Source organism: Actinoplanes campanulatus, from assembly GCF_014647795.1.
Classification (GTDB): Bacteria; Actinomycetota; Actinomycetes; order Mycobacteriales; family Micromonosporaceae; genus Actinoplanes; species Actinoplanes campanulatus.
The window spans coordinates 55,061-111,453 of sequence record NZ_BMPW01000025.1 but is presented as its reverse complement, the minus strand read 5'-3'; the positions used below and the strand labels follow the sequence as shown (position 1 = coordinate 111,453).

Here is a 56,393-nt window from a genome sequence, read left to right as displayed (position 1 = left end):
TACCGCCACCCGGTGCCTCGTGGCAGGTGCACCGGTCGAAAGCTGAGCGGTCGCTGAGCGTTCCTCAGCGTCGTCCAAGCTGGGATGCGGAGACTGCGACCATGGTGATCGAGCCTTGAGAGTCGATGGATCGGTCCGGCTTATCGCGCTCGTCTGGCAAGCCGTATACGTTGTGGTTCATCTGTGGTGGGCGATCGGCGGCGCGCCGCGTTTCCTCAACGGTCGGGAGTCGTACTTTCCGGGCGGATGGGTTCCGGTGGCACTCGGTGTCCTCGCGACGGTTGGATGTCTCGCCGCCGCGGCTACCGCCCGCCGAGAGGCAGGCGACACGCGCCGCCATGTGCTTGCAGGGATCACCGCCCTTGCCGGCGTCGCCCTGTGCGTCTACTCGTTCCTGTTGCCGATAATGCTGGTGGCGCTGCTGTTCGAGGGCGCCAGGTCCGGCATTGTCGCCAGTCTGCTGGCTACCGGTGGTGGCGCCGTCGCCGGGGTTCTCTGCCTGCGCGTCGCCGTGGATGAGCGGCGGCTGGCTGTACGTCCCTGCGAGTCGTGCGGGCGGGTGCACGGCAGGTCACCGGACAGCCGGGCGGAGCGGGCGCCCGGCTGGGCCTTCGCCGGTGCGTATGTCGCCGTCGCCGGGTTCGGGGCTCGGATCAGTGTGTGGCTGGCCGATACGTTCGCCGGGCGGTGGCAGTCCGAGGTGAGCCGGGCGAATGTGTCGTGGAGCGCGATGGTGGTCTTCCTGGTGCTGATGAGTCTGGCCGGCACGGTGCTGCCGTTGGCGCTGGCGCACCGCTGGGGTCGGCTGTGGCCGGCCTGGGTGGTACCGCTGCGGGGACGGGCCGTGCCGCGTTGGCTGGTACTCGGCCCGGGGCTGTTCGTCGGGGCGGGCCTGACCGCATACTTCGGTATCGCCGGAAATACCGCCTGGATCCGCGGGGACTTCGGCGGCCCGTTCCTGCCGTTGTTCCTGGAGATGGCCGGCTACACACTGTGGGGAATCGGCCTGCTGGTGGCATGCGCATCGTACGCCGCGCTGACCCGACCGCCGTGCCGGCAACTGATCCGGAAGCAGGCCCGATGACCTCCTCCCTGCCAGTGGCGCCGGACTGGTTCCGCTTCACCGTCGTGGACGAGCGAACCACGCTCATCGACGAACCCCACGTCCGCGGACTGTTGCGCGCGAACCTCTGGCATCGTCGCGGCCGCGACCGCGACATACTCGTCGACTGCGGCCTGGGCGTCACAGCGCTGGCGCCATTGCTCACCGAGCGCTTCGGGCGCGAGCCCGTCCTGGTTCTCACCCACGCCCACCTCGACCACATGGGATCTGCGCACGAGTTCGGTCAGGTGTGGGCCCACCCGCTCGAACCCGTCAATGACCCCATCCCGGGCTCGCTGTACGGGCCGGCACTGGCCGCTCAGATGGGTTTGGTCGACCCTCTGCCGCCGGTGCTGCTGACTGCCCGGCCGCACGGCGACTACGACCTCGACACCTACCGGGTAAGACCGGTGACACCTACCCGTTCACTGGCTGACGGCGACCTGCTCGACCTGGGTGGCCACACCCTGACGGTCCTGCACCTACCCGGTCACAGCCCTGGCAGCATCGCACTGTTCGACGACAGCGACGGCACGCTGTTCAGCGGAGACGTGGTCTACGACGACGTCTTGCTCGACTGTCTACCCGGCAGCGACAGGCGCCGGTATGTCCACTCCCTCCGCCGGCTGCGTGCCCTACCTGTACGCCTCGTTCGTCCCGGGCACGACCACAGTTTCGACCGGGAACGCCTGGACCACCTCATAGACGACTACCTCCGTTCCGCACCCTGCTGATCCCGCCCCGGAGATCCGGGCAGAGGGACTGTGCCGTTGAGTGGAAGGACGAACAGACGTTGGATGTGTACGAAGCTGTGGACAGTCGCCGCGCCGTGCGGGCGTTCAGCAACGAGCCGGTACCGAAGGAGGTGCTCGAACGAGTACTGGCCGCAGCGACGCGAGCTCCGTCGAGTGCGAACCTCCAGCCCTGGCATGTGTACGTCGTGACCGGCGAGCCGTTGGCCGAGCTGAAGCAACGCGCGACGGCCAGGGCATTGGCGGGAGACGGAGGTGACGAGCGGCAGTATCCGATGTACCCGGCCGACCTCATTGCGCCGTACCGGGACCGCGCTTTCGCCGCGGCTTCCCAGCGGTACGCGGCGCTGGGAATCGAGCGAGACGATCCCGACCGGCCCATGAAGATCGCCGCCTTGAACACGGACGCGTTCGGGGCACCAGTCGTCCTGTTCTGCTACCTCGACCAGATGATGGGTCCCGGTCAGTGGGGCGACGCGGGCATGTACCTGCAGACGGTCATGCTGCTACTGCGGGCGGAAGGGCTGCACAGCTGTCCACAGGTGATGTGGACGATGTATCGCAAGACCGTGAGCCAGATTGTCGGGGCCGGTGACCGTCTCATACTGTTCTGCGGTATCTCGGTGGGATTCGAGAACAAAGAGGTGCCGCGCCTACGCACAGGGCGTGCGGATATGGCGGAAACCGTGAACTTCATCGGATGTTGACAAGTGCGCTCACGACCGTGTCGGCAGACCGGCTACGGAGCAAATCGACCGTAGTGCACACGAGTTCAGGCCAGCGGAGGGTTCACACTTTCATTGACCATCTTGGATGTTGCTTGTAGGGTGCCGAGGCAGAAACTTTCGTAGTTCACCGCGAAAGTATCCCGCCCGGAGACGTGTCCCTGCTGCTTCTCCCGAAGGCCTCGCGTTCAGCTCACCACCGCATCTGCACCGTTCTTGAGGCACTTCCTCCGGCCGGCCGAAGAACCACGACAAGAGGAAGAAGCCTCAATGGACGTGTGGAGTGCACGAAGAACGCGATCGCGCGCGGGTCTTGTCGCCGTCCTCGCGGCCGCCCTGCTGGTCGCGGGCGTGACGACGGCGACCAGTGCGCAGGCGGCCACCGGCTGCCGGGTGATGTATGCGGTCTCGGCGCAATGGTCCGGCGGGTTCACCGCCGACGTGCGGGTGACCAACCTGGGTGACCCGATCGCCGGCTGGAATCTGGGCTGGACGTTCGCCTCCGGGCAGCGGGTGACCCAGGCCTGGAACGCGACAGTCAGTGCCGCCGGCAACCGGGTGACCGCGACCAACGCGGCCTGGAACGGGAGTGTCGCCACCGGCGCGACCGTCTCGTTCGGATTCAACGGGTCCTGGACCGGCGGCAATCCGGTGCCGGAGTCGTTCGACCTCAACGGCGTCGCCTGCACCGGCAGTGTGGGCGGGTCGCCGAGCCCGTCGACGTCGGCGTCGCCGCGCCCGGCCGATCCCCAGGCCACGGTGGCCGCGATGCAGCCGGGCTGGAACCTCGGCAACACCCTCGACGCGATCCCCGACGAGACCGCCTGGGGCAACCCGCTCACCACCCAGGCACTGCTGCGGCACGTCAAGGCGCAGGGCTACAACAGCATCCGGATCCCGGTCACCTGGAGCAACCACCACGGCGGCGCCCCGGACTACACCATCGACGCCGCCTGGCTGAGCCGGGTGCGGCAGATCGTCGACTGGTCCCTTGCCGAAGGGCTCTACGTGATGATCAATCTGCATCACGACTCGTGGCAGTGGATCAACACGTATCCGTCCGACCGTACTGTCGTGTTGAATCGCTACACCCGGCTGTGGACGCAGATCAGCGCGGCGTTCCGCGACCACTCCGGCAAGCTGGTGTTCGAGAGCATCAACGAGCCGCAGTTCGCCGGCACTTCCGGCGACGAGCAGAACTACCAGGTGCTGGACGAACTCAACGCCGCCTTCGTCGACCTGGTGCGCGCCTCGGGCGGCGGCAACGCCACCCGGCTGTTGGTGTTGCCGACCCTCTACACCAACGCCGACCAGGGCCGGCTCGACGCGCTGGCCGCGAGCTTCGGCGAACTGGACGACCCGAACCTGGCGGCGACCGTGCATTTCTACGGATACTGGCCGTTCAGCGTGAACATCGCCGGCGGCACCCGCTACGACGCGACCGTCGAGCAGGATCTGATCGGCACGTTCGACCGGGTCAGGACCACGTTCGTGGACCGGGGCATCCCGGTGATCATCGGCGAGTGGGCGCTGCTCAACTGGGATCACAACCGGCCCGGGATCATCGAGCGCGGCGAGTTCCTCAAGTTCCTCGAAGCCGTCGGCTTCCATGCCCGCACCCGGGGACTGACCACGATGCTGTGGGACGCCGGTCAGTTCTTGAACCGCGGCGAACTGCGCTGGCGGGACCAGGGAGTCCACGACATGGTCCGGGCGAGTTGGACCACCCGGTCCGGTACGGCGTCCTCGGATCAGGTGTATCTGCCGCGGGCCAGTGCGATCACCAGCAGGACGCTGACGCTCAACCTGAACGGCCTCACGTTCCAGGGGCTGCGCCAGGGGAGTGCCGATCTGGTCCAGGGCGCCGACTACACCCTGTCCGGGAACACACTGACGCTGACCGCGGCGGCGCTCGCCCGGCTGGCCGGAAACCGCGCCTACGGTGTGAACGCGACTATCGAAGCGCGGTTCTCCGCCGGGGTTCCCTGGCCGATCAGCATCATCACCGCTGACCGTCCGGTGCAGGCCGCCGCCACCGGGACGACCGGCTCCTTCGCCATCCGGACCCAGTTCCGGGGCGATCAGCTGGCCACCATGGAGGCGAGGTACGCCGACGGCAGCAACGCCGGACCCGCGAACTGGACACCGTTCAAGGAGTTCTGGACGCACCTCCAGCCCGACTACACCGCCGGCACGGTCCTTCTCAAGCCGGAGTTCTTCGCCGAGGTGAACGACGGTGCCGTCACGTTGACCTTCCACTTCTGGAGCGGTACGCAGGTCGCCTACCGCATCACGAAGTCCGGTACGACGGTGACCGGGGCTGTCGGCTGACAATCGAGCGCGGCCGCCCCTGACCTTCGTCGTGGCGGCCGCGCTTCACCCGTACCCTATGAATGGGTTTTATCGCCCGGCCTCGGACAACGCCTTCGCCAGCAGGGCACGCGCCTGCTCGCCGCCGTTCTCGCGCCACTCCCGGACGATCGCGTCCACGTCGGAGAGTGGGCGGCGGCCGCGCAGCACATCGGTGAACTTCTCCTCGAACGGCACCGCGCCGGCCTTGTAAGCCGTCGGCATCTCCACCTTCAGCCCCTCCCACGGGTCGCGCTCCAGGTGTCGCACGATGTTGTTGGAGTACGTGAGCGCGTCCCGGACGTAGTTCGGGGTGTCGGGAAACGGGCCGACCGACGGGTTTCGGCCGCTGATGAAGAAGTACTGGTTCACGTTCTCCGTCAGGGCCAGAGGTGTGCGGACCGGCCCGTTCGGTGTAGCGGTGTGGTGCTTGCCCGCGATGCCGTAGTCGCGTAGCCGGGCTTCGGCGGTGCCCAGCGGGGCGGAGCACCAGTTGATGATGCGCAGCAGTTCGTCGATCCGTTCGGGGGCGAGGTCCTTGCGGAGGAAGGTGTAGGAGATCGGCTGGTCGGCGCCCCAGACCAGCGGATCCCCGCCGCCGGCGGCGAAGACCGGCACCGGCTGGAAGTTCAGTTTCGGGTTGATCTTCTGTTGTCGCGCCTGCGCCGCCTGCCAGAATCCGAGACCGGCCTGTGCGAAGACGATGGAGCCCGAGGCGAACAGCTGGTCCTGGTCGGCGCCCTTGCTGGCGGCCAGATCGGGGTGGACCAGCCCGTCGCGGTAGATCTTCGTCATCACCTCGAGGGCCTGCCGGTACTCGGGTGTCTCGTACTTGAACTCCGGTGTCCTGTCCGCGGTCAGGCGCCAGCCGCCCTTGGCGCCGGGCACCCGGTGGTACATCTGCATCATCGCGAAGAGGTCGCTGAACGCCCACACGCCGCGGGCCGGATCGGTGATCTCCTTGGCGAGAACCAGTAGTTCGTCGAGGCCGGCCGGCATGGCGCTGCCGCGTGCGTCCAGCAGATCTTTGCGGGTGAACAGGGCGTAGGGGAACGGTGCGTCGGCGGGGTTGGGGATCGCGAACAGGCGCCCGTTCCAGACCGCGTTGCGCCAGGCGGCGGTGGGGAAGGAGCCGAGCATGGGGTACGAGCGGACCGCCTCGCCCCGCAGCCGGTCGGTGAGGTCGGTGAACAGCAGTTGGGTGGCCTGGGCGAACCGTGGGATCTTCTCGATCTCCCAGCCCGGTACGCACAGCAGTTCGGGCACGTCGCGGGCGCCGAGCATGGCGTTGAGCTTGTCGGCGTAGGTGTTGCCGTCCTGGACCGTGAACTCGACCGGCGTACCGAGTTCGGCGTTGACCGCCTGGAGGTAGGCGCTGCGTCCCGTGCCCGGAGGCGCCGGGCCCCAGACCGGGGTCATCGCGGTGATCGGCCGTCCGCTCGTGCCGGGTTTGCCGGGGACCGCGTCGACCAGGCCGGTGGGGTAGCGGGTGTAGCCGTCGGGCACCGGGCGGGTGCCGAGGATGTCGGGCTTCACGCCGATGGCGAGATCCTGCTGAGCCGGCAGGATCGCGTCGAACGCGTTCAGGTTCTGTGCGGTGCCGGATCCGGCCGGGCTCTTGCTGCACCCGGTGAGCAGGGGGCCGGCGGTGGTGGTGGCCGCGCCGAGGGCCAGCAGTTCGAGGAAGGCCCGTCGTGAGGGTGGGGATGCCATGGGTTCTCCCGTCCAAGCCGGCCCAGCTTCTTGCGCGACACCGGACCCGCCGTGGATAGAAACTTTCGAATGTCTGGCGGAAACGTAGCATGGTCATTGATCGAGATCCATGATTGAATGATCGGAAAGTTTCGCTACCAAGTGGGAGAAGACCGGATGACCTTCACCAACCCGGTGATCGCCGGCATGCATCCGGACCCCAGCGTCTGCCGCGTCGGCGACGACTACTACCTGGCCTGCTCCAGCTTCGAGTACTTCCCCGGCGTACCGATCTTCCACAGCCGCGACCTGGTCAACTGGGAGCAGATCGGCAACGCCCTGGACCGCCCCGGCCAGCTGGCAATGCCGCCGGGCACCCCCTCCTCGGGCGGCGTCTACGCGCCGACGCTGCGCCACCACGACGGACGGTTCTGGCTGATCACCACCAACGTCGCACCCGGCGGCGGCTCCATGATCCTTACCGCGGACGACGCCCGCGGCCCCTGGTCGGATCCGATCCCCGTGCCGGGCATCGGCATCGACCCCGACCTCGCCTGGGACGACGACGGCAACTGCTGGTGCACCTACGCCGGCATCTCCCAGATACGCCTCGACCCCACCAGCGGCCGCACCCTCGACGGCCCGCACCGCCTGTGGTCCGGCGGCCCGCACGCCCAGGCGCCGGAAGCCCCGCACCTCTACCGGATCGGCGACCACTGGTACCTGCTGATCGCCGAAGGCGGAACCGAACGGGGACACGCCGTCTCGATCGCCCGCGCCACCTCACCGAACGGGCCGTTCGAGCCCTGCCCGGCGAACCCGATCCTGACCCATCGGGGCAGCAACCGGCCCATCCAGAACACCGGCCACGCCGACCTCGTACAGGGCCCCGACGGCTCCTGGTGGATGGTCCTGCTCGCGGTGCGGCCCGGCGGCGGCACCCCGGGCTGGCACGTGCTCGGCCGGGAGACCTTCCTGGTGCCCGTGACCTGGACCGACGGATGGCCGGTGCCCGGCGACCTCACGCTTGAGATGACCGCACCCTGGCCAGTGAAGCCACCGGCTCCGCCGCGGGCCCGCGACGACTTCGACGACGCCGAGCTACACCCCCGGTGGATCTCGGTACGATCCCGGCCCGCCGGAAGCTGGTCCACCACCGACCGGCCCGGCTGGCTCGCCCTGCACGCCCGCGGCCCCTCCCTCGACAATCCCGGCGTCACCTTCATCGGCCGGCGCCAGCAACATCCCTCCTGCCGGGTACGGGTCCTGCTCGATCCCGGCGCGGGGCGTGGTGGACTGGCCGTACGCCTCGACGAACGTCACCACTACGAGCTGGAGGCCGGTGACGGCATCGTGCGCGTCACCGCCCGCCTCGGCTCCGTGCTGCACACCGCGACCACCAGGCCGCTGCCCGCCGGACCCGTTCGGTTGCGCATCGACGTCATCGCCGCCGCCGAAGGCCACTGGCACCCCACTCAAGGGCCGGACGAACTGAACCTCGGGATCGAGACCCCGGACGGTACGTTCCAGACGCTGGCCCAGCTCGACGGGCGATATCTGTCGACCGAGGTGGCCGGCGGCTTCACCGGGCGCGTGATCGGCATGTTCGCCACCACGGGTACGGTCCTGTTCGACTGGTTCGACTACGAGCCGATCCGGTGAGGGAGGACCAGTGACCGAACATCCACCGGCCGACACCGTCAAGCCGGTCACGATCTCCTACATCGCGCAGACCGCCGGCGTCTCCATCCCGACCGTCTCCAAGGTCATCAACGGCCGCTCCGGCGTCGCCGCGGAGACCCGGGCCCGCGTCGAAGCCCTGATCAGCCAGTACGGCTACCGCAAGTCCAACCCGGTCCAGCGCACCAACCTCATGGAACTGGTCGTCGACGACCTCGAGCACATGTGGGGCCTCGAGATCATCCGCGGCGTGCAACGCGTCGTCCGCGAGCACCGCGTCGGCCTGGTGCTCACCGAGTTCGGCCCCGACCGCAACACGATCCGCTACTGGATCGACGACACCATCGCCCGCCGGCCCGACTGCATCGTCACGGTCGCCCAGCTCTCCGACAGCGAGCAGAACCAGCTCCGCGCGCGGGGCATCCCGTTCGTCGTCCTGGATCCGGCGAGCGAGTTCCCTGAGGACGTCCCGTTCGTCGGCGCGACCAACTGGGCCGGCGGCCGCTCGGCGACCCGCCACCTGGCCGGGCTCGGGCACCGCGACATCGCCATGATCAGTGGCCCGGGACACCTCTACTGCCAGGCGCGGCTGGATGGGCACCGCTCCGCCCTGCAGGCTGCCGGCCTGCCGATACGCGATCACGACATCATCCGCGCGCCGCTCACCGAGGACGGCGGTCACAGCGCCGCCGTGGAACTCCTGAACCGGCCGCGGCGGCCCACCGCGATCTTCGCGGGCAACGACCTGCAAGCGGTCGGTGTCTACCGGGCGGCACGCGAACGCGGACTGCCTATCCCGGAGGATCTGAGCGTGGTCGGATTCGACGACCTGCCGATCGCCGCGATGATCGCCCCCGGGCTGACCACCGTGCACCAGCCGCTCACCGAGATGGCCATGGCCGCGACCGAGTTGGCCCTCGCGCTCGGCCGCGGCGAACCCGTCTCGCAGACGGGCATCGAACTCGCGACGAAACTCGTCATCCGCGGCAGCACCGCCCCGCCCATCGGGTAGGCGTCACGGCACCATGGCATCACCTGTTACGTGATTTCATGAACGGAGGACTGCCGAAACCAATTTCGGTACGGTCCGCTCATGTCCACCGATGACCAGCCGGATCGCGACGATCGCGCATGGAACACGTAGGCAAGAACAGGATTCCCGACCCGTTGTACGACTCGGTCGCATTCTGGCGGTCGATTGCCGTCCTCTGGCTGCTCTGTATGGCGACAAGTGCTTCAAGGCTTATCTTTCAAGACGGTCAGCAGATATCCGCACTGATATTTCACACTGCCGTGATACTGGCCGCAATCCCATCGATACTCTTCTGTCAATGGAGAGTTGCCTCGATCAAAGAGGTTCGCCGGTTAGAGAAGATCTATGAGATGAACCCGGGATTCCCGCGGCCTGACGAACCAGGTCGTGCTGAGTGACGAGCGCCGGGAACCACGTGTACTCCTCGGCGAAACCCCCCACCGTTCCGCGGCCCTCGTTGGCCATGTCGCTGACGAGCCGCGCCTCGGCAAGGGTATTGAGCAGCCCCCGCTCGTTCGGGAAGACGCCGAACCTGGTGGCGGCCTCCTCGTGCAGGGTGTAGCAGAGCCAGGTGTGGAACCAGCCCTCATCGAACCCGAGCACCTCGAATCCGAGCGCCTGGCCGGCGGGTGGGGGCGCGCCCAGGGCCAGATTCGTCAGGATCGGGTGTGGGTAGTCGCCGATGGACTGCCTCATCAGGGTGAGGAGGCCGTCGGCGTCGGAGGCCGGCACGCTCATCGCCAGCGTGTGCACAGTCCCGAGGGTGACCTCCTCCTCGACCGTACGGTTCGTGATGCGCTTCAGAACGCGCTTGATGATGTGTTCGGGTGCCGGTTCGGGGACGCACCCGGCGGCGTCTCCGGCCGCCGCATCGAGAGCATCGTCGAGCGATCGGTGCCACGGGGGATCCGACATCGACTTCTGATCGTGCGGGTGGCAGTCGGTCAGGCATTCGCTGACGGAGACGACCTCGGCCGGCAGGTGCACGGGCCGATACGAGGCCGGAGGCAGCCAGCGGTGTGCCGCTACGAAAGCGGCGACCACGTACGTCTCATCGTCTGACACGCATGAATGATCCACTACGGGCCGCGCGACGCTCCGCCCAACCCCGTTCAATGCGGGAAGACACGAGGCGGGCGAGTGGTGGTCTGCCTGCGAAAGGCGTCGATTTGTGCTGCCACCTCGTGCATGTCGGCGGTCTGTTCGATGCGATCGAGGTAGAGGCATCGGTTGGCGAGACTGACCAGGTCGACGGTGAAGTAGGCGGCCATCAGTGGGTTGACGAACAGTGTGCTGCCGGCGGTTCGGCGGGTGAATTGGACGTCGCCGAAGGCTCCCCGGGTTGCCGCGGCGATCTGGCCCTGCACGATGCTGGGCCGCATCGGAGTCGCCTGTTGAGCGTCGGCGACGGCGTCGCGGTACAGCGCCGCCTCTCTGCTGGCACTGGGAATGGACAACGCGCCCAGGTAGCCGCCGTCGCGGTCGAGGGCGGCGAGGTTCTCCAGGACCTGGCTGTGGACGACTCCGTGGTAGGCGTCGATGCCGAGGTGGCTGGTCAGATGCCGGTAGGCGGCACGCAACGGTTGTACGCCGGTCCTGGCGAAGGCGTACACCGTCGACGGCAGATCGTGGGCGGCCAGCCAGCGGGCGAGGATCCGTTCCGGGAAGTAGTCCTCCGGGCCATGGGTGGCCGGGGCGACGAGGGCCACATCGGGCGCCGGCCAGGCGTCCAGGTCCAGCGTCTCCAGCGGGGTGAACGACAGGTTCGCGAGATGCACCGCAACGCCGCGGTTCCACAACGTGATGGCCAGCGGCAATGCGGCGTAGACGTCGAACCCGCCTCCGGCGCCGGCCAGCAGAACGCGGCGAGCCCCGTCCAGGGCGGCGAACAACGGCGGCACATCGAGGGAGCTTGAAGTCGCCTGATCCGAAGAACCGGAGGACGAGCCGGGAAATGTGTTCACCTTGACATGATCCTGGACGTACAGGTGAACCTTTCTCGCCCGCGGTTGCTACCCACCCGTCAAGCAGTGGTGCTACCACTGTTGTCCGGGAGGTGGGGATGGAAGCGGGCGGCGACGAGGCGTTGCTGCGGTCGATCGCGGCCGGTGACGCCGCCGCGCTGTCCCGCCTCTACGAGCGGCACGCCGGTGCCCTCTTCGGATATCTGCACCGGCTCGCCGGCGACCGGATGACCGCCGAGGAGATTCTGCAGGACACGATGCTCGCGGTCTGGCGGTCGGCGGGCGCCTTCGAGGGCCGGGCGAAGGTGACGACGTGGCTGTTCGGCGTGGCCCGCCGCCAGGCTCACAACCGGCTGCGCGGCCGGTCCGTACCCGAGCCCATCGGTCCCGACCTGTCCGACCGGCCCGATCAGGGCGCCGGACCGGATGAGCTGGCGATCGCCGCGGCCGGTGGGACGCCGGTGGCCGCCGCCATCGACCGGCTGCCCGAACATCATCGTGACGTGATCGCGCTGGTGTTCGTGGCCGGACTGCCGCTCGCCGACGTCGCCGAGGTGCTGGCCATCCCGGTCGGCACGGTGAAGAGCCGGCTGCATCATGCCCGGGCCGCCGTCGCCGCGGCGCTCACCGCTCAGGGGGTTCCGGAATGAAGGACCTGTTGCCCGCGTACGCCGCGGGGTCGCTGCCGGAAGCCGACCGGGAACGCGTCCGCCTCCACCTCGCCGACTGCCCACGATGCCGGGCCGAACTGGCCTCCTGGCAGGCGATGGCCTCCGCGGACACCGAACCCCCACCCGACCCGGCGACTCTCGTGCGCGCCGTGCTCACCCGCAGCGCGCTGACGCCGCCGGCGAAGAGCCCGCCGCGCCGGCTGCGGCATCTGGCCGGGCTGATGGTGGCCGAGGCGCGGCTGATCCGGATCGCCGTGCCGATCGCCTCGGCGCTGGTGATGGCGCTCGGCGTGGGGCTGGTGCTGTTGCAGGCCACCGCCGGCGCCGACCTGGTGCTGGCTCTGGTGGCGCCGATCGTGGCCGCCGCCGGGGTCGCGGGCACCTATCGCGCCGGCCACGACCCGGCCGCCGAGGTGGTCGCGGCCACCCCGACCTCGGGCCGGTTGCTGTTGCTGGTCCGCATCGCGCTGGTCTTCGGGTACGACCTCGCGCTGGCCGTGACGGCGTCGGCTGTCCTGGCCGCCACCGGCACGGCCGGCGCCGCGAGCCTGAACACGCTGGTCACCGCCTGGCTCGGCCCGATGGCTCTGCTGTCGTCGGTCAGCCTGCTGATCGCCGTCCGGTTCGGACCGGACGTCGCGCTCGGCGCCGCTGTCGGACTGTGGGCGGTCCGGGTGCTGATCGGTGGGGTCCTCGTCCGTGACGGCTGGCTGGCCCGGCTCGTCGTGGAGGTCTGGACCACGAACGCATCGGTGCTGACGGTCAGTGCCGCTCTCACGATCGTCGCGTTCATTCTGGCCGGGCGTGAACCTCCCGGTGTCCGGCACGCTACCCACCGGGTGTGAGACCGATAACCCTCTGGCGGTACGAGGCACGCCGTACCGGATGGGCCGCAGTTCTGGGCCCACCGCTGGCCGTCGCCCTCGGCATCGCGGCCGCGCTCGCCTATCCGGAACCGAGCGACACGACCACCGCCCGGATCCTGCTCGGCGGTTTGGAGATGGCGGTTCCGCTCGCCGCCGCCGTCGTCTGCTCGACATTGATCGGCCAGGACCCGGCCCGCGAGGTTCAGCTCACCGTGCCCACCCCGTACCGGATCACGTTGTTGCGCCGGATGATCGTGGTCCTGAGCTGGACCGCCGCGGTCGCCGTGCTGGCCGCGGCCGTGCTGATCGTGACCGGCTGGTGGGCGCGCTGGCCGCAGAACCACGGCGCTTTCGCCGGGCAGCTCACCTGGCTGGCCCCGATGCTCGGGCTCAGCGGTCTGGGGTTCGCGGCCGGCGCGGTCCTGCGCAGCCCGGCCGCGGCCGGCGCGATCGTCACCACGGTGTGGGCGATCCAGCAGTTCTTCGCCGACGCGGTGCAGGAGCACCTGCCGGGCCGGTTGCTGTACCTGTTCGCCACGACCCGGGGTGCGGCCACGGATGACTGGCTCGCGAACCGGCTCGTGCTGGTCGGCGCGGGCGCCGTACTGGTCGCTCTCGCTCTGATCCTGCTGGGCCGCCCGGAACGCCTGATCAGTGAGGAGGACGAGTGACCGCCTTCGGTGCCAGCCTGCGCTACGAGTTCCGGATGCAGGTTCGTAAACGGTCGGTGTGGATCGTGCCCGCGTTGACGCTGGTTCTGTTCGTGCTGATCGGTGGCAGTCTGCTGCGGGATCTGTTCGACCCGGGGGAGCGGCCGCTCGATCCGCGGACCGGGGTGGTGGGCCTGGCCGTGCAGTTGCATGCGCTGCTGGCGATCGGGTTCGGTTGCCTGCTGGCCGACCGGCTGGTCCGCGACGACCGGCTGGGCGTGGCGCCGATCCTGGACGCCACCCCCGCCTCGCCGGCCGCCCGGCTGCTGGGCAAGTATCTGGGTGCCGCCGCGGCGACGGCCGTCCCGATCGCGTTGGCCTACTTCGGGTTCGCGGCGGCGTACGCGATCGATATCGGACAACCGGTGGCCATGGCCTGGGCGCTGGCCGCGTTCGCAGTGGTGATCGTGCCGGGGTTGCTGCTGGTGGCGGCGTTCGCGTTGGCCGTACCCATGATCATGCCGGCGCCGCTGTTTCGGGTCCTGTTCGTCGGCTACTGGCTGTGGGGCAACATCGTCTCCCCGGAGATGATGCCCACCCTCGCCCGGACGCTGTTTCATCCCCTCGGCGGCTATCCGCTCGACGTGCTGTTCGACTTCCACGGCATCGACGGCGAGGACACGTGGGCCGGCCCCGTCGCCGGCGCGACGCTGAACGTGCTGCGCCCCGACCCGACGCCCGCGCTGGCCCTGCTGTCCATCGTTCTGCTGCTCATCGTCTCCGCGGCCGCGCTCGCCGGTGGCCACGTTCTTCGCGCCCGCCGCATCCGCTGAAAGGACCGTCCATGCGTATCGAGATCTCCGGTCTGACGAAGACGTACCGCGGTGGGGTGCATGCCATCGACGGCCTTGACCTGGATATTCCCACCGGGATGTTCGGTCTGCTCGGCGCCAACGGCGCCGGCAAGACCACGCTGATGCGGATTCTGGCGGGCATCGTACGGCCGTCGGCCGGCCGGGTCGTGGTCGGCGGGCACGACATCGCCTCGGGACCGGGGCGGACCGCTGTCCAACGTGAGCTGGGCTATCTGCCGCAGGACCTCGGTGTCTATCCCGACCTGACGGCCCGTCAGTTCCTCGACTATGTGGCGCTGCTCAAGGGCATGGACGACCGCTCGGCGCGCCGCCGCCGGGTCGGCGAGTTGCTCGAGGTGGTCGCTTTGACCGAGTACGCCGACCGGCGGCTGCGCGGCTTCTCCGGGGGCATGCGGCAGCGGGTGGGTATCGCGCAGGCCCTGTTGGCCGATCCGCGGTTGCTGATCGTGGACGAGCCGACCGCGGGTCTCGACCCGGAGGAGCGGATCCGGTTCCGGACGCTGCTGTCCCAGTTCGCCGGTCGTCGTACGGTGCTGCTGAGCACGCACATCGTCGACGACATCGGACAGACCTGCCGTGAGGCGGCCGTGCTGGCCAAGGGCAGGATGATCTTCCGTGGCACGGTCGAGGAACTGACCCGCCGGGCTCGGGGCCGGGTGTGGGAGGTCGTCACCGATGGGCCGGCGCCGGCCGAGGGCACGGTGGTGTCGGCGCTGCCGCACGACGACGGCATGCGTTACCGGGTGGTCGCGCGTACCGCGCCGTCCGCGCAGGCCCGTCCCCTGGATCCGAGCCTGGAGGACGGCTACCTGGCCGTCACGGCCGATCAGGCTGCCGCCGGGCGGGAGCCGGCTTCCCGCTAGGTCGGCCGGGTGAGAGCAGCACTGACGAAGCCGGGACGTGTGTTCATCGAACGGAAAGCTCCTCCTCGGCCGGTAGACACCTTGAGGGATACACCGAAGAGCGCCGTTCCGGCGAGAACGACGGCGGCCTGGCCCGCGAACTGGCCGAGGACATGTGCCGCCGGGCCACCTGACCGGCGCCTGAAGCGCGAGAGGGCGGGTCGCCGGCGGCTGCCGAAGGCGTTGAACAGGCTGCGGATCAGGGTCCGGTCGTGGGCCAGTCGGGTGATCCGGTAGATCGGCGGTTCTTCCGGCCAGGGCCACGCGGAACCTCCGCGAGCCGCGAGCCCCGAGTGGTATGCCTTCTTTCGGCGTTTGTGAAAGGTAAAAGCCGGACTATTACGGGGGAAATACCATGTCCAAGCGGCTGATGTTCAAGGCGGCGACGGTTTCGGTGAGCCTCGCGGTGACCGCGCTGATCGGTTCCGCGCCGGCGCGTGCCGGTGAGGGCAGCTACCACTGCGGCGTTCTCGTCTACGGTGCGATCGAGGACAAGTACCTGTCGCTCAACGCGCAGAACGGGCAACTCGGGTGTCCCACGACGACCGAGGCGGACGCGGCGGGCGGCGGCCGGCAGCAGTGGTTCAAAGGCGGAAGCGTGTTCTGGCATTCGCGGACCGGCGCACACGTCGTGTGGGGCGCGATCCTCTCCAAGTGGGTGCAGTACGGGCGCGAGGGCGGCTACGGCTACCCGCTCACCGATGAACTGACCACACCTGACCGCGTCGGCCGGTACAACCACTTCGAGCGCGGCGGTTCGATCTACTGGACCCCGGCAACCGGAGCGCACACCGTCTACGGCGCCATCCGCAGCCAGTGGGCGGCGAAGGGCTGGGAACGCGGCTGCCTGCGCTACCCGATCGCCGATGAGGCGGACACTCCGGGCGGCGGCGGCCGGTACCAGCAGTTCCAGGGCGGCTCGATGTACTGGACGCCGAACGGTGGGGCGCACTCCACCTGCTGACGCTGTGTCACCTGTCCGCCGTGGGCTGGGCGGGCAGGTTGACCGTGAAGACGGTCAGGGGTTCCGCGGGGTCGCTGACGCTGATGGCGCCGCCGTGCTGCTCGACCACGGCGCGCGCCAGGGTGAGGCCCAGACCGGAGCCGGGTATGCCGCTGTGCCGGACGGCGTCGCCGCGGAAGAACAGGTCGAACAGGTGGCCGCGCTCGCTCGCCGGTGTTGGAGACGTTGAGCACGGCGGCGTACGCGTCGGCGGTCAGGCGCACCCCGATCGTGGAGCAGTCCGGCGCCCAGGCCAGCGCGTTGTTCAGCAGTTCGTCGGTGACCTGGCGCAGCCGCTCCGGATCGCCCTGGATCGGCATCGTGGCGGGTGCGTCGACCGCGATGGTCACGTCCCGGCGTGTGCGCTCGCGTGCCGCGTCCACCGCCTGGTGGACGACGGAGACCAGGTCCATCGGCCGCCGGTGGACCTCGAGGTGGCCGGATCGCAGGCCGGCCACGTCCAGCAGCTTGTCGACGATGATGGAGAGGATGCCGACGTTGCGGTGCATCACCTGCACCATGTCGCGGTGGTCGCGGGCGAGGCCGGGCTCGTCGAGCAGCAGTTCGGTGTAGGACAGGATGCTGGTCAGTGGCGTGCGCACCTCATGGCCGACCAGCGCGGCGTACTCGTCCCTGGTGCGGTCCAGTTCGGCGGCGAGGCTGTCGGCGCGGCGGCGCTCGAGGAATCCGCCCAGTCGGGCGCCGATCCCGGTCAGGATCGCGGTCCGGGTGTCGTCGGGCACCTCGGTGGTCTCGCTGTAGCAGACCAGCACACCGAGCACGTCGGTGCCGCTGGACATCGGGATGGCGAGCGCGGCGGGCAGTGGCGCCCGCTCCTCGGCGAGGTCCGTCGACCAGAGCGGCTGGTTGCTCTGCCAGGCCCTGGCGGGAAGCCCGCCGTCGGGCGGCAGCGGTTCGCCGTCGGCGCAGACCCGGCCGCACCCGCTGGCGTCCCAGCAGGCGGCGCGGCGCAGGACCGGCCCGACCTCGTCGACGATCCAGACCTCGGTCACCGCCCATCCGATCATCGAGCCGACGAGCTGCACCACATTGACGAGCACCTCGTCGGTGGGTTCGGCGCTCGCGAGGAGCCTCGAGGTCCGCAGTTCGCACTCCTGCAGGCGGGCGGCGCGCCGCAGCGCCGTCACGTCGTTCATCGCCACCACGGCGACGACGTCGGCGCGGCCTTCGATCGGCCCGGCATGCATGAGGAAGGTACGGGCCGGCGCATCCGGTGTGCGCATGACGACCTCGGCCTCGTGGACATGCCGGTCGTGCAGCGTGTCGACCAGGGGGTTGCCGGCCTCGGGCAGCGGATGCCCGGCCGGGTCGAACAGGCCCAGCCGCTGCGGCCACTGCTCGGCGGGGGCGCCGTCGAGCCGGTCGCCGGTGAGCGCCCGTGCCGCGTCGTTGCACAGCACCGGCAGCCCGAGCCAATCGCAGCCCAGCACCGCGGTGTGCAGGCTGTCGGCGAGCATCTGCATTGTTTCGTGCTGCTGTCGTTGCAGCTGTTGGCGGGCCAGGATCTCGGCCTCCGCCTGCCCGATGCGCTGGCGTAGTTCCTCGGTGAGCCGGCCCAGCTCCGCGCCGGCGGTCTGGGCGAGCATGAACGCGGTGACGTCCTCGGGCCGCTGCACGATGAATTCCAGGTCCCCGTGGGCGTTGACCAGCGGGGCGTGCAGCGGTGCCCAGTACCGGGTCGCGAAGCCGCCGCCGGGCTGCGGGACGTCGTACCTCTGGACCGGCATCACATCGGGGGCACGGTCGCGCAGCACCCGCTGCAACGATGCCCCGATCGCCTCGACGCCGCGGGCCTCCGGGTCGTCGGGGTTGTCGGGGAAGGCGTCGAAGATGTGCCGTCCGACGATGTCCTCGCGCCGGGCGATGGTGGCCGCGAGGTAGGCGTCGCTCGCCTCGACGATCATCAGGTCGGGATCGAGGACCAGCATCGGCGTCGGAGCACGCCGGAACAGGAGCCGGTAGTCGATCACGCCTTACCATTTTAGGGGAATGCGAGGTATGTGTCCGGTCGTCGGCCCTTGAGCGGGCGGATGCAGCGCTCGAGCCACCCCGCTGTTCAAGGTGAACGACAAATAGGTTCCCGAACGGAGAAATACGGGTGATACTGCCGCCGAAAGCGAGACCGATGAACGGGGAGCCAGCATGTCTGTGAACGCTGTGGAGTTCCGTGGCGCAGACCACCGGCCGGCACAGGACGATGCGCCGAAGCAGGAGACCGACCGCAGCGCCGAAGCGATGCAACGGCTTCGTCAACCCTTCGACCTCGACCTCGGGGCCGGTGAGCCGGCTACCTCGCGGTGAGCGCGCGCGTCATCCGGTGAACGGCTTCGGTGATCAGTTCGGGTGAGGTGCCGAGGTTGAGGCGTGCGTGGCCGGCGCCGCCGGTGCCGAAGATCGGACCGGAGCTGAGGGCGACCCGGCCGCGTTCGAGGAAGGCGGCCGCGGGGTCGTCGCCGAGGCCGAGCGCCCGGCAGTCGAGCCAGGCGAGATAGGTGGCCTCGCCCGGCCTGTAGCGGACCTGCGGCAGGTGTTCGGCGAGCAGGGCGGCGAGAAGGCGGCGGTTGTCGTCGAGGCCGGCCAGCAGCGCGCCGAGCCAGTCGCCGCCGTCGCGGAGAGCCGCGATGTGGGCGATGACGCCGACGTGGCTGGGGCTCTCCTTGGCCCACCAGGGGACGCGGGCCAGGTCGTCGGCGGCGTCCGGGCCGGCGACCGCGAGCGCGGCCTTCAGACCGGCGAGGTTGAAGGCCTTGGAAGCGGACAGCACGGCGAAGGCGTTTCCGGCGCCGGGGACGCTCAGGTATGGGGTGAACACCGCGCCCGGGAGCACGAGCGGCGCGTGGATCTCGTCGGCCACGACCCGGACACCGTGCCGGGCGGCCAGAGCGGCGACGGCCGTGAGCTCGTCGGCGGTGTGCACGGCGCCGGTCGGGTTGTGCGGGTTGCACAGCAGGTAGACCGGCCGTGGTCCGCGGTTCGTGGCCCGGCGGAAGGCGTCCTCCAGAGTGGAGTGGTCGATGCGGCCGCCGGTGCCGAGCGGGGCCTCCTCGATGACGCGGCCGGTGTGCCGGACGAAGTCGTAGAACGGCTGGTAGACCGGGCAGTTGATCACGACGGCGTCGGTGCGGTCGCTGATGACGTCGAGGACCTCCAGGATGCCCTGCATGACGTCGGGAACCATGGTGGTGCGCTCCACGGCGAGGCCGCCCCAGTTCCACCGCTCGCGGGCGAAGTCCGAGAACGCCTCGGCGTAGCCGGTCCCGGCCGGGTATCCCGTGTCACCGCGCCGTACCGCGGCGGTGACGGCGTCGACCACCGGTTCGGCGAGCAGCACGTCCATCTCGGCGACGAACATCGGGAGCACGTCACTCGGGTAGGTCCGCCACTTCTCGCTGGTGCGGGTGCGCAACTGGTCGAGCGAAAGCTGACGTAACGGGTTCGCAGCGTGTGTCACAGAACAAAAGATAGGTGACCTTGGTGGCGAAGACTTCGCCTCCTTCGCCGGGTCCGAGAGCTGGAACGTGCCGGAACCATCCGTGGCTGTCGTGCCGTCATCGATCCGGCTGCGGTCGGGCTCGGCTTCGAGGTGCTGGTCTTCATCTACCTGCGGCGGAAATCCGGTCGCGGCGGCGACCGCGAACCTCGACGATGGGGCGCGTGAAACACGAGATCAGAGCGGTGTACGACGACAGCACGATCACCGTCTACCAGGCCTACTCGCCGCTGATCGCCGTGCCGGCCGTCAGCGCGGGGCGGTTCGTGCCGCCGTTCAAACGGGAGCGGATGACCTGGATCAAGCCGTCGTTCCTGTGGATGATGTACCGCTGTGGCTGGGCCACCAAACCCGGCCAGGAGCACGTCCTCGCCATCTCGATCACCCGGGCCGGCTTCGAGTGGGCGCTCGACAACGCCGCCCTCAGCCACTACGTGCGCGGTGTCCACCCCGACCGCGTCACCTGGCGGCGTGCGCTCAAACAGGCGCCCACCCGTGTGCAGTGGGACCCGGAGCGCGATCTGCACCTGCGTGAGCTGCCCTACCGTTCCCTGCAACTCGGCCTCGGCGGTGCGGCGGTGCCCCTCTACGCCGACGAGTGGATCACCGGGATCACCGACGTGACCCCACTGGTGCGCCGCATCCGGGGTCACCTCGACGCCCGTGACGTGGACGCGGCGACGGCGCTTCTCCCGGCGGAACGGCTCTACCCGTACCGTGAAAATGGTTGATGTTGGGGTTTATCGGGCCCTGGCGCACCGCGCCAAGGCCCGGAGACGATCAGAAGCCGGGGAAGACGGCGCGCAGCTGGTCGAGGGTGATGGCGCCGGTCACCGTGGTGCCGTCGGGGGTGTGTTCCGGGGCGAGCCGCCCGTAGAGCAGCCGCAGCGCGGACTCCAGCGAGCCGGTGAACGTCGCGGTGGCGGGCAGGGTTTCGGTGGTGAGCCGCGCCGATTCGTCGATGACGATGCGGTACGAGGTGCCGCTGATCTCGACGACGGCGTGGCCGGGCGCCTCCTTCGGCCGGGCGATGAAACCGAGGAGGAAGCCCAGGCCGCCGCTGAGGTGTTCGGCGAGGACCTCGGCCGAGCCGTCGGCGAGGGTGGCCGCCGGGTCGAGGCCCGCCCGCACGTCCCAGGTGTGGTGGGCGACCTCGCTCAGCCGTAGTGCGGCGAACGACGCGAACGGCACCGGATCGGGCAGGAAGGTCTTGACCCGTAGGTCCTCGTGACGGTCCTCGGGCACGGATTCGAGTCCGGTGACCAGCGCCTGATTCGCGTCGATCGAGCCGGTGGCCTGGTCCCGTGGGCTCATCGCGTTCCAGCGGTCCCACACGCCCTGGTTGAAGTCGGAGCCGGGCGCCTGCGCCTCTCCGGTCGCCGCCCGGAAGCCGGCGAGGGTGATCTCGGCGCCGCTGCCGAGGTGCGACAGCACGTCGGCGACGGTCCAGGCGGAGGCGCCGGACGGGCCGGTGAGCTGCCCGTCGGACAGCCCCGGAACCAGATCCGCGAGACTGTCGTGCTCACTGCGCAGGGCCGCGATGGTGCGGCCGGCAAGAGTCGTCATGCGGCCAGCGTATGTCCGGACGAAGCCGTCCGCGGCAGGGGAACGAGATCGTTCGGTATCCGGACCCGTTGCCGGGGGCGGCGATCAGGACTTCTCGGTCTCGCGTTCCTGGTAGTCGCGTGGGGAAAGGCCGTGGAAGCGACTGAAGGCGGTGCTGAACGTCGGCAGGTGGGCGTAGCCGACGCGGCGGGCCACGGTGCTGGGTTGGGCGCCACCGACCAGCAGGTCACGGGCGATGCGCATGCGGGCGGCGTAGCGCCAGCGAGCGAAGGCCATGCCGGTCTCGTCGCGGAAGGCCCGGTGAACCTCGGCGGGGACGTCGAACGCGGCCGATTCGCGGGAGACGTCGATGTGGCGCAGGTAGTCCATCGCCGCCGCACGCGCACGCGGGTCGGTGGGCATCGGCACCGACAGCGCTCGTTGCGTGACGACCTGTTCGGCGAACAGGTCGAGGATGTGCCGGGGATCGTAGTCATCGGGGTGCAGTCCGGATCGGGCGCTGATGGCGCAGTGCATCAGGTAGTCGTCCCAGGCGGGTGAGAACTGCACCTGTAGCGGTTCGGTCAGTTGGAGGTCATCGGTGCCGGCGCTGCCGAGGGGCAGCGAGATGGAGTTCTCGCGGAGACCGGTGATGTGCTTCAAGCCCGCGGGGATCCAGGTCGCGACGCCGCGGTGTCGTTCGTAACGGCTTTCGCCGATATCGAGGTATCCGCTGCCGCGGTACATCCAGCTCAGGACGTGCATGTCGTTGGTGTGCGGGGAGGTGCGGGCAGCAGGCAGCAGATCGGACGCGGCAGCGAAGGAGCCGTCGCCCCGCACCATGCGCATGAGCTCATCGGTCTGGCGTGCCAAGGTGGCGCGTGGTGTCAGGTCGACACGGGCGGAACTGGCGGCGAGCTTTCTGCCGAAGTCGTAGGGCGTCAGTCCGTACTGCTGCTTGAACGCGCGCGTGAAGCCGTTGCGGCTGGCGAAGCCCACCCGTGCGGCCACCTGGTCGGCGTCGAATCCCGCGGCCAGGAACTCGACCGCCGCGATCAGCCGGTTGCGCAGTCGCCACTGCTCGAAGGTGAGCCCGGTGCCGGCGAGGAAGTCGCGGCGCAGGGTTCGCGGGCTGGAGAGCGCCCTGGTCGCCCACTGCTCGACGGTGAGGTCGATCGCGGGGTCGCGGAGCAACTGCTCGGCCACCGCTCTGGCGCCGGTGGCTCTCGGCATCTCCGGCAGAGTCAACGGCGCAGGTGTAGGCGGGCGACGGCGAAGAAGATCGGTGATCGCGTCCTGGAAGTACCCGTGCCCGCTCAACGGGGTGACCTGCAGGTTGAAGTGCTGGATCAGCCAGTCCTGCCAACCGTCGGGGACCTCGAACCGGGTCGTTTCCGGCGGCCCGTCGGCACCGGCCTGGAACCACAGGGGGAAGGCGACCGTGCCTGGCTCGGTGATGATCGCACGGTGGTTCCACCCGGCCGCGGGAATCCATGTGCCCTGACCGGCGGTGAGGCGGAACACCGCGTCGCCGTCGATGCGCACGTGCGCGGTGCCGGTGCGGACCCAGATCAGCAGCGGGCGGCGGGGATGCCCCGTCGAGTCCGACCGCGCCGCCGGAATCGGCGGGGCATCGCTCGCGTCGGCGGGGAACAGGGGGGAGAGCGCCACGCCCCTAAACAATACGGCAGTCTGCGCACAGTAATCTAGGTGAGGATAGCCTAACCTAATCGCGGGCGCTGTTCCGTCGCTCTGTCAAACGACCAGGAAGGGCTGCCTCCAGCATGCCGAAGACCTCACGCCGGCTCACCGTGCACCCATTGACCCTGCGCGAGGTCGAGGTCATTCGGGTGGTGGACCTGACGCCGGGGATGCGGCGAATCACGCTGGGCGGCGAGCAGCTTAACGCGTTCACCTCGGCCGATGGCTTCCCCCAGCCCGCCTTCGACTCGCTCGGTTTCGACGACGACATCCGGCTCGTGTTCCGCTACCTCGGCCACACCGAGCCGGTGCTGCCGGTGCAGAAGGAGAGGGGCGTGGACCTGCCGAGAAGCCCCCGGCCCCTGTCGAGGGCCTACACGGTCCGACGCTGGAATGCTGAAACCGGCGAGTTGGACGTGGACTTCGTCAAACACGGCATCGGCGTGGGCACCACCTGGGCCTACCGCGCGCAACCGGGTGACCGCATCCACTTCTACGGCCCGAGCGCGTCGCGCGCGCTCCCGGTGGACGCGGACTGGCTCCTGGTCGCCGGCGACGACACCACCGTCCCCGCCGTCGCCCGGCTGTTGGACGAGCTGCCGGAGGGCACGCGGGCGCGGGTGTTCATCGAGGCCTCCCACCGGCTGGAGTTGCGCACGCCACCAGGGGTCGAGGTGACCTGGCTGGCACGCGAGGGCGCCGAGACGGTCCTGCTGGATGCGGTCAGGAACAGCGGCTGGTGGGATGGCCGGCCGTTCGCGTGGCTCGCCGGGGAGCACACGGCCGTGCGAGACCTGCGCCGCCATCTGGTCGAGGACCGCGGGGTGCCGAAGGAGGACATCGACTTCGCCGGGTACTGGCGTCGCGGCGAGGTCGTCGCCCTGGAGACCGACGCGGCGGTGCCCGACCCCGAGAAGTCGGCCACGCCGTTCGAGAGGCTTCATGCGCTGGCCGAGCTGATCGCGCCGTTGGCGCTGCGCACCGCCGTCGAACTGGACGTTCCCGAGCTGATCTCCCGTGGGGTCACCGGCGTGACAGACCTGGCCATCAAGACCGATTGCGACGAACGGGCTCTGGGCAAGCTGCTGCGCTACCTGCACACCCTGGACGTCCTGACCGAAACCGAACCCGGCCACTACCGGCTGACACCGGTGGGTGAGGTCCTGACGCTCGAGTTCGTCGCCGACAGACTGCACCCCGCCGGGGTGGTGGGTCGCGAGATGCTCGGCCTTCGCGGGCTCACCGAGTCGATCCGCACCGGCCGGCCGTCGTACGCCTCGGTCACGGGCCAGACCTTCGCCGAGGTGCGCGCCGAACAGGACTACGAGGACCGCTACCTGGAGCGCCTCGCGAGGTTCCAGCCCGCGCTGGCCGAGCCGATCGCCAAGTCCGGCATCCTCGAAGGTGTCGGGCACCTGGTGCTCCACTCCGGTGGCGCCGGCGCCCAGGCCCGGGAGTTCCTCGCCGCCCACCCCGACCTGCGGATCACGATCTGCGCGCTGCCCGCCCAGGCCGACTGGCTGCGGCGCGACCTGCCCGACACGATCCCCGACGACCAGCAGCGCGCACGGGTCAGCGTGGTCGAGCAGTCCGTCTTCGAACCCAGCCCGGCGGCGGATGCCGTCTTCATCATCCGCGCCTTCAAATCCCTGCCCGACGCCGACGCCGCCCATGCCCTTCGCCGAGCATCCGAGAGCGGCGGTCGCGTGTTGGTGATCGAGGAGACCTTCGACCTCGGCGACCTGGACGAGCACGACGGCGAAGCGGATCTGCTCGGCCTCACGGTGCACGGCTCCGGTCTGCGCACCGCCGCCGAGCTCGACGCGGTCATCACCCGAGCCGGACTCGCCCGCCATGCGACGCACACCGTCGGCTGGGGCGCCACCGTCCACGAGCTGGCGCCTGCCGACACCCACTGACTCCCCTTCGTACAAACAGGAAGAGAAAGAAGAGCACAACCATGCACAAAACACCTTTGGCACGACGCGGGACGGCCCTCGTCGCCGCACTCTTGAGCACCACGCTCGTCCTCACCGCCTGCGGCAGCGACGGCGCTGACACCGGCGGCACGGCGGCCGGCGAGACGCGCACCGTCACGGGCGGCAACGGCACGATCCAGGTGCCCGCCGACCCGAAGCGGGTAGCCACGATCGGCAACACGACTCTTCCGTTCATCGACATGGGTGGCAAGCCGGTGGGCGTCACCGAGGTGGGCGCCTCCGAACTCGGCCTCATTCCCGCGGAACAGAAAGCCACGTTCGAGGCGGCCACGAATCTCGGCTCCAGCGGCGACCAGGTCGACATGGAGAAGCTCGCCGGCCTGAAGCCGGACCTCATCCTGGCCCAGCTCCCCGGCAGCGAATTCGAGCAGATCAAGAAGCAACTGGAATCGATCGCCCCGACAGTCTTCTGGGGACTCGACGTCGAATGGAAGGCCCTTGCCGACGGCGTCTCGGCGGCCGGCAACGTGACGGCCGGGCTCACCGAACAGAAGGCGAAGTTCAAGGACAAGATCGCCAAGATCCAGCAGACGTACGGCCAGATCATCGGCGCCACCAAGTTCGTCAACGTCGATCGCTGGGAGAGCTCCGATCCCGGGACGTTCTCCATCGCCGACTTCGGTTGCGTCGAAATCGCCCAGGGCGACCTCGGCATAGACTTCCCCCGAGCGGCCGCCGGCGCAGACCCCCTGGGCTGGACGGCCCTGCCGTTCGAGCAGATCGCCGGGCTGTCCAAGTACGACGTGATCACCTACCCGGTCGACGCCGCGGGCCGGCCGAAGGCACCCTTCGCGCCGGTGGTCGCCACCAACACCTGGAAGGCGCTGCCCGCCGTGAACTCCGGTCGCGCGCTCGGGGTCTTCTGCCCCGGCAACAACTCCTACGGGCCCGTCCTGCAGTACCTGGACTCGCTCGACACCGCCCTGGCGACCCTGCCCGCCAAGGAGTGACAACGCTTTCCCTGCGCCACGACGGTCCGGGCACCGCGACGGTGCCCGGACCGCGTCGGCGCGTGACCGGGCTGGTCCTCGCGCTCGTGGCACTGCTGGCCGTGCTGGTGCTGAGCGTGATGATCGGGTCGACGACGATCGCGCCATCGGTGGTGTGGGACGCCCTGTTCCATCCGTCCGCCGACATCGATCAGTTCGCGATCCGTGACTACCGGCTGCCGCGCACCATCGTCGGCCTCGTCGTGGGTGCGGCCCTCGGCGTGGCGGGAGCGCTGATCCAGGCGCTGACCCGCAACCCGCTGGCCGATCCGGGCATCCTCGGCCTCCACGCGGGCGCCTCCTTCGCGGTGACGGTCGCCGTGGGGCTGCTCGGAGTCCGCGACATCGCCGGCTACATGTGGTTCGCCTTCGCCGGGGCCCTGATCGTCACCCTCATGGTGCTCGCCCTCGGGGCGACCCGGCAGGGGCAGTCACCGACGGTGATGGTGCTCGCCGGAGTTTGTGTCGGCGCGGTGCTCAGAGGTGCCGGGTCGGCGCTCGAACTGACCAACCCCGACGCGTTCGACGCCATGCGGTCCTGGAATGCCGGTTCGATCGTCGGCCGGCCACTCGATCTGGTGTGGCCGATCCTGCCGTTCCTCGCGGTGGCACTCATCCTGGCCGTCGCGGTGGCAGGCCCACTCAACGCCATGGCCATGGGCGACGACCTGGCGGTCGCCCAAGGCGTCCGGCTGGCCCGCACCCGCGTCCTCGCGATCATCGCGCTCACCCTGCTCGTCGGCGGAGCGACCGCGATCGCCGGACCCATCGGCTTCGCCGGGCTCATGGTGCCGCACGTGGCTCGCTGGATCGTCGGCCCGCACCAGCGCTGGATCTTCGCCTACAGCGTCGTGCTGGCCCCGATCCTGCTGCTGGCCTCCGACATCCTCGGGCGCATCATCATGCACCCGAGCGAGATCCCCGTCGGCATCGTCACCGCCTTCGTCGGAGCTCCCGTCCTCATCGCGCTGGTGCGGCGGAAGAAGGCGAGCGGACTGTGAGCACAGGCGTTTCGTCCGCGCGCCCCCGCTCAGCGAGAGGGCAGCGGGTGGACTTCGGGCGGCGGGTGCTGGTGCTGCGGCACCGGAGGATCTCGGTACGGCTCGAGCGGCGCTCGGTAGTCGTCTGCGCCGTGCTCGCGCTGGCGGCCGCGGGCATGGCGGTACTCGCGCTGATGACCGGCTCGTACCAGCTCAGTCCCGGGCAGGTGGTCTCCGCGCTGACCGGCGGCGAGACCGGGCTCGTCCACGACATCGTGGTCGAGTGGCGGCTGCCCCGGGTGGCGGCGGCGCTGGTGTTCGGCGCCGCGCTGGGTGTGAGCGGGGCGGTGTTCCAGTCGATGCTGCGCAACCCGCTCGCCGACCCCGGCATCATCGGGTTCTCCCAGGGCTCCTACACCGGCGCGCTGATCGTGATCCTGGTCGTCAACGGCACCTACATGCAGTTGGTCGGCGGGGCACTGCTGGGCGGGATGGCCACCGCCGTCGCCGTGTACGTGCTCGCCCATCGGGGAGGTGTGCAGGGATTCCGACTGATCGTCGTCGGCATCGGCTTGTCGGCGATGCTGGACTCGCTGAACACGTGGCTGATCCTCCAGGCCGATCTCGAGGTGGCGATGGCCGCCGCCGCGTGGGGTGCCGGCTCCCTCAACGGGGTCTCGTGGGATCAGGTGGTTCTCGGCGGCGCCTGCATCACCGTGCTGTTGCTGCTGGCGGGCATGTTGAGCCGGCCGATGCGACAGCTGGAACTGGGTGACGATGCGGCCGCCTCCCAAGGGGTGCGGGCCTCGCCCGTACGCCTCGGCCTGATCGTGGTGGGGGTCGCGCTGACCGCGACCGTGACGGCGGCGTCGGGGCCGATCGCGTTCATCTCACTGCTCGCCCCGCAGATCGCCCGCCGGCTCACCCGCACCGCGGGGATCACCCTCGCACCCGCCGCCTTCGTCGGCGCCCTGCTGTGTCTGGCGGCGGACTACATCGCCCAGCACATCGCCCCCACGCCTCTGCCGGTGGGAATCATCACCATCATGCTCGGCGGTGGCTATCTCGGCTGGCTGCTGTTCACCGAAGCCCGGAAGTAGAGATGTGAGAAATGGTCAATCCGTTTGTCGAGAAGCTGTCCACCGGCGAGTGGGATCCGGAACGGTTCAGACGGCACCTTGAGCGGACGGGTGCTCCGCTCGTCGAGCAGGTCGGTGCGGGTGAGGTGGAGGTGACGTTCGTCGACGAGCCCGGGGCCGACACGACGGTCACCCTCGCGGTCGTCCTCGGCCCCAAGATCGCCTTCAACCGGATCGACACGGAGTTCACCGCGGTGCCCGGGACGCCGTTCCGTACGCTCACTCTGCGGATGCGTTCCGATCTGCGCTTCTCGTATGTGTTCACACGATGCGCGGCGGCGGGGGATGAACAGCAGGTTCCGGACCCGTTCAACCCGCCACCGAGATTCTCCGAGTGCTCGGTCGATAGGTTCTCCGGGGCATCCGTGGCGGTGCTGCCCGACGCGCTGCCGTTGCCCTGGCTGGACCAGGCCGAAGCGCAGCCGGCCCCGGCAATGGAGTCTGCCGTGCTGGCGAGCCAGCTGCTGGGAAACGAACGCCGCATCTGGGTCTCGATGCCCCCTGGCGAACTCTCGGGCGAGCGCGCACTGCCGTTCGTGATTCATTTGGACGGTACGCCGGAGCACAGCGCGCCGAGTGTTCGTGACGCCCTGGTCCGGGCGGGACTGATTCGGCCCTGTGTGGTGGTCCTCGTCGATCAGCTCGGACCGCGGCGCTACAAGGAGCTGCTCTGCGATCCGGCGTTCTCCCGGATGCTTGTCGAAGAGCTGCTGCCCTGGCTCCGCGACAGGTATCCGCTCTCACGGGACCCCGGCGACGTGGCGCTGGCCGGCGAGAGCTTCGGTGGTCTGTGCGCCGGGTGGACAGCGCTCCATCACCCGGCAACGTTCGGCAACGCCATCATCCAGTCCCCTTCGTGCGGGTACCACCCTGAACTGAAAGGGGGCACCGGGGCGGGTGAACTGCTGCGCCGTACCCCCATGCCGACGCTGATCGCCGACTTTCTGGCCGCGGAACCGGCACCGATCCGCATCTTCCACGATGCCGGCGAGCTGGAGGGCTCGAACACGCACAGCCGCTGGCTGGACCATGTGCTCACCGGCAAGGGTTACGACACCGTCTACCGGGAGTTCGCCGGCGGACACGACTACGCATGGTGGCGAGGGCTCTTCGCCGATGCCCTGCGCTGGTGCTTCCCGGTCAAGGCGGAACGCGCACGGGAGAGCCATTGAGGCGCGCCGATCCGAGCGGGCTGGGGCGAGGGCCGCTGACGAGGTGGCTGCCGGTGCTGTGGCAGGCGCCGGCCGAGCCACCTGATGTGTGGCCGTTCGAGGTCAGGGCGGGTGACAGCTCGGGCCGGTTCGTGGCGCGTGTCATCTTCTCACTGCCGCGGGTCACGATCCCCGCGATGCTGCTGGCGGTCGTGTGGCAGGTCGGCGAGTCGGCGGTCCCGGTGGTGATGGGAGTCGCGATCGACCGGGCGCTGGCGACCGGGGACGCCGGGCAGCTGGTGATGTGGATCGGTGTGCTGGTGGCGCTGTATGTCGCGCTGACGGCGGCGGCCAGGCTCACCAATCGGCTCAACGCCTATGCGATCCAGTTGTTGCAGCACCGGCTGCGGGCCACCCTCTCGACCCGTGTGCTGCATCCCGGCGGCGGCCTGGCGCGGGCACCGGACGGCGAGGTGGTCTCGGTCATGACCAACGACGTCGCCCGCCTGGCCAACGCCGGCCTGCTCGTCGTTCTGCCGATCGCGAGGATCGCCGCCATCGGGTTCATCGCCGCCTCGCTGCTGGTGACGCACTGGCCACTGGGAGTCGCGGTGCTCCTGGGCACGCCCGCGGCGGTCTGGTTGATGGGCGTGCTCAGCGAACGGCTCTCCCGGGACACCCGCGAATACCAGGGCCTCCTCGCCGGAACCGTTGGACGGGCCGCCGATCTGGTCGCCGGTTACCGGGTGATCAAAGGGGTGCGTGCCGAGGCCGAGGCGACCAGGCGATACCGGCAGGCCAGCCGGGAGACGCTCGTGGGCGCCCAGCGCAACGTCGGTCTGCTCGGCAGGTTTCTCGTGGGCTCCGGCATCGTGAACGGTGTGTTCGTCGCCGCGGTGACCGGGCTGGCGGGCTGGTTCACGGTGAATGGACAGTTGAGCATCGGCGGTTTGATCACCGCGGTCGGCCTCACCCAGGCGCTGATGCCGCAGATGCAGTCGATCGCGAGCGCGTCCATCCCCAACCTCGCGAGCGCCCGCGCATCGGCCGCACGCATTCTGGACGCGCTGCGGAACACCGGCACCGAAACAGTCACACCCGCGCCCGGCGACGGGACACCTCCAGAGGTCACACCGGTGCCGGTGCTGGACGTGTCCGTGTCCGGCGCGTTGATCCGGGTGCGGCCGGGCGAGCTGGTGGGGGTACGCGCCGATGACCGGACCGCCACCCGCATCGCCGACGCGCTGCTGAACCCGCGGGCCGGCAACGACATCGAGGTACGTCTCGACGAACGGCCGGCGCACCAGCTGACCTCAGCGGAGTACCGCTCCCTTGTCACCGTCGCCCCCCACCGGGTGACGTTGTTCAGCGGAACCGTTCGCGACAACCTCGCCCTGCCTGCCCGTGCTCCGGAACCGCTGGAGGCGGCGGTGCGGGCGGCGGCCGGTGAGGACTTCGCCGCCGATCCGGACGTCCCGGTCGGCGAGGGCGGCAACCGCCTCTCCGGCGGCCAGCGTCAACGAGTCGCGCTCGCCAGAGCCCTGGCGGCCGACGCACCGTTGCTGGTGCTGCACGACCCGACCACCGCGGTCGACTCGGTGACCGAACAGAAGATCGCCGAGCGCCTACGGGGCGTCCGCGCGAGCCGCTCGACGTTGCTGATCGCCTCGTCCCCGGCGCTGCTCGGCTGCTGCGACCACATCGTGGACCTACTCGCGGTACTCGAAAGGCCGGTGGCGTCATGACCGGGACAAGCGCGGTGGCCGAGGATGCGCTGCCGGTCGCGGACGGACGCGAAACGGCAAGGGAGGTCTGGCGGCTCAGCCGCGGGCACCGGCTCCGCCTCGCCGTCGTCGGGGTGCTCGGGATCGTCAGCACCACCGTCGACCTGATCCCGCCGGTGGCCATCGGGTTCCTCATCGACCGGGCGCAGGCAGGCACCGCCGGCCTCGGCACCGTGCTGACCGTCACGGCGGTCATGACATTCTCGGCAGTCCTCGGAACGGCGGGCACCGCGGTGACGATCGTGCTCGCCACCCGTGCCTATCACGCCGTCCTCGCCGCGCTCCGCGAAGAGCTGGTCGCCCGCGCCCTGACGCTGCCGCAACACGCCGTGGAGCGGGCCGGCGCCGGGGATCTGATCTCGCGGTCCAGTGACGACGTGACCGCCGTGGCCGATGCCGCCCCCGCGGTGATCCCCGTGGTCACCGTCACCGCGTTCACCATCACCGTGTCCCTGGGCGGGCTGGCGGCGCTGGACCGGCCCTACGCGGCCGCCCTCGCCGTCGTGTTGCCCGTCTACGTGTTCGCGATGCGGTGGTACCTGCGCACCGGGCCACCGGTGTACCGCGCCGAGCGGGCGGCGATGAGCGCCCGTGCCCAGCAGATCGTCGAATCCCAGCGAGGCCATGCGACAGTGCTCGGCTTCGGACTCGGCGAACAGCGCCACCGCACCGTGATGACCGCCTCCTGGGCTGTCGCGGTGCAGACGCTGCGGGCGCGCACCGTGCAGAGCATGCTCAACGCCCGCCTCAATCTCGGCGAGTGCCTGAGCCTGGCCGCCGTCCTCGTGGTCGGCTTCGTCCTGATCGACCACGGAACCTCGACCGTCGGTGGTGCGACCACCGCCATGCTGCTCGTGCTGCGCCTGCTCAGCCCGGTCAACCAGCTGATGTTCGTGATCGACACCCTCCAGTCCGCGCTCGCATCGCTGAACCGCATGATCGGCGTCACCACCATGCCTGTCGCGGACACCGCAGACGAGCCGCCCACACCACGGGGCACCGCCCATGCCGTCCGGCTCCGGGGCGTCGCGTTCGGCTACGGGACCGGTCCTCGTGTGCTGGAGGACATCACTCTCGACATCCCCACCGGGCAGCGCATCGCCGTCGTCGGCGCGTCCGGGGCGGGGAAGACCACCCTGGCGTCCGTGATCGCCGGCATCCACCCACCCGATACCGGAACCGTGGCCCGTCCCGGCAGCACCGCGGTGATCACCCAGGAGATCCACGTGTTCGCCGGGACCCTGCGCGACAACCTCACCCTCGCCGCCCCCGACGCGACCGACGACCAGCTGCGCGCCGCGCTCGACACCACCGGCGCAGCGGAATTGCTCGACTTGCTGCCGGACGGCCTCGACACGATGGTCGGCGTCGGCGGACATCCACTCACCGACGCCCAGGCACAACAGCTCGCCCTCGCCCGCCTGCTGCTCACCGACCCCGACCTCGCCATCCTCGACGAGGCAACCGCCGAGGCCGGCTCCACGCAGTCGGGGCTGCTCGACCGGGCAGCCGATGCGGCTCTCGCCGGCCGTACCGGGCTGGTGATCGCCCACCGGCTCACCCAAGCCGCCGCGTGCGACCGGATCGTGGTGATGGAGCACGGCCGCATCACCGAGAACGGGACGCACGCTGATCTGATCGCCGCCGGCGGCGTCTACGCCAGGCTGTGGTCGGCGTGGGAGGCCGGGCAGGGCGCCGGTGTGGTATGAACCTCATCCGAGAAAGATAGGAGTCGGGATGCCGGCGCTGAGCGAACACATGAATGTCTACACGACAGCGATCGCGGTCCTGGAAAATAAAGGATTCTCAATCTGGTACGACAGGGAACGCGACACCTTTTGTGCCGAGCGGGATGGCTGGGACTTCTGGGCAGACAATCCGATTTCCCTACTCGGTCTGGCGGCGATATTCGAATACAAGAAGCCGAGCGAGTACACCAACCGTTGGTGGGAGACCGAGGGCGGCATCCGCTACCCGAACGTTCCCGAGACCGCACCCGAGTACACCCCGGCCTACGGTCACTCGCTGCGGTAACCGGTGTCGGCCGGCCGACGAAGTCCGCACATCGGGTAGCACATTAGTTCGAACGGGCTACGGTCAGCTCATCGGCTTGTCGAGTGCCTCGCGCCTGATCCATTGGAGCAGGACGAGCGGGTCCGTGGTCATCCGTCAGTGGCCGTGGAAGGCCTCCTCCAGCCACCAGGACGGGCGGCCGGCCGCCACCTTCGCGTCGACCACCATCGGGACGTCGCGTGGGCCGGCCAGCCACTCGCGGACCGGGGCGAGATCGTTCGGGCCGCGTACCGTGACCGCGGCGCAGCCGTGTCCGCGGGCGATCGCGGCCAGGTCGGTCTCCGGGAAGACGACCGTGGAGATCGGGTGGCCGGCCGGGCCGAAGTGGTGCACTTCGGCGCCGTACGCCTCGTCGTTCCAGATCACGATGAGCATGCCGAGGCCGAGCCGGCGGATCGTGTCGAGTTCGGCGATGCCCATCAGGAAACCGCCGTCGCCGCACGCCGCGACCGGCAGCCGGCCGGGGCTCGCCAGGGCCGCACCGAGGGCGGTGGCCAGGCCCAGGCCGATCGACTGGAACGCCTGCGTGAAACAGAACCCGCGATGATCCGGGACGGACATGAACATCGACGGGTAGCCCATGAAGTTGCCCGAGTCGACGGACACCACCCGCTCGGCGGGCAGCAGGTCGTCGAGGGCGATCGCCAGCGTCCGCGGGTCGATGTGGGTGTCGTCGCCGTCGTCGTCGAACGGCACGTCACGCCACCGTGAGCCGGCGCGCAGCTTCTCCCGTACCGTATCGGTCCGATAGGCGACCCGGTGGCCGGTGAGCGCGGCAGCCACCGCGACCGCCGTCGGCCCCGCGTCGCCGCAGACACCGAGATCGATGCGATGGTGGGCGCCGAAGGCGGCCTCGTCCAGGTCCACCTGCACCACCACGGCGTCCGGGCCGATCAGCGAACCGTGCCGGCTGGTCCACATGTTCAGCGACGCGCCCCAGGCGACCACCACGTCGGCGGCCCGGATCAGCTCGGCCGCCACCGGGGTGGCGAAGCCGCCGGAGACGTCCAGGTTCCACTCGTCGCCGGCGAACAGGCCCCGCGCGACCGCCGACGTGGCGAGCAGCGCGCCGCATGCCGCGGCCAGGTCGGCCACCTCGGCGCCGGCCGCGACCGCGCCCCGGCCGGCGATGAACACCGGCCGTTCGGCCCGGCCCAGCAGATGGGCCAGAGCGGTCACCGCGTCGTCGGAGGCGCGGGGCGGCTGCACCGCCGGCGCCGGTGGCGGATCGGCCGGCTCGGCGGCCGCGGCCTGCACGTCCAGCGGCAGGTTGAGCACCACGGTCCGCCGTTCACGCACCGCGGTCCGCCAGGCCCGCGCGGTGTCGGCGACCGCGGTCGCCGCGCTGTGCACCCGGTCCGGGACCGCGCCGACCGCGCGGGCCAGCGCGTCCTGATCCACCCGGAAGTTCGAGGTAAGCGCGGTCGCGGCCGGCTCCGCGGCCAGAACGACCATCGGGGTACGGCTTTTCGCCGCCTCCGCGATGCCGGTCATGGCGTTCGTCAGCCCGCAGCCCTGATGCACCGTGACCAGCCCGGGGCGGCCGCTGACCCGCGCGTACGCGTCGGCCGCCGTGGCCGCGCCACCCTCGTGCCGGGTCGCCACGAACCGTGCCCCGTGCGCGACGAGGGCGTTGGTGACGTGGAAGTTGCCGCTGCCCACGACGCCGAACACCCGGTCCGCGCCGAGTTTCGCGAGCGTCTCGCCGACCAGGTCGGCCACGGTCAGGTCGCTCACTGTTCGATCAGGGCCAGAACTCGCACCGGGCTGCCGGAACCGCCGACGATCGGCAGCGGCGGCGCGATCACCACGGCCCCGGTCGGTGGCAGCCGGTCCAGGTTGCGCAGTTGGGTGAGCCCGTACTTGTTCGCCCCCAGCAGGTAGGAGTGGCACGGGAACGGCGGGTCGAACGAGTGCGCGGCGCCCGCGTCGGTGCCGACCGTCTCCACGCCGATGCCGATCACCGGCGACTCCTCGGCCAGCCATCGTGCGGCCTCCACCGACACGCCGGGGGTGTGCGGGCCGGTCTCATCGGCGTTCAGGAACGCCTGCTGGTCGCCGGATCGGGCGTCCCAGCCGGTGCGCAGCAGCAGCCAGCCACCCTCCGGCAGCGGCCCGTGTCCGGCCTCCCATTCGCGGATGTGCCGCACCTCGAGCAGGAAGTCCGGGTCCTTCGCGGCCCGGTCGGCGACGTCGACGACGACCGCCGGGGCGACCAGCCGTCGCGGCGGCACCTGCGACACGTCGTCGCCGTCGCGGCCGGTCACCCAGTGGATCGGCGCGTCGAAGTGGGTGCCGGTGTGCTCGCCGGTGTGGATGTCGTTCCAGTACCAGGCGGGGCCGCGGTCGTCGTAGCGGCTGATCTCCTCGAGACCGAACGGGATCGTGTTCGCGAACGGTGGCGGCAGCTGCAGTATCGGCGTGCTCGCGGACAGTGGCGCGGTGAGGTCGACGACCTCGATCGCGCCACTGTCGAGTCCGGACAGCAGGGCTTTCAGAACGCTCATCGGCTTTCTCCACGCGGGCGAGGTCGTCGGTGACGGTCCGAGGGTACGGCCGCACCGATCCTCTGGGCGCGCAGCGACGCTCCGGGCCGTCAGATTTTCGCGGAAACCCTTCCCCCCATTCGTGTACGGGGAAAGCGCGCGTCAGAAGCACGCACGGCGGGCCGTGGCGACGCGGCTGCCCGGCTCGTCACCGGTCTCGGCGGGATCGATGGAACCGAACGGTCGGTCGATGCCTTTCGGATGGGTATGACAGAGCGCATCAGCGAATTGCTGAACGAGGCGGTGGCCGACGTCGAACCGGCCACTGTGGATCCGGTCGGGGCGGTGCTGCGGCGCGGCCGGTCAGCGCGGCGACGGTCGGCCCTGATCGCGGCCGTGGTGTGCGCCGGGCTGACCCTCAGCGGTACGGTGGTCGGCGCGCGGTTGGCCGACGGGCCGGGCGTCGGGGTCGCCGGGGCCGTGCCTGAAACACCCTACGTCGACGGCCGCACGGTGGTGGCCGGCGCGGTGCGGTTGCCGATTCCGGACGGTTGGCGAGCCGCCACCTCGGACCAGCCCTGCACGGACACGTCGAGGACGATTCTGATCCGGGTCCACGACAACGAGCGGTGCGGGATGTCCGCGGTGGAGATCTTCAGTACGCCGGTGACCATGGCCGGCGGCAGGGTGACCAACCTCGGCAGTCACGTCATCCCGGGCGGCGTGGTCGCCCCGCCCGCCCTGATCACGCTGCAAGGCGGCGAACCGGGGTGGCTGGAACGAACCGCCGGCCGGGAAGATGTTCCTCATCCCGCCGTCTCGCTGGCTCTGCCCTGGTCCCAGGTCAAGTTCCTGTTCCGCCTCGACAGTGCCGCCGCAGGCGAGTTCATCGCCTCGATGCGGAGTGCACCGGTCGGCGCCGGAACCCTCGCGGTGCCCCGGACCGCGGCGATCGCCGACCTCGTCATCTCGGACGCCTCCGGCGGGGTGCGGCCGGAGGACATCGGCCGGATCCGGGCGCCGGAGACGATCGCCCGCCTTCTCAGGCTGTTGCGTGAGCAGCAGGACGCGGTCGCCGACGCGGAGGCGTGCGCCGGTGCCGCGCAGGCCACCGCGGAGATCACCATCAAGGCCGCGGAGAGTGTTCCCTGGGGAACCGAGCCCTCTCCCGTCCCGGGGCCGTCCCCGGCCGCGGCGCCGAGGGACACGACCGTCGTGGTGATCGCTCTCGGCGGCGACTGCCAGGAGGCGGTGTCGTCGCACGGTGGACGGGTGCGGCTCAGCGCCGAGACGATTGCCGAGCTGAAGAACGTCTACGGGATCGGGGCGCGATGAACGAGGCACCCGACTTCGCGCAGTTCGTCACCGCCCGCTATCCGGCCCTGGTCCGCTACGGCACGCTGTTGACCGGCGACCGCGGCCACGGCGAGGACCTCACCCAGGAGTCGCTGGTGAAGACGTACCGGGCCTGGCGCAGGTTGTCTCCCGACGGCGACCCGGAGGCGTACACCCGGACGGTGATGGCCCGGGCCGCCTGGCGCTTCGGCCGCCGGCTGTGGCGTGGGGAGATCCCGGCCGCGACGCTGCCCGACCGTACCGCGGCCGGCGACGCCTACGCCCGCCACGACACCGCCGAGGCGGTGCTGGCCGCCCTGCGCGCGTTGCCCACCGGGCAGCGGGTCGTACTGGTTCTGCGCTATTGGGCGGGGCTCTCCGAGGGGGAGATCGCCGCCCAGTTGGGGTGTTCGACGGGCACGGTGAAGAGCCGGGCCAGCCGTGCCATCGCCAGCCTGCGCCGTGCGGACGGGCCGCTGGCCGAGGCCTTCGCCCACGCTGAGACCGGCTCGGCTCGATAGCTGCCCCGCGAGTCGGCTCACCCTCCCTGGGTCCAGGCGGCCAGAGCGGCCAGCACCGTGCGGATGTCGCCGGTCGCGTGCAGGATCGCCCGCTGCCGGGTGGCGCCGTCACCGATGTCGCGCAGCCGGTTCAGCCCGTCCAGGACCAGTTCGAGATCGCCGGTCTCCAACAGTGCGGGGCTGACCGTGGCGAAGAACTCGTCCACCAGCTCCCAGGCCGGGCGGGCGCGCCCCAACCGTAGGTCGATCAGGTCACCGCTGAGCCCGTCGCGGGCCGACCGCCAGTTCGCCGCGTCCAGTACGCAGTCGCGGGGACGTGACGCCGGCAGACCGGCCCGGATGTCGGTGATCGCGGTGGCGACGGCGGCGCGCACGAGGGCAGTGACCAGAACGGTGTCGTCGACGTCGGCGCAGACATCGCCCACCCGGATCTCGACCGTGGGATAGGTGGGGGAGAGCCGGGCGTACCAATAGATCGACGCCTCGTCGAGGACCATCTCAGAGGAGATCAAATCCGCGACGGTACGCCCATAGTCCCTCGCGGAGGCGAAATAGGGAGTCGGGCCGATGCTGGGCCAGCGCAGCAGCTGTACCGACCGCCAGCTGGCGTGCCCGGTGTCGGCGCCCAGGAACAGCGGTGAGTTCGACGTCAGAGCGCGGATCACCGGCAGCCACACCTGCAGGTGGTTGCACACCTGGACGGCCAGTTCCCGATCCGGGACACCGACGTGCACGTGCAGTCCGCAAGCCGCCGGATCATGGGCCACCGGGCCGTACTTCTCGGCGAGATGCTGATAGCGCTGCTCGCAGGGCACGCCGACGTCCGGTTCGGCCACCGGTGTGGCCGCTACCGCCACCAGCCGTGCTCCGGCGGCCTCAGCGATGTCGGCGGTGGCCCGGCGTTGCGCCGACAACTGTGCACGCACGTCGCGCATGCCGGTGCAGACGCCGGTGACCAGCTCGATCATGCTGCGCCGCATCTCCCGCCGGCTGCGCCGGTGGAGCGATTCCGGCAGCGCCGCCATCACCTGGTCGGCGACCGGCAGGTTCGCGCCGGTGGCCGGGTCCAGCAACAGGAACTCCTCCTCCACGCCGACGGTGAGCACCGTCGCCGTCGCAGGCCAGGTGACCGTCCTGGCCGCGGTGATCATGGATGTCATGGGCCATCGTTCCTTTGTCACGGGCGCCGGGATGCCGGCGCGGCAACGCTGGCTACCCGGGCCGATCACCGCCAAACGAGCGAGCGCCCCCGGCAACCGGGCCGCGCGTTCCCCCCGGCGCGTCCTCCGTTCCCCGGAAGGTTGTGAAGGAGGCCGGGCGGGGTAAGACTGGGAGTGGTTGATGACCCAGCCGGTACTTCGCGTCGTTCGCGAGGAGATGGCTGGTGTCCGAATTTCTTGAGCGTGACGAGTGCGACCCGCTGCCGAGATTTGAGTATTTCGGCTGGTCGCAGCGCCGCGTCGGTGACGACGACGTGATCTGCCTGACCGGTGAGTTCGACCGCGATGTGGCCACGGAGTCGCGTCGGTGGCTGTTGAGTGTCGCCGCGTCGACTGCGGCCTCCCGATTCGTGCTTGACAACTGACCGAACCGGCGAGGTGCCCGTGTAACAGGTCCTCGACGTCGGCTTCACGCCGTACACCCGGATTTGCTTCTTGATCGTAGTCTCTCCTGACGTTGTCATCGTGCGGGGGAGGTCGGGGTTTGCATCCGGATGTGCACATCGACGTGGAAGGGCTACGCCGGACCGGGGTCCGGGTCAGCACGCCGCTGATCGCGGTCGACCAGGCCATCGAGCAGGCGGTTCCGCGGCTGACGGTCAGCGGCCCGGCCGCGGAATGGGGCACCGCGCCGGTGCTGGCGGAGGCCGCGGCGGGCTGGCGGACCCATCTGAACGGGCTGGCCCAGCGGGTGCGGAAGCTCGGCGATGACCTCGTCGCGAGTGCCGACGAGTACGAGGCCGCCGACCGGGCCGCGGCGGGATCCTTCAACGTTCCCGTGCCGTCACCGGCGCCGACGTTGACCTACGACTTCCCTGTCCCGTCGGCTTCCGACGGCCGGAGCCCACAGGGGGACGGCCGATGACGGTCACGCTTGCGCTGCTGAGGGACACCGACCCCGCCGCTTACGCGGAGGCCGCGGACGCGTGGGGGCGGCTGGCCGAGGCGATGGACGACCGGCTGGACGAGTTCGTCGCCGACTCCCGTGACCTGTCGACGGTGTGGCCGACCGGGACGGAGGCCGAGCGGCGGGCGGCGGCGCTGCGGGTGGAGATCGCGAACACCCACGAGCCGTGCCGCCGGATCAGCCAGGCGTTGCGTGCCCATGGTGACGCGGTGTGGCAGTTGCAGGGGATGCTCGGGGCGATCGTCGCGGAATGCGCGGGCAACGGCCTCACCGTCGACCTGTTCACCGCGACGGTCTCGGCCGTGCCGGGAAGCGTCACCGACACCGCGCAGGCGGCCCGGATGCCGGGCCTCGTGCAGGGCTACAACGAGCAGCTGCGGGACCTGGCCGCGCGGGCCGTCCAGCTCGACGAACAGACCCGCGCCGCGGTGCGCGCCGGCATGCATGGGACCGGTGGGCCGGGCGCCGGGCCGGAGTTCGCCACGTGCACTCCGCTGGACGAGGTGACCGGCAAGAGCCCGGCCGAGGTGTACGACTGGTGGCGGTCGCTGAGCCGGGCGCAGCAGGACCAGCTGATCCGGGACTTCCCGGAACGGATCGGCTGGCTCGACGGGGTGCCGGCCGCGGACCGCGACGAGGCCAACCGGACCGCCCTGGATAACCGGAAACAGCAGGTGTTGCAGCAGCTCCAGCAGCCCACCCTGGAACGGGACGCGTTGGAGAAGGAGCTGCGCAACATTCACAAGGTCGAAGAGGCGCTGAACCGGCTCGGCGACAAGGGCTTCCTGCTCGGGGTCGACGCCGGGGCGTACGACGGGCACGGGAAGCTGGCCATCGCGGTGGGCAATCCGGACACCGCCCGGCACGCCGGGGTGTGGGTGCCCGGTCTGGACTCCACCCTGTACGGCGACATGGACACCAACCTGGACCGGATGATCCAGATGAACCGGGAGGCGGACAGGCTGACCGGTGGGCGGGGCGGTGACGTGTCGACGGTCTACTGGCTCGGCTACGACGCGCCGGATCTGGACAACCCGTCCGTGCTGTCGGAGGACCGGTCGGTGGCCGGCCGGGACCCGTACCTGAATTTCATGAACGGCCTCCGCGCCACCCACGAGGGCGATCCGGCGCACCTGGTGGCGATGGGTCATTCGTACGGGTCGACCGTCGTCGGGGAGGCGGCCAGAACCGGCGGCCTGCCCGTGGACGACATCGTGGTCGCCGGCAGCCCCGGTATGCACGTCGACGACGCGAGCCAACTGCACGGCGACTCCCGGCACGTCTGGGCGGGCGCGAGCAGTACCGATCCGGTCGCCGATGCGAAGTTCCTGGCGCCCTGGGACAAGATCATGGTCGGGGCGGCGAGTCCCGTCGCGGGTGTGGCGCTCTGGGGTGCCGAGACCGCGGCCGACGGCACCCACGGTGATGCGCCGACCTCGCCCGGGTTCGGCGCCAACAACTGGGTGGCCGACACCGGCGGGCACACCAGCTACTGGAATCAGGGCAGCGACAGCTTGAAGAACCAGGCTCGTATCCTCGCGGGCATGTACAGCCAGACGACGCTCAACAGCGGCGAGCGCCCGGAGGACATTCGTTGAGATCCGTCAGAATCGGCGTCGTGGCCGTTGCCCTGCTGTTGTCCGTCACCGCCTGCTCGGGAGAATTCGTGGAGACAAAATCCGAGGCCGACACGACCGCGCTGGTGCAGCAGCACGCTGACGCGATCGCCAAGACCATCGGCATGCCGCTGCGCAACCCCGAGACCGGGCCGGCGCCGTGCACCGGAGAACTGGGGGAGAGCAGCAGCGACGTCTACAGCATCCTCGGGACCTACAACGTCGACGTGCCGGCCGGCGAGAACCGCCAGGCGACCGTCGACCGGGTCCGCGCGGAGTGGGCGGCCCAGGGCCACACCGTCACCGACGACCGCAAGATCGGCGCCGACCAGGCGGTCCTGACCGCCGACACGGAAGACGGCTTCAACCTCGACGTGGAGAGCACATCCGGCAGCGGGCTCGCCGTGTTCGTGCACTCGCCCTGCTTCAGCCGACCCTGACCGTCATCCGTTCGGCGTATCGACGTTTGATCATGTAGGGGCCGGATAACCTGCGGCAGTTGCACTACGGCAACGAACGCGCCAGGAGGCCCCGATGGTGACGCCTTTCGCCGTTACGAGACGCGACGACGGCGCGGGGGTGCACCGGCTGATGATCGTGGGTGAACTCGATCAGGACACCAGCGACGGCTGTGCCGGGCTCATCGCGTACGCCGCCGAACAACACGACGCGGCGGAGATCGTGGTGGACCTGCGCCGCGTCACGCTCCTCGCCGCTGCCGGGGTTCGTGCACTGCTGCGCGGACGTGAGGCCACCCTGCAGGCAGGCCGGCGGTTCCGGGTGATCAACGCGACCGGCATCGTCGATCAGGTGCTCCGGATCAGCGGGGTTCACAAGACGCTGGCCGTGACCGCCGAACCCGGCCCCACCTGCCATCAGTCAAAGGCATCTTGATCTGGTCCTGCTCTCGCACCTGCACGGTGATCACTTCGATCTGGCCTGGCTGGGCGCCTCAAGGCGCACTGACTCCCGCCGACCGCGACTCACCGTGATACGGAACGCGTCCTGTCAATCCGTGGGGCCATGGTTGGCCTCGGAACCAGCGGAGGCGCCATCACGTCTCATGGCGGTGATGATGCGACTTCGGCTTTCCTCGGTCTTGGTGTTGGCGACTCTGATGTCAGCTTGTACGACTTCCGCCAATCCCTCCGCAGCAGGATCTGATGGAGACGTCCGGACCGAAGCCAGTTCACCGGTGAAGACGAGCGCACCCGGTGAAGCTGCTGCTGTCTGGTTCCTCAAGCCGGACCAGAGTCTTGAGAAGTCGTCCACGAGGTTCACCGCGTTCGTCTCACGGTTGGGGTGCAACAGCGGGATCACGGGGCAGGTCCTGGCACCGAAAATCCACATCCGCGAGTCGGAGGTCGTCGTGACTTTCACGGTCGCGCCGATGCAGCCTGCTGCTGCGACATGCCCCGGCAACGACCAGGTTCCCTACGAAGTCGATCTCGGTGAACCACTCCGGGGCAGAGCACTTGTCGATGGTCAGTGCCGGCCTGGCGGGGAAGCGGTGAACACATCGTTCTGCGTTCCTGACGCCACGCGCTTCAAACCTTGATGCCAACCAGGGCGTTCCATCCGTCGTCACGTCCCTGACCTGCCCAACGGGCAGAGTGCTTTACATTCGGCGGCATGCCGGTTGTGTTCGAGTATTCGTTCACCGTGAACCCGCAGTATCGGCTTTTCACGATCTTCGATCCGACCTGCGACGAGGGCGAGAACTTCGATGCGGCCCGGCGGACTCTCGGGCACGGGTCTTTCGCGTGGGGTCCCAACGCCGTCGTCGCCCGCGCGATCGATACCGGCACGGCGTCCGTCGCGGTCGAGGTCTGGGACGATCCGCCGGGTACGCCCGGGGGAACGCCGGACGAGATCGCGGTGGCCGAGCTGGCCCTGCCCGGCGGCCGGTTCAGCTCGATCCAGGCCCTGGAGCCGGCCGTCCACGTCGGAGTCGGGCTGCCGACCGGCGCCGGCACGTACGGCACCCGGATCGCGGCGTACAACCGCGGCGTCTCCGGCGGGTTCGCGCCGGAGGACGCCGGGCCTTTCCCCGGCCGCTTCGAGGCGTACCGGTTGCAGCTGTGGAAGATCTCGGAGTGGAGTCCCTGGTAGTGGTGTAACGCGGTTGGCGTGATCGTCGGAGTCGATCCGGCATGCAGCTCCGTGTTCAGTCAGATGTTCACCCGACGGTCATGCATCGAGGCTTCACGAACCGGCGTTCATCGATGAAGGTGAGATCGCAACGTACTTGATCTAGAACGGGGAGATCACGATGACCGTACGCATCGGACGGATGCGGGCCGCACTCGCCGCACTCCTGGCCACCTTCGCCACACTGGCGACCCTGGGGATGGCAACCCCGGCCCAGGCCGTATACCCGGCGAACGGCTGGTACATGATCGTCAACGACTACTACGACGGCTTCAACGACTACACCTACTGCCTGAGCACCAACGCGACCGACATCGGCTCCAACACGCACGCGGTCTACCTGGCCCGGTGCAACTCCAGCACGCCTGCCCAGTGGTGGTACTCGCAGCGCACCACATCGACCAGCCCGGACAGCATCTACCTGGTGAACTACCAGAACTTCGGCAACGAGGTCTGGGAGCTCAGCCAGAACGGGACAAAGGCGTACACGGCGCAGGTCAGTTCCTCGGCGAGCCACCGGTGGGACCTCGGCGACGCCGCCACCACCTCCGGCCGGCGCCTGGTGCAGGGCTGGACCGGGACCCAACCCTCGCTGAGCGCGTCACACAACAACCCGGACATCGCCGGCACCTTCAACGTCTACGTGACCGAGGGCGCCACGGTGGCGCAGCACTTCTGGCGGTACGAGCGCCTCGGCACCCGCCCGTCCTGCTCGCCCTGCGGCGCCGGACGCTGAAACCGGTGAGGCGCTCCGGCGGCCGACGCGCGTCACGGCACTGTCGGCCGGCGTAGTGGATGCGGGGCGGTCATGCCCGCCCCGCATCACGTGTTACGGAAAGCTGATCAGGAGCAACACGTGACCCGATCGACCGACGAGAACGGGCCTATCCAGGCAGCCGCTTGACGGAGATCGCCACGTCTTCGATTTCGTCCCATGTGACGGTGCCGTAGTGGTAGTCGTCGTTCTTCTCCCAGAGGAACCCGGCCGGGATGGTCTGAGCCATGTCCGCGTTGTCCCCGCGCCACCAGGTCGCGCGCACCATGCCACCGTCGCGGGCTTTCAATTCCAACAGGCCGCCGGCGCGGTGCCGGGCCGTCGTGGTGAAGAAGACCCGCAGAGCAATTCGCTCGTACGGCACGCGCGTGACCCAGCGCCCCGACGGCTCCTCACCGGCGCCGGGATGGTCCGGGCGCACCACCACGGTGAGTCCGTCGGCATCGCCGGACGAGTACGCCTGCTTGAGCAGTTCCCCGTCCACCAGCACGTACCGGCCGTCGAGCACGCCGTCACGGGCGAGGGCGCGCGAACGGGCATCGAGGAACGCGGAGTCTCCGAGATCGACTGCGGCCGTACCCATTCCGGCATGCTATCGGCTACGCATGAGGCGCCGGTTGGGTGAGGGCGACAAGCCGGTCGAAATAGTTCTCCCACAGTTCCAGTTGCCCGGCCATGATGATTCCCAATGCGCCGAACGTCAGGCTTTGTGGCAGGCGCCGCGACGACAGGTTGACCATGTGCGGGTTCGCGAGATCCCAGACCGGGTGCGTACGAAGCTGGTTGACGACATGCGCGTCGACGCGGAGGGTTCCGCCCAGGTCGACTGGTCTGCCGGCGATGTCGAGCGCCCCGAGCACGGCGACGAACACCTGAGCGGAATTGACTCTCAGATATACCTGCAGCGCGCGACGCCACTGTTCGAGCCCGGTCTGTCGCGCCACCCGCCGAAGACGCTCAAGGCTCATAACCTTGAGAGAGTCGATCAAGCTCGCATCGCCGCTGAGCTCCGCAACGCGTACCCCATTGTGTATTTGATCGAGAATCTCGTCGGGCAGTCGCAGGCCCGCGGCGAGCCAGTTGATCACGTCGTCGGTCACCGCGTCGTCGCCGGCCAGCACGTCGACCATGCCCGAGAAGCCGGAGCGGATCCGGGTGGCGGAGGGCTCGGCGCGAGCCGGCCCGCCCTCGACCGCCTCCAACAGATCCTCCCAGCGTACGGGTGCGATGGCGCGAGCCTTGCGGATACGGTCGTGTCGCTCCTGCCAGGCCTGATCTCCGCTCCCTCGATCGATGCCGAACTGGCGGCCGACCTCGGCCAGGCAGTCGTCGATCGCACGTCTCGCTTCGTCGTCGCCGACGGGGATCCCGAGTGCGAGACGCTCGATGGGATGCGATCCGAAACGCCGGGCGCCACGCCTGGAGGCGCCGGCCAGCATGATCGCCCGCTGCACCGTCTCCTCGTCCGGGGGCTCGGAACGGGCGCCTCGTCCTCGGCCCAGTCCATGACGTACCGGTCTCGGAAGACCCCCGGCCGCCCGCCACCGCTCGATCTGGTATCGCGAAACCGTCACACCGCGACCGGCCAGCACCGCGATGAGCTGCGCGGTTGCGCCTCCGACTGCTCCGCGCGGCACGGCCCCTCCTTAGAACCCCGCAAACTTCCTGCGAAACGCCAATATAGGCCGTGGCGTAATCGAGTGGCGCCGGGTCTCGCCCGGAAGAGACGGAGGAGTACGTACGTGTTGTATTGGCAGCTCAGCGACGGCCACCGCCACTACGACCTGACCGCAACAGCGGACCGGGAGACGCTCACGGTGGAGGTCACGGGCGCGGACTCCGATGGACGGATCATCGCGCACCTCAACGGGACCATCCCACGCGCAGATCTGACCGTGTTGGCACGGCTGCTGGCCGCCGCCGCCGATCCCGGGGCTCAGCCGCAGAGCATGCGGACGCCGCCGGTCCAGCGGGGGCGCAGCTGGTCAGCGGAGGAGACCGTGCTGGTCACCCGTCTGCACCGGGACGGTGCTGAGGTCGAGGACATCGCGGCATCGCTCGGCCGGACGGCGAACAGCATCCGGTACAAGCTCCATGCTTTGGGCCTCGGCCCGCGTCCCGGTCCGAAGCAGCCGCCCGCCTACACGATGGACGACCTGCGGCAGGAGCATCCGAACTCCCACCGGCGGTGGACGCCGGAGGAGGAGCAGCGGCTTGCCCGCCGAGCCGCAGAGGGCGCGACCGTGCCGGAGCTGATGGCCGAGTTCGGCCGCAACGAGAACGGCATCACAGCACGCCTGGCCCGCCTCGAACAGCGACCTTGATCGCTCCAAGTGAGCGGGCCGTGATCGGCGAGGATTCCGTCAAGCGGTCCACTGCTCCTTGGTGATCTCGTAGCGCACGCCCCCGTTCTCGGCACCCTCGATCATCAGCATGTCCGGGGGAGTGTCGAGGGTGGCCGTCATCGTCATGCCGACCTTCTCCATCACCTTCCGGGAACCGTCGTTCACGGTCATCGTCTCGGCCCAGACCATGCGTACGCCAAGGTCGGTGAACGCTCTGTCCAGCAAGGCCTTCGATCCTTCGGTGGCGTATCCCTTGCCCCACTCCGCCCGGCGCAGCCGGTAGCCGAGTTCGACCTCGTCCAGCGGTCCTCCCCGCTCGGGACGCAGGAGGAACCAGCCGACGAAGGCGTCGCGGTCCTTGTCCTCCGCCGCGAATACTCCGAAGTCGCCGCCCCACCTCTCGTAGCCGGCGAGGATGCCGGGCAGGTCGCGCTCGCGGATCTCTTCCGGGGCGGTCGGCTCGCCGCCCGTCAGGTAGCGCATGACGGCCGGGTCGCTGTCCAGTTCGATCAGCAGGTCAGCGTCGGCGGCGGTGAAGCGGCGCAGGGTCAGGCGTTCGGTGTTCAGGTAGTTCACGAGCGCATTTTGATCTAGGTACGCGGAAAGGACCAACGCTTTTGCGGCCCTTTGCTTCGGGGTGGGCCGAGCTCAGTGTCCCTCGCCCAGCAGGGTGTCGGGATCGAACAGGTCGGCCTCCATCCGGGCGATCAGGTCGGCGGCGATCAACTCGGCGACCGGTCCCGTCTCGGTGGAGATCAGCAGGTCGCGCATGTCCTCGAGGCTGATCAGCGTGATCAGCGGCATACCCGGGACGGGTGCCAGGTCGGGCCCGTACAACGCCGCGTGCTGGGCGGAGACCCTGATGACGCCGGCGAACGGGGGGTACACCTGCCACCGGTAGCCCGACGGAAGGACGAGCGCGACCGCCGATTCGGGTCGCAGGACCTGGATGCTGATGCCGTCACGTTCGCCGAGCAGCTGCTGCAGGGCCTGGTGCAGGGCATCGACCGGCGATGCGGCGGCGGCCACGTTCTCCGTCACGACCAGTACGGCATTCTCCGTACACGCGGAACACGCGAAATCCAGGGCGAACGTATCGACGACCGCCTCGACGATCCGGTGCACGCCGCAGCTGGCACAACGCTCCCGCCTCGGAGCCCGTGGGGGGTGGGAATCCGACATCTGCGCCTCCTCTACCTGGTGTCAGCAACGATTGGTGCGGTGAATCGCACCGGGCGCGCTCGACGCCAGCCCGATGACTCCTCGGATGACGGACGATTACGCTGACCTCACCAACGGCCGACAGCCGGCGAACTTGAACCATTGCGGGGAAGAGAAGACAGCCCGTTCGGGGGCGCTGTTGACCGCGGTCCGCGGCATATCGGTTGTCCGTTGTCGTCCGCGAAGCCGATGATGGCGACCATGCCACCGGAGTGGAAGGACCGTCGCCGGGAGCGCGACCGCCGGGTGCTCGCCGGGTATGTGAGCGGACCGGCCGCCCCCGTCGAGGCGACGGCCCGTGCGCTGGCGAAGGCCGGCACCGCCACCGCGTTGATCCTCGTCGAGGGCATCAGCGACCAGATCGCGGTGGAGACGGCAGCCCACCGCCGTGGCCGCGACCTCGACGCCGAGCACGTCACGGTCGTCCCGATCGGCGGCGCCCACGCGCTCGGGCGGGTCCTCGGCGAGCTGGACACCCGGGTGCTGGCCGGCCTCTGCGACCTGCGTGAGGCCGGCATCTTCCGGCGCGGGCTCGGCCCCGCCCGTACGCACGTCTGCGTCGACGACCTGGAGGACGAGCTGATCCGGGCCGTCGGCACCGACGTCTTCGCGGCGCTCATCGACGCGCAGGGTGACCTCGGCTCGTTCCATGCGCTGCGGAACCAGCCGGCCTGGCGCGACCGGTCCGTGGACGACCAGATGCGGCGGTTCCTGACCAGCGGCTCCCGCCGGAAGGCCCGCTACGCCCGGCTGCTCGTCGAGGCGGCCGTCGACCGGGACGTCCTGCCGAGACCCCTCGACGACCTGCTGTCCAACGCCTGACCCGGCGGGCGATCAGCGATGCCGGCCCGCACGGAGCATCTCGACGGTCTTGGTGACCCGCTCGGCCCGGGTGGCGTCACGCTTGGCCTCGGTGATCCAGCGGACGAACTCCTTGCGATGCGAGTAAGCCAGTTTCTCGTACGCCGCCTTCGCCGCATCGTCGCCGGCGAGGGCGGCCGCGAGCTCCGGCGGCACCTCGACCGTGCGTTCCCCGGTCTCCGCGGCGATCGACACCGGGTAGGCCACGCCGATCTCCACCCCGGCCCGCTCTCGCGCCGCCTTGGCCAGCCCGATCAGGTTCTCGCCACCCATCCGGGCCAGTCGCAGTGGCAACGTCACGTCGCGCACGGTCACCAGCACCGGGAACGCCTTGCGCCCCTCCCCGACGGCGGCGGCCTGCTCGTCGGAGAGGACGAAGGCGCCGCCCGGGCCGCGTGCCTCCAGCGTCAGGTTCAGGTTCAGGGTTTCGGCCACCCTGCCACCCTAGTGCGGTCTGATCGCAGGGCGGGGCGCCCGGTGCTCGGCCGTGTGCAGCGCCTCGGTGACCAGGCGGCCGATGTGTGGGTCGGCGAGCGCGTAAACCTGGCGGCGGCCGTCGCGGCGTACCGTCACCAGGCCGGCCAGCCGCAGCTTGCCGAGGTGCTGGGAGACCGCCGGGCGGGCCGCGCCGACGGCGGTGGTCAGTGCGGTGACGTCCTGCTCGCCGTGTGCGAGGCAGGCCGCCAGCCGTAGGCGAGTGGGGTCGGCGAGCATCCCGAGCAGCACCGTTGCTGCCTCCACCACGGCGTTACCGGGAACGCGTTTCTGCAGGTCATTGGCATCTGCAACGTTGTCGCGTGCGCGCATGAGCACATATTATGGGCCGTCTGGACCACGAGGGAAGGCGCGCGATGTCCGCCCACGAGCACCGCCACGGCACCCATCATCACCATCACCGTGACGGGTGGCGGCAGCGGATCAAACACGTGGTCACCCCGCACTCACACGACAGCGCTGACAAGGTCGACTCCGCCCTCGAGGCGTCCCGCGAGGGCATGAGCGCTCTGTGGATCTCCCTGGTCGGCCTCGGCGTGACCGCGCTGCTGCAAGCGGTCGTCGTCGTCCTCTCCGGCTCTGTGGCGCTGCTCGGTGACACCCTGCACAACGTCGCCGACGCGCTCACCGCTGTCCCTCTGGGCATCGCGTTCTGGCTCGGCCGGCGGGCCGCCACCCGGGCCTACACGTACGGGTTCGGCCGCGCCGAAGACCTGGCCGGCATCGTGATCGTCCTGGTCATCGCCGCCTCCGCGGTGGTGTCCGCCTGGTTCGCCGTCGACCGGCTGCTCGACCCGCGAACCATGACCCACCTGCCGTGGGTGTTCGCCGCCGGGCTGATCGGGTTCGCCGGCAACGAGATCGTCGCCCGCTACCGTATCGCCGTCGGCCGCCGCATCGGCTCGGCCGCGCTGGTCGCCGACGGGTTGCACGCCCGCACGGACGGCTTCACCTCGCTGGCCGTCGTCCTGGCCGCCGGTGGGGCCCGGCTCGGCTGGGGCTGGGCCGACCCGGTTGTCGGCCTGGCCATCACCGCCGCCATCGCCTTCGTGCTCAAGGACGCCGCCCGCGAGGTCTACCGGCGGCTGATGGATCGCGTCGACCCCGAACTCGTCGACCAAGCCGAACAGGCGCTGCGCGCGGTTCCCGGCATCCGCGACGTCTCCGGGCTGCGGCTGCGCTGGATCGGTCATCGCCTGCACGCCGAGGCCGCCATCGTCGTCGACGCCGGGTTGAGCCTGCTCGCCGCCCACGAGATCGCCGCTGACGCCGAGCACCAGCTCACCCACGACGTGCCCCGCCTCACGGCCGCCACCGTGCACGTCGACCCGGACAGTCACCCGGGCGACCAGCACCACCACGAGTTGTCACACGTTCGGCGCGACCGTCTCGCCGCATCGTCTGGTTAGCTGGAGACGTGACCGCGCGCCCGCACGGGTTCGCCCGGGCCGGCCGGGAAAGCCCGGCCGGGCTCGTCGCCGTGGTCATGATCGTGTTGCTGCTCGCGGCCGCCGCGCTGTTCTCCGCGGCCAGCGCCCACCATGCCGCCGGTGGCCATGTGCACATCGAGCCCACGACCGGCGCGGTGGTCGCGGTCCACCACCACGAGACCGTGCACGAGCACCAGCACGGCAACACCTGGACGCCGCACCTCACCCAGCGCATTCGGGTGACCGCCGATGCCGTGCTCCTGGCCGTGATCTCGGCGGTGCCGGCGCTGATCGATCAGGGCGCCGCCGCCACCGGGACGGCCGCCGCGGCACCGGGCTCACCGCTGAGCCTTCTGGGTGTCCTGCGCATATAGAACCACGTCTTTCCCGCATCTTCTCGAGCACGACCTCGCGCCCGTGGCCTGACGCCGCCGTGGCGCCTGCCCGCGTTCCCGCAGATCAGAAGGACGAGAGGGACGTCGACTCCGATGGTCAACTTCCAGCCGTACAAGCCCTGGGCGTTGCTCGCACTGGTGGCCGTTGCCGTGACGGGCGCCGGAATGTTCGCACTGCGAGCCACCACGACTCCGCCCGCCACCATCGCTGCCACCCCGGCCTGCCCGACCGAACAGTCATCGGCAGCCGTGCTGCCGGTGTCGCACTGGGAGAAGCGGTACCTCGAGACCTGGCAGTTCGAGCGCACCGAAGCCCTACCGGCCAGCCGCACACCCGACAGTTGGAGCCACTACGACCTGTCCTACTCCGTCGACGCCAACACGGCGATGTTCCGCGCCACCGGCAACACCCGGTATCTGGACCGGGCGCTGGAGTACATCACCGGCGTGGTCTCCACCGCCCGGCCGTCGAAGGAGCTGCCGACCAGCCAGTACCGCGACGGCTACCTGGGCTGGGTGTCCCACCGGGAGGACCTGCGCCCGGCCGGCGTCGAGGTGCCGCTCTACGAGAGCTATTTCTGGCGGCACGCCACCACCACTCTGCGGATCATGCGGCAGGCCCCGGCCGTCCACGGCGAGCCGAGGTACCGGCAACAGTACGAGAAGCTGCTCGCCTTCGCGGAGAGGAACGTCTTCGACAAGTGGCACGCCAGAGGGGCCGACGACAACATCTACCGCAACCGTACGCACATGGCGGCGCACTGGGCGGCGATCGCCCTCAACCTGGCCGCGATCACCGATGATCCGGCCCGCCGCGACCGCTATCGCCAGGTCGTCGACGACATCGACCGGAAGCTGCCCAACCATCCGACCGGGCTGCGCGGCCAGATGCGACCGCACCCGGAGGAACCGTCGGCGTACTTCTGGAGCGACGAGTGGGGCGCCACCGAACGCCCCGGGCAGGACGTGAGTCACGCCAACGGCGTCCTGTCGTACGTCGTCGAAGCCGCCGACCAGGCCGACTTCTGGACCGGCGCCGACATGATCGCCTTCGGCAACCTCCTGACGAAGGTCATCTGGCCCGGCGGCAGCCGCTATGCCGCGTACGTCGACGGCAGCGGCACCGACAACGGCTGGTTCTCCGACGGCCTCGTCAAGCTCGGCCGCTACGACCCCACCGTGCAGCAACGCCTGGAACGGCACGAGGTCGTCAACGGACAGTTCGCGGCCAACATGGCCCTCAACGCCACGATCCTGCAGCGGCCCCGCACGCCGGACCCGGCCTGTCCCGCCTGAACCGGTGGACGAAGCACGGCCGGTAGAGCCTGCGGCGTCGTCACGGCGTCGCAGGCCCACGGTTGTCGCGCCTACCCCGCTGACGCGGCGGCGCGCCCGGCGGCACGTCCGGAGAACAGGCAGCCGCCGAGGAACGTACCCTCCAATGATCGGTAACCGTGCCCGTCGGCGAGGCCGCCGCCACGCTCGGCCCAGCCCACCATCGGGAACCACTGCATGCCGAGCCCGGCCGGCCAGGAGCGCTTCTCACCGGCCGCGAAGTCGACATAGGCCTGGGCCCATTTGTACGCCCAGTGGTCCGGCCCGGCCGGGTCGTCGGCGCCGCGGTCGAACCCGGCCGTGCCCAGCCAGTCCTGCCAGGCCAGGTCGTGACTGTCCGATGGGTTGCGCGGGAATTACGCCCCGGTGACGAAGGCCGTCAAGCGTTCGGGCGATCATTCCCGTCAGTGAAAAACCTCGCCGGTATCTGACCCGCTGATGCTCTGGTTCCAGCGGCTGCGGACCGGCGTGCGATCGCGCCAACTCACGGATAGCTGATGCCGGTCAGGTTCTCGGCCGCTGCCCAGAGCCGCTTACCGACGGCCGGATCGGTCGCTTCCCGGCTGAACCTGGCCTCGGCGACCGGGCCACGTGTCTCCCAGAGCCGGCCCGGGCCGAAGAACTGGCCACCCCGCACCCCGGGTTCGGTCGCGGCGCGCAACTGTGGCAGCGCGCCCTGCTCCACCGGCTGGGTAGCCAGCAGGCCGAGCGACGCGATCAGTCGTCCGAGCCGGCCGCGGTGCTCCCAGGCACGCGGAGTCAGGTTGGTCCGGGTGAGACCCGGGTGGGCCAGTGCGCTGACGATGGGCAACCCGGCGGCACGGAGGCGGCGGTCCAGCTCGACGCCGAAGATCGTGGTGGCGAGCTTGGACCGACCGTACGCGGAAGGCGCCCGGTAGTCCCGCTCGAACATCAGATCATCGAAGTCGAGGTGCGCGTTCCTGTGGGTGATCGAACTGAGGTTGACCACGCGGGCTTGCCGGGCCGTGGCCAGGTTGCCGAGCAGCAGGCCGGTCAGCGCGAACTGGCCCAGCATGTTGGTGCCGAGGTGCAACTCGAAGCCGTCGGCAGAGGTACGGCGCGGGCCCAGCAGAACCGCGCCGGCGTTGTTTACCAGAAGGTCGAGCGCCGGGTGGTCGGCGGTCAGCTTCACGGCGAAGGCCCGCACGGAGGCGAGGGAGGCCAGGTCCAGCTCGCGCACCTCGACGACTCCACCGATCCGGCGGGCCGCCTCCTCGCCGGCGGCGGTGTTGCGGACGGCGAGCACGACGTGGGCGCCGCGGTGGGCGAGTTCGGCGGCGGTGACCAGACCGAGGCCCGAGTTCGCGCCGGTCACGACGACGATCCGGCCGTGCTGGTCGGGGATGTGGTCGTTCGTCCATCCGGTCATCTGCTGCTCCTGGAGGTGTCGGAGTGGTAGACCGACGACGCTAGGGGCGACGCGAACCCGCTCGGTCGTTCCCGGTTGCCTAGGTCCACGGGACCTACCCTCGGTGGTCCGGGCCGCGGCACACTTACGGCATGAGCAGCCCTCATCCGTACGCCCGTGAGCTCGGAGATTTCCTGCGCGCCCGGCGTAACAGGCTGCGCCCACACGACGTCGGCCTGGAGCCGGGCGGCCGGCGCAAGGTCACCGGGCTGCGGCGCGAGGAGCTCGCTCTGCTGGCCGGCCTGAGCACCGACTACTACCAGCGCATGGAGCAGGGCCGGGAGGTGCGCCCGTCCGACGACGTCCTGGAGGCGATCGCCGGCGCGCTCGGCCTCGACGACGGGGAGCGCCGGCACCTGTTGACCCTGGCCCACGCCGCCCGCCGACCGGTGGTCGCCCGGCCGGCCAACGAACCGGAACGGGTGCCGGACAGCACCCGGCGGCTGCTTCGAGTGATGCAGACCCCGGCGGTCGTCCTCGGCCGGCATCTCGACCTGCTCGCCTGGAATCCGATGGCCGAGGCGCTGCTCGGCGACCCTGCCGGCCATCCGCCCGACCGGCTCAACATGCTCCTGCTGATGTTCGACGACACGTTGACCAGTGAGCGCAGTTGCTCGGATTGGGAGCGACAGGCGCTGGACTACATCGGCATGATGCGTGCCGCCGTCGCCACCGACCCCACTCATCCCCGCGCCACCGCGATCGTCGGCGAGCTGAGCATCCGCAGCGCCGAGTTCCGGCGGCTGTGGGCACGCCACGACGTCCGCGAGTCGGTCCGGGGCACCAAGACCTTCCGGATCCCCGAGGTCGGAGACATCGTCCTGGACTGGGACACCTACCCGCTGCCCGGCAACCCCGGCCCGGTCATGCTCGTCTTCACCACCGAACCGGGCAGCGTCGACGCGGACCGGCTACAACTCCTGGCATCGTTGCACGCGACCCGCGCCGCCCGCTGACGAGTGCAGCCCGTCTCCGTACCCGTGATCGAATTTGAGAAAGTTCTCGGATCTGGCACGCCCAGGATGCCGGACCACCCGGCCGGCGTTCTGGTCGGCGAGATGCGGTGTGCTCGCTGAGATGGTGAATCGCTGCTGGTTCAGCGTGCGATATGGGTTGTCGCCGGGTCGATGGGGTTGTTCACGGGGACGCTGCGGGGCCGCAGGATCAGCAAGGCGGCGAGCAGTGGCAGGGTGATGAGGAAGGCGGCGCGCAGTTCGACGATGTCGGCCAGGGCTGCGAGGGCGGCGGGTGCGGTGATGATCGCGATGCCGGAGGCCAGGGCGCCGAGTGGGGCGGCGTGGGCCGGTCGTAGGCCTGGAGTCCCGGTCAGTTCTGCCAGGGTCACCGGGTACAAGACGGCGACGCCGATGCCGGCGACGGCCAGTGCGGCCGTGACCAGGCCCGGACCGCTTGCGGCGGTGGTGCCCGCCGCGCCCAGGGCGATCACGGCGGCGCCGGCCGGGACGACCGGGATCCTCGTCATGACGGTGGGCCCGAGCAGGCGCCCGATCGCCATGCCGAGGGGGAACGCGACGCCCAGTATCGCGGCGGTTGACATCGTCACGCCGGTGTCCTGGAGCCGGGCCACCGCCCAGATGGTGAAGCAGAATTCGACGGCGACCGCGAGCACGATGCGGGTCCAGCGGCGTGTCAGGGATCCGAGTGCGGGGCGGTCCTGTGTTCGGTCCGGCGGATCCGCGGGCACGGTGCCGCGGGCCGGGACGATCAGCGGCAGCAGAGGCGGAACGACGATCAGCATCGCCAGGCGTCCGCTGGCTCCGGCGGCGTCGAGGGCGCCGATCGCGGCCGGGGAGAGGACCGCGGCGGTGCTGGCGGCGGCGCTGACCCGGGTCAGGCGCAGGACGGCGTCGGGGCCGGTGAGCAGGGCCGGGGTGGCCAGTACGATTCCGGCGCCGCCGAGTCCGATGAGCAGGGTGCCGATCGTGGCCACCGCCAGGTCGGGTGCCAGTGCCAGAACGGTCGCGCCGGTCGCGGTGGTGAGGGCGCCGGCCCGCAGCGGCAGATCAGGGCCGGCGCGCAGCAGTACCGGTCCGGTCGCCGCGACCGCGATCAGGCCCATCCCGAAGGAGGTGGAGAGCCAGGTCAGCCGCTCGATCGGGATGGCCAGGTCGCGGGCCAGGATGACCAGGCAGGCGCCGAGGCCGGTCAGCAGGAATCCGAGGGCGGCTTGCGCCGTGCCGACGCGCAGGCCGGTGCTCACGAGGCCAGCAGGGTTGCCAGTTGTCCGAGGTGCTCGAGGCGTACGTCGCCGTCGAGCCCTTTCAGTGCGGCGGTTGTGGCCCCGGCGGCCCGCCCGGCCTGCAATCCGACGTCGGCGTCCCGTTCGACGGCGGCGTCGGAGTCCACCAGTGTGCCGTCCATGTCCAGCAGGATCGCGTCGATGTCGGCGTGTCTCATCGTCCAACCCCCAGTTATGCTCGGATCCCGAGCATAAGACGGAAGGTGGCCGCCCCGCCATGCCAACCGTGTCCCGACGCAGTGCCGCGACGGCACGCTGGCACACCGCCGCGCAGGTGCTCGCCGTGATGCGCCAGCACCCCGGGATCAGCCGCGCCGCGATGGCCCAGCGGATCGGGCTCACCCGCGGCCTGGCCACCGAGGTCACCGCCCGGCTGCGAGCGGCGCATCTGCTGACCGAGGAACCGGCGCCGCTGAGCGGCCGGGGCCGTCCCACCACCGTCCTGCGGCCACACCCGGAAGGCCCGGTGGTCCT

At 69.9% G+C, this 56,393-nt stretch carries 58 protein-coding genes (1 of these 58 cut by a window edge); 38 read left to right on the top strand and 20 right to left on the bottom strand.

Annotated elements, in window-relative coordinates; all coding sequences use genetic code 11:
• The first annotated feature begins 256 nt into the window (after positions 1–256).
• The 4 genes from IEZ13_RS38100 to IEZ13_RS38085 all read left to right on the top strand — a co-directional run bounded on the left by IEZ13_RS38100 (position 257) and on the right by IEZ13_RS38085 (position 4,910).
• On the top strand, positions 257–1,084 hold the full coding sequence (locus IEZ13_RS38100; protein ID WP_229795536.1) for a hypothetical protein: 828 nt from the start codon (positions 257–259) through the stop codon (positions 1,082–1,084).
• Positions 1,081–1,836, top strand: a complete 756-nt coding sequence (locus tag IEZ13_RS38095) for an MBL fold metallo-hydrolase (RefSeq protein ID WP_183226319.1) — start codon at positions 1,081–1,083, stop codon at positions 1,834–1,836. Before IEZ13_RS38100 ends, IEZ13_RS38095 begins: the two co-directional genes overlap by 4 nt.
• 65 nt (positions 1,837–1,901) lie before the next feature.
• Positions 1,902–2,561, top strand: coding sequence for a nitroreductase (locus tag IEZ13_RS38090; protein WP_229795551.1), 660 nt, complete (start codon positions 1,902–1,904; stop codon positions 2,559–2,561).
• A gap of 288 nt (positions 2,562–2,849) precedes the next feature.
• Positions 2,850–4,910: a cellulase family glycosylhydrolase gene (locus IEZ13_RS38085; RefSeq protein WP_183226321.1), complete on the top strand. Its 2,061-nt coding sequence runs from the start codon at positions 2,850–2,852 to the stop codon at positions 4,908–4,910.
• A 69-nt stretch (positions 4,911–4,979) separates the two neighbouring features.
• Here IEZ13_RS38085 and IEZ13_RS38080 read toward each other — a convergent pair whose 3' ends face one another.
• Positions 4,980–6,641 carry an extracellular solute-binding protein gene (locus IEZ13_RS38080; RefSeq protein ID WP_183226322.1) on the bottom strand — a complete coding sequence of 554 codons (1,662 nt, stop codon included), beginning with the start codon at positions 6,639–6,641 and terminating at the stop codon, positions 4,980–4,982.
• A gap of 156 nt (positions 6,642–6,797) precedes the next feature.
• Here IEZ13_RS38080 and IEZ13_RS38075 point away from each other — a divergent pair, with 156 nt between their 5' ends.
• Together IEZ13_RS38075 and IEZ13_RS38070 are read left to right on the top strand one after the other, a co-directional pair.
• Positions 6,798–8,282, top strand: a complete 1,485-nt coding sequence (locus IEZ13_RS38075) for a glycoside hydrolase family 43 protein (protein WP_183226323.1) — start codon at positions 6,798–6,800, stop codon at positions 8,280–8,282.
• Between the two features lie 10 nt (positions 8,283–8,292).
• Positions 8,293–9,312, top strand: a complete 1,020-nt coding sequence (locus tag IEZ13_RS38070) for a LacI family DNA-binding transcriptional regulator (RefSeq protein WP_183226324.1) — start codon at positions 8,293–8,295, stop codon at positions 9,310–9,312.
• 336 nt (positions 9,313–9,648) lie between these two features.
• Here the strand turns inward: IEZ13_RS38070 and IEZ13_RS38065 are convergent, their stop codons facing one another.
• Positions 9,649–10,398: a hypothetical protein gene (locus IEZ13_RS38065; protein WP_183226325.1), complete on the bottom strand. Its 750-nt coding sequence runs from the start codon at positions 10,396–10,398 to the stop codon at positions 9,649–9,651.
• A 47-nt stretch (positions 10,399–10,445) separates the two neighbouring features.
• On the bottom strand, positions 10,446–11,297 hold the full coding sequence (locus tag IEZ13_RS38060; RefSeq protein WP_203834055.1) for a hypothetical protein: 852 nt from the start codon (positions 11,295–11,297) through the stop codon (positions 10,446–10,448).
• 98 nt (positions 11,298–11,395) lie between these two features.
• On the opposite strand from IEZ13_RS38060, the gene IEZ13_RS38055 reads away from it, so the two are divergent.
• The 6 genes from IEZ13_RS38055 (at position 11,396) to IEZ13_RS38030 (ending at position 16,225) form a co-directional block, all read left to right on the top strand.
• Complete coding sequence (locus tag IEZ13_RS38055; RefSeq protein WP_183226326.1) at positions 11,396–11,947, top strand: RNA polymerase sigma factor; 552 nt, start codon at positions 11,396–11,398, stop codon at positions 11,945–11,947.
• The gene (locus tag IEZ13_RS38050) at positions 11,944–12,813 is read left to right on the top strand and encodes an anti-sigma factor (RefSeq protein ID WP_183226327.1); all 870 of its coding nucleotides are present in this window, start codon (positions 11,944–11,946) and stop codon (positions 12,811–12,813) included. The genes IEZ13_RS38055 and IEZ13_RS38050 overlap by 4 nt, the downstream gene beginning before the upstream one ends.
• Positions 12,810–13,505, top strand: a complete 696-nt coding sequence (locus tag IEZ13_RS38045) for a hypothetical protein (RefSeq protein ID WP_183226328.1) — start codon at positions 12,810–12,812, stop codon at positions 13,503–13,505. The genes IEZ13_RS38050 and IEZ13_RS38045 overlap by 4 nt, the downstream gene beginning before the upstream one ends.
• Positions 13,502–14,317 (top strand): hypothetical protein, encoded by an 816-nt coding sequence (locus IEZ13_RS38040; protein WP_183226329.1) that lies wholly within the window; start codon positions 13,502–13,504, stop codon positions 14,315–14,317. The genes IEZ13_RS38045 and IEZ13_RS38040 overlap by 4 nt, the downstream gene beginning before the upstream one ends.
• Positions 14,318–14,328: 11 nt before the next feature.
• Entirely contained in the window at positions 14,329–15,222 is an 894-nt protein-coding gene (locus IEZ13_RS38035) for an ABC transporter ATP-binding protein (RefSeq protein ID WP_183226330.1), read from the top strand.
• 394 nt (positions 15,223–15,616) lie between these two features.
• The gene (locus IEZ13_RS38030; RefSeq protein WP_183226331.1) at positions 15,617–16,225 is read left to right on the top strand and encodes an LGFP repeat-containing protein; all 609 of its coding nucleotides are present in this window, start codon (positions 15,617–15,619) and stop codon (positions 16,223–16,225) included.
• On the opposite strand, the gene IEZ13_RS38025 is transcribed toward IEZ13_RS38030, so the two are convergent.
• A complete protein-coding gene (locus tag IEZ13_RS38025) occupies positions 16,114–18,255 on the bottom strand; it encodes a PAS domain-containing sensor histidine kinase (protein ID WP_423243955.1) in 2,142 nt (713 codons plus the stop codon). The genes IEZ13_RS38030 and IEZ13_RS38025 overlap by 112 nt on opposite strands.
• A gap of 172 nt (positions 18,256–18,427) precedes the next feature.
• Between IEZ13_RS38025 and IEZ13_RS47095 the strand changes: the two genes are divergently transcribed.
• Positions 18,428–18,586, top strand: a complete 159-nt coding sequence (locus IEZ13_RS47095) for a hypothetical protein (protein WP_183226332.1) — start codon at positions 18,428–18,430, stop codon at positions 18,584–18,586.
• On the opposite strand, the gene IEZ13_RS38020 is transcribed toward IEZ13_RS47095, so the two are convergent.
• Entirely contained in the window at positions 18,573–19,736 is a 1,164-nt protein-coding gene (locus IEZ13_RS38020; protein WP_183226333.1) for a MalY/PatB family protein, read from the bottom strand. The two genes, IEZ13_RS47095 and IEZ13_RS38020, sit on opposite strands and share 14 nt — an antisense overlap.
• A 194-nt stretch (positions 19,737–19,930) precedes the next feature.
• Here IEZ13_RS38020 and IEZ13_RS38015 point away from each other — a divergent pair, with 194 nt between their 5' ends.
• A complete protein-coding gene (locus tag IEZ13_RS38015; protein WP_183226334.1) occupies positions 19,931–20,506 on the top strand; it encodes a DUF4291 domain-containing protein in 576 nt (191 codons plus the stop codon).
• A gap of 49 nt (positions 20,507–20,555) precedes the next feature.
• Here the strand turns inward: IEZ13_RS38015 and IEZ13_RS38010 are convergent, their stop codons facing one another.
• Complete coding sequence (locus IEZ13_RS38010) at positions 20,556–21,341, bottom strand: maleylpyruvate isomerase N-terminal domain-containing protein (protein WP_183226335.1); 786 nt, start codon at positions 21,339–21,341, stop codon at positions 20,556–20,558.
• Between the two features lie 84 nt (positions 21,342–21,425).
• A complete protein-coding gene (locus IEZ13_RS38005) occupies positions 21,426–22,991 on the bottom strand; it encodes an AraC family transcriptional regulator (protein ID WP_203834054.1) in 1,566 nt (521 codons plus the stop codon).
• A gap of 113 nt (positions 22,992–23,104) precedes the next feature.
• Between IEZ13_RS38005 and IEZ13_RS38000 the strand changes: the two genes are divergently transcribed.
• From IEZ13_RS38000 to IEZ13_RS37965, 8 genes are all read left to right on the top strand, one after another.
• Entirely contained in the window at positions 23,105–24,940 is a 1,836-nt protein-coding gene (locus IEZ13_RS38000) for a siderophore-interacting protein (RefSeq protein WP_183226336.1), read from the top strand.
• 41 nt (positions 24,941–24,981) lie between these two features.
• The gene (locus tag IEZ13_RS37995; protein WP_183226337.1) at positions 24,982–25,971 is read left to right on the top strand and encodes an ABC transporter substrate-binding protein; all 990 of its coding nucleotides are present in this window, start codon (positions 24,982–24,984) and stop codon (positions 25,969–25,971) included.
• A gap of 62 nt (positions 25,972–26,033) precedes the next feature.
• Positions 26,034–27,011: a FecCD family ABC transporter permease gene (locus IEZ13_RS37990; protein WP_229795534.1), complete on the top strand. Its 978-nt coding sequence runs from the start codon at positions 26,034–26,036 to the stop codon at positions 27,009–27,011.
• A 47-nt stretch (positions 27,012–27,058) separates the two neighbouring features.
• Complete coding sequence (locus IEZ13_RS37985) at positions 27,059–28,090, top strand: FecCD family ABC transporter permease (protein WP_183226338.1); 1,032 nt, start codon at positions 27,059–27,061, stop codon at positions 28,088–28,090.
• A gap of 131 nt (positions 28,091–28,221) precedes the next feature.
• Entirely contained in the window at positions 28,222–29,301 is a 1,080-nt protein-coding gene (locus IEZ13_RS37980; protein ID WP_183226339.1) for an alpha/beta hydrolase, read from the top strand.
• A 53-nt stretch (positions 29,302–29,354) separates the two neighbouring features.
• Positions 29,355–31,025: an ABC transporter transmembrane domain-containing protein gene (locus tag IEZ13_RS37975; RefSeq protein WP_183226340.1), complete on the top strand. Its 1,671-nt coding sequence runs from the start codon at positions 29,355–29,357 to the stop codon at positions 31,023–31,025.
• Positions 31,022–32,773, top strand: coding sequence for an ABC transporter ATP-binding protein (locus tag IEZ13_RS37970; protein WP_183226341.1), 1,752 nt, complete (start codon positions 31,022–31,024; stop codon positions 32,771–32,773). The genes IEZ13_RS37975 and IEZ13_RS37970 overlap by 4 nt, the downstream gene beginning before the upstream one ends.
• Positions 32,774–32,801: 28 nt before the next feature.
• Complete coding sequence (locus tag IEZ13_RS37965; RefSeq protein ID WP_183226342.1) at positions 32,802–33,098, top strand: hypothetical protein; 297 nt, start codon at positions 32,802–32,804, stop codon at positions 33,096–33,098.
• A gap of 135 nt (positions 33,099–33,233) precedes the next feature.
• On the opposite strand, the gene IEZ13_RS37960 is transcribed toward IEZ13_RS37965, so the two are convergent.
• Together IEZ13_RS37960 and IEZ13_RS37955 are read right to left on the bottom strand one after the other, a co-directional pair.
• A complete protein-coding gene (locus tag IEZ13_RS37960; protein ID WP_229795532.1) occupies positions 33,234–34,874 on the bottom strand; it encodes a thiamine pyrophosphate-binding protein in 1,641 nt (546 codons plus the stop codon).
• The gene (locus tag IEZ13_RS37955) at positions 34,871–35,644 is read right to left on the bottom strand and encodes a cyclase family protein (RefSeq protein WP_183226343.1); all 774 of its coding nucleotides are present in this window, start codon (positions 35,642–35,644) and stop codon (positions 34,871–34,873) included. Before IEZ13_RS37955 ends, IEZ13_RS37960 begins: the two co-directional genes overlap by 4 nt.
• A gap of 246 nt (positions 35,645–35,890) precedes the next feature.
• Between IEZ13_RS37955 and IEZ13_RS37950 the strand changes: the two genes are divergently transcribed.
• A complete protein-coding gene (locus IEZ13_RS37950; protein ID WP_183226344.1) occupies positions 35,891–36,958 on the top strand; it encodes a hypothetical protein in 1,068 nt (355 codons plus the stop codon).
• Positions 36,955–37,479: a SigE family RNA polymerase sigma factor gene (locus tag IEZ13_RS37945; protein ID WP_183226345.1), complete on the top strand. Its 525-nt coding sequence runs from the start codon at positions 36,955–36,957 to the stop codon at positions 37,477–37,479. Before IEZ13_RS37950 ends, IEZ13_RS37945 begins: the two co-directional genes overlap by 4 nt.
• A gap of 17 nt (positions 37,480–37,496) precedes the next feature.
• Here the strand turns inward: IEZ13_RS37945 and IEZ13_RS37940 are convergent, their stop codons facing one another.
• On the bottom strand, positions 37,497–38,639 hold the full coding sequence (locus tag IEZ13_RS37940) for a carboxylate-amine ligase (RefSeq protein WP_183226346.1): 1,143 nt from the start codon (positions 38,637–38,639) through the stop codon (positions 37,497–37,499).
• A 224-nt stretch (positions 38,640–38,863) separates the two neighbouring features.
• Between IEZ13_RS37940 and IEZ13_RS37935 the strand changes: the two genes are divergently transcribed.
• The 5 genes from IEZ13_RS37935 to IEZ13_RS37915 all read left to right on the top strand — a co-directional run bounded on the left by IEZ13_RS37935 (position 38,864) and on the right by IEZ13_RS37915 (position 42,116).
• Positions 38,864–39,064 (top strand): hypothetical protein, encoded by a 201-nt coding sequence (locus tag IEZ13_RS37935; protein WP_183226347.1) that lies wholly within the window; start codon positions 38,864–38,866, stop codon positions 39,062–39,064.
• Positions 39,065–39,195: 131 nt separating this feature from the next.
• Positions 39,196–39,564 carry a WXG100 family type VII secretion target gene (locus tag IEZ13_RS37930; protein WP_183226348.1) on the top strand — a complete coding sequence of 123 codons (369 nt, stop codon included), beginning with the start codon at positions 39,196–39,198 and terminating at the stop codon, positions 39,562–39,564.
• The gene (locus IEZ13_RS37925; protein ID WP_229795530.1) at positions 39,561–41,204 is read left to right on the top strand and encodes an alpha/beta hydrolase; all 1,644 of its coding nucleotides are present in this window, start codon (positions 39,561–39,563) and stop codon (positions 41,202–41,204) included. The genes IEZ13_RS37930 and IEZ13_RS37925 overlap by 4 nt, the downstream gene beginning before the upstream one ends.
• Positions 41,205–41,224: 20 nt before the next feature.
• Positions 41,225–41,662, top strand: coding sequence for a hypothetical protein (locus IEZ13_RS37920; RefSeq protein ID WP_183226349.1), 438 nt, complete (start codon positions 41,225–41,227; stop codon positions 41,660–41,662).
• Positions 41,663–41,756: 94 nt separating this feature from the next.
• Positions 41,757–42,116, top strand: coding sequence for an STAS domain-containing protein (locus IEZ13_RS37915; RefSeq protein ID WP_183226350.1), 360 nt, complete (start codon positions 41,757–41,759; stop codon positions 42,114–42,116).
• A gap of 114 nt (positions 42,117–42,230) precedes the next feature.
• On the opposite strand, the gene IEZ13_RS37910 is transcribed toward IEZ13_RS37915, so the two are convergent.
• Positions 42,231–42,542, bottom strand: coding sequence for a hypothetical protein (locus IEZ13_RS37910; protein ID WP_183226351.1), 312 nt, complete (start codon positions 42,540–42,542; stop codon positions 42,231–42,233).
• 312 nt (positions 42,543–42,854) lie between these two features.
• Between IEZ13_RS37910 and IEZ13_RS37905 the strand changes: the two genes are divergently transcribed.
• Complete coding sequence (locus IEZ13_RS37905; RefSeq protein ID WP_183226352.1) at positions 42,855–43,334, top strand: hypothetical protein; 480 nt, start codon at positions 42,855–42,857, stop codon at positions 43,332–43,334.
• A gap of 160 nt (positions 43,335–43,494) precedes the next feature.
• A complete protein-coding gene (locus tag IEZ13_RS37900) occupies positions 43,495–44,109 on the top strand; it encodes a hypothetical protein (protein WP_183226353.1) in 615 nt (204 codons plus the stop codon).
• A 148-nt stretch (positions 44,110–44,257) separates the two neighbouring features.
• Here IEZ13_RS37900 and IEZ13_RS37895 read toward each other — a convergent pair whose 3' ends face one another.
• Both IEZ13_RS37895 and IEZ13_RS37890 read right to left on the bottom strand, forming a co-directional pair.
• On the bottom strand, positions 44,258–44,731 hold the full coding sequence (locus IEZ13_RS37895; RefSeq protein WP_183226354.1) for a hypothetical protein: 474 nt from the start codon (positions 44,729–44,731) through the stop codon (positions 44,258–44,260).
• A 16-nt stretch (positions 44,732–44,747) separates the two neighbouring features.
• The gene (locus IEZ13_RS37890; protein ID WP_183226355.1) at positions 44,748–45,602 is read right to left on the bottom strand and encodes a hypothetical protein; all 855 of its coding nucleotides are present in this window, start codon (positions 45,600–45,602) and stop codon (positions 44,748–44,750) included.
• A gap of 288 nt (positions 45,603–45,890) precedes the next feature.
• On the opposite strand from IEZ13_RS37890, the gene IEZ13_RS37885 reads away from it, so the two are divergent.
• The gene (locus IEZ13_RS37885) at positions 45,891–46,472 is read left to right on the top strand and encodes a hypothetical protein (RefSeq protein WP_183226356.1); all 582 of its coding nucleotides are present in this window, start codon (positions 45,891–45,893) and stop codon (positions 46,470–46,472) included.
• Between the two features lie 39 nt (positions 46,473–46,511).
• Here the strand turns inward: IEZ13_RS37885 and IEZ13_RS37880 are convergent, their stop codons facing one another.
• The gene (locus IEZ13_RS37880) at positions 46,512–47,069 is read right to left on the bottom strand and encodes a GNAT family N-acetyltransferase (RefSeq protein ID WP_203834052.1); all 558 of its coding nucleotides are present in this window, start codon (positions 47,067–47,069) and stop codon (positions 46,512–46,514) included.
• Between the two features lie 72 nt (positions 47,070–47,141).
• Positions 47,142–47,534, bottom strand: a complete 393-nt coding sequence (locus IEZ13_RS37875) for a hypothetical protein (RefSeq protein ID WP_183226358.1) — start codon at positions 47,532–47,534, stop codon at positions 47,142–47,144.
• Positions 47,535–47,915: 381 nt separating this feature from the next.
• On the opposite strand from IEZ13_RS37875, the gene IEZ13_RS37870 reads away from it, so the two are divergent.
• The gene (locus IEZ13_RS37870; protein WP_229795528.1) at positions 47,916–48,536 is read left to right on the top strand and encodes a TOPRIM nucleotidyl transferase/hydrolase domain-containing protein; all 621 of its coding nucleotides are present in this window, start codon (positions 47,916–47,918) and stop codon (positions 48,534–48,536) included.
• Positions 48,537–48,548: 12 nt separating this feature from the next.
• On the opposite strand, the gene IEZ13_RS37865 is transcribed toward IEZ13_RS37870, so the two are convergent.
• A complete protein-coding gene (locus tag IEZ13_RS37865) occupies positions 48,549–49,010 on the bottom strand; it encodes a YdeI/OmpD-associated family protein (RefSeq protein ID WP_183226359.1) in 462 nt (153 codons plus the stop codon).
• 9 nt (positions 49,011–49,019) lie between these two features.
• Positions 49,020–49,382, bottom strand: a complete 363-nt coding sequence (locus tag IEZ13_RS37860; protein ID WP_183226360.1) for an ArsR/SmtB family transcription factor — start codon at positions 49,380–49,382, stop codon at positions 49,020–49,022.
• Positions 49,383–49,426: 44 nt separating this feature from the next.
• On the opposite strand from IEZ13_RS37860, the gene IEZ13_RS37855 reads away from it, so the two are divergent.
• The 3 genes from IEZ13_RS37855 (at position 49,427) to IEZ13_RS37845 (ending at position 52,191) form a co-directional block, all read left to right on the top strand.
• The gene (locus tag IEZ13_RS37855; protein ID WP_183226361.1) at positions 49,427–50,479 is read left to right on the top strand and encodes a cation diffusion facilitator family transporter; all 1,053 of its coding nucleotides are present in this window, start codon (positions 49,427–49,429) and stop codon (positions 50,477–50,479) included.
• An 8-nt stretch (positions 50,480–50,487) separates the two neighbouring features.
• Positions 50,488–50,874: a hypothetical protein gene (locus tag IEZ13_RS37850; protein WP_183226362.1), complete on the top strand. Its 387-nt coding sequence runs from the start codon at positions 50,488–50,490 to the stop codon at positions 50,872–50,874.
• A 114-nt stretch (positions 50,875–50,988) separates the two neighbouring features.
• Positions 50,989–52,191, top strand: a complete 1,203-nt coding sequence (locus tag IEZ13_RS37845) for a hypothetical protein (protein ID WP_183226363.1) — start codon at positions 50,989–50,991, stop codon at positions 52,189–52,191.
• A gap of 523 nt (positions 52,192–52,714) precedes the next feature.
• Here IEZ13_RS37845 and IEZ13_RS37840 read toward each other — a convergent pair.
• Positions 52,715–53,620, bottom strand: coding sequence for an oxidoreductase (locus IEZ13_RS37840; protein WP_183226364.1), 906 nt, complete (start codon positions 53,618–53,620; stop codon positions 52,715–52,717).
• 131 nt (positions 53,621–53,751) lie between these two features.
• Between IEZ13_RS37840 and IEZ13_RS37835 the strand changes: the two genes are divergently transcribed.
• Complete coding sequence (locus tag IEZ13_RS37835; RefSeq protein WP_183226365.1) at positions 53,752–54,615, top strand: helix-turn-helix transcriptional regulator; 864 nt, start codon at positions 53,752–53,754, stop codon at positions 54,613–54,615.
• A 140-nt stretch (positions 54,616–54,755) separates the two neighbouring features.
• Here the strand turns inward: IEZ13_RS37835 and IEZ13_RS37830 are convergent, their stop codons facing one another.
• Both IEZ13_RS37830 and IEZ13_RS47085 read right to left on the bottom strand, forming a co-directional pair.
• The gene (locus IEZ13_RS37830; RefSeq protein WP_183226366.1) at positions 54,756–55,880 is read right to left on the bottom strand and encodes an MFS transporter; all 1,125 of its coding nucleotides are present in this window, start codon (positions 55,878–55,880) and stop codon (positions 54,756–54,758) included.
• Positions 55,877–56,077: a hypothetical protein gene (locus IEZ13_RS47085; protein ID WP_229795526.1), complete on the bottom strand. Its 201-nt coding sequence runs from the start codon at positions 56,075–56,077 to the stop codon at positions 55,877–55,879. Before IEZ13_RS47085 ends, IEZ13_RS37830 begins: the two co-directional genes overlap by 4 nt.
• Positions 56,078–56,136: 59 nt before the next feature.
• On the opposite strand from IEZ13_RS47085, the gene IEZ13_RS37820 reads away from it, so the two are divergent.
• On the top strand, positions 56,137–56,393 hold the start of the coding sequence (locus tag IEZ13_RS37820; RefSeq protein ID WP_183226367.1) for an ROK family transcriptional regulator. It continues 934 nt past the right edge of the window; the window shows 257 of its 1,191 coding nt (coding positions 1–257); its start codon is at positions 56,137–56,139; its stop codon lies beyond the right edge, outside the window.

Coding starts and splice junctions, on each gene's coding strand:
- IEZ13_RS37855 (WP_183226361.1), top strand. CDS start 49,427: ATGTCCGCCCACGAGCACCGCCACGGCACCCATCATCACCATCACCGT.
- IEZ13_RS38075 (WP_183226323.1), top strand. CDS start 6,798: ATGACCTTCACCAACCCGGTGATCGCCGGCATGCATCCGGACCCCAGC.
- IEZ13_RS37955 (WP_183226343.1), bottom strand. CDS start 35,644: ATGAGCGTTCTGAAAGCCCTGCTGTCCGGACTCGACAGTGGCGCGATC.
- IEZ13_RS37900 (WP_183226353.1), top strand. CDS start 43,495: ATGACCGTACGCATCGGACGGATGCGGGCCGCACTCGCCGCACTCCTG.
- IEZ13_RS38085 (WP_183226321.1), top strand. CDS start 2,850: ATGGACGTGTGGAGTGCACGAAGAACGCGATCGCGCGCGGGTCTTGTC.
- IEZ13_RS37940 (WP_183226346.1), bottom strand. CDS start 38,639: ATGACATCCATGATCACCGCGGCCAGGACGGTCACCTGGCCTGCGACG.
- IEZ13_RS47095 (WP_183226332.1), top strand. CDS start 18,428: ATGTCTGTGAACGCTGTGGAGTTCCGTGGCGCAGACCACCGGCCGGCA.
- IEZ13_RS38055 (WP_183226326.1), top strand. CDS start 11,396: ATGGAAGCGGGCGGCGACGAGGCGTTGCTGCGGTCGATCGCGGCCGGT.
- IEZ13_RS38080 (WP_183226322.1), bottom strand. CDS start 6,641: ATGGCATCCCCACCCTCACGACGGGCCTTCCTCGAACTGCTGGCCCTC.
- IEZ13_RS37860 (WP_183226360.1), bottom strand. CDS start 49,382: ATGCGCGCACGCGACAACGTTGCAGATGCCAATGACCTGCAGAAACGC.
- IEZ13_RS37915 (WP_183226350.1), top strand. CDS start 41,757: ATGGTGACGCCTTTCGCCGTTACGAGACGCGACGACGGCGCGGGGGTG.
- IEZ13_RS37905 (WP_183226352.1), top strand. CDS start 42,855: ATGCCGGTTGTGTTCGAGTATTCGTTCACCGTGAACCCGCAGTATCGG.
- IEZ13_RS38035 (WP_183226330.1), top strand. CDS start 14,329: ATGCGTATCGAGATCTCCGGTCTGACGAAGACGTACCGCGGTGGGGTG.
- IEZ13_RS38000 (WP_183226336.1), top strand. CDS start 23,105: ATGCCGAAGACCTCACGCCGGCTCACCGTGCACCCATTGACCCTGCGC.
- IEZ13_RS37965 (WP_183226342.1), top strand. CDS start 32,802: ATGCCGGCGCTGAGCGAACACATGAATGTCTACACGACAGCGATCGCG.
- IEZ13_RS47085 (WP_229795526.1), bottom strand. CDS start 56,077: ATGAGACACGCCGACATCGACGCGATCCTGCTGGACATGGACGGCACA.
- IEZ13_RS38030 (WP_183226331.1), top strand. CDS start 15,617: ATGTCCAAGCGGCTGATGTTCAAGGCGGCGACGGTTTCGGTGAGCCTC.
- IEZ13_RS38015 (WP_183226334.1), top strand. CDS start 19,931: ATGGGGCGCGTGAAACACGAGATCAGAGCGGTGTACGACGACAGCACG.
- IEZ13_RS38010 (WP_183226335.1), bottom strand. CDS start 21,341: ATGACGACTCTTGCCGGCCGCACCATCGCGGCCCTGCGCAGTGAGCAC.
- IEZ13_RS37870 (WP_229795528.1), top strand. CDS start 47,916: ATGCCACCGGAGTGGAAGGACCGTCGCCGGGAGCGCGACCGCCGGGTG.
- IEZ13_RS37995 (WP_183226337.1), top strand. CDS start 24,982: ATGCACAAAACACCTTTGGCACGACGCGGGACGGCCCTCGTCGCCGCA.
- IEZ13_RS37970 (WP_183226341.1), top strand. CDS start 31,022: ATGACCGGGACAAGCGCGGTGGCCGAGGATGCGCTGCCGGTCGCGGAC.
- IEZ13_RS37840 (WP_183226364.1), bottom strand. CDS start 53,620: ATGACCGGATGGACGAACGACCACATCCCCGACCAGCACGGCCGGATC.
- IEZ13_RS37950 (WP_183226344.1), top strand. CDS start 35,891: ATGACAGAGCGCATCAGCGAATTGCTGAACGAGGCGGTGGCCGACGTC.
- IEZ13_RS37845 (WP_183226363.1), top strand. CDS start 50,989: ATGGTCAACTTCCAGCCGTACAAGCCCTGGGCGTTGCTCGCACTGGTG.
- IEZ13_RS37895 (WP_183226354.1), bottom strand. CDS start 44,731: ATGGGTACGGCCGCAGTCGATCTCGGAGACTCCGCGTTCCTCGATGCC.
- IEZ13_RS37945 (WP_183226345.1), top strand. CDS start 36,955: ATGAACGAGGCACCCGACTTCGCGCAGTTCGTCACCGCCCGCTATCCG.
- IEZ13_RS38050 (WP_183226327.1), top strand. CDS start 11,944: ATGAAGGACCTGTTGCCCGCGTACGCCGCGGGGTCGCTGCCGGAAGCC.
- IEZ13_RS37925 (WP_229795530.1), top strand. CDS start 39,561: ATGACGGTCACGCTTGCGCTGCTGAGGGACACCGACCCCGCCGCTTAC.
- IEZ13_RS37835 (WP_183226365.1), top strand. CDS start 53,752: ATGAGCAGCCCTCATCCGTACGCCCGTGAGCTCGGAGATTTCCTGCGC.
- IEZ13_RS38095 (WP_183226319.1), top strand. CDS start 1,081: ATGACCTCCTCCCTGCCAGTGGCGCCGGACTGGTTCCGCTTCACCGTC.